Consider the following 57,671-nt stretch of genomic DNA (forward strand, 5'->3'; position numbering starts at 1 on the left):
CTTAAGTTGCTTTATTACTATAGCATAATATGCGCTACTTGTCAACAACTTTTAAAACTTAAAATATAATATTTTTAATAAAACTTGTCATCTTTACAACAACGTTTTATATATTAACACATATTTTTTTATAAATCAAATTCATATTATTTAAATAAATTTGATATTACTCATATTTTAAGGCATTTATCTTCTCTTTTCTTCTTTTTTCAAGTTATTTTGTCATATGTTGTGAAACTAAACTTCCCAAAGCAATTGAATACAATTTGGATTCATGAGAATCAGCCCTCGATACTAAAACTACCGGCACTTTAGCTCCCATTATAACGCCGGCAGATTTTCCGTCTGCGAAATAGGTAATACTCTTTCCTATTCCATTTCCCATTTCAATATTGGGAACTAAAAACACATCCGCATCCCCTGCCACTTCGCTATTATAATTTTTAATCTGAGCAGCTTTTTTTGAAACGGCCAAATCTAATGCCATGGGTCCGTCTACTATTACCCCATCTTCAAATTTTCCTTCCTCATACCTCTTTTTAAGTTCGCCCGCATCTAATGTTGCAATCATCTTTTTATCAACTTTTTCCTTTGCCGCCAGGCAAGCTACCTTTATTTTTTTCATTCCCAGGGCATGCCCCACTTTTACTGCATTATTTATAATTTTTTCTTTTTCGTCTACATTTGGAATTAAATTCATTCCTCCATCTGTTAGCAAAATGAATTTATAATAATTTTTTGTCTCATATATCATTGTATGACTGAGAAGGTTTTCCGTTCTCAATCCGTAATCTTTATTTAATACTTCCTTCATAAGTGTTGGCGTATCCACCAAACCTTTCATTATAAAATTTGCGTTTCCCTGACTTACAAGTTTAACTCCGATTTCCGCCGACTTTTTCAAATCCGGTTCATCTATGGTTTTCCATTTATTAATTGATATATTATATTTTTGGGCAATTTTCTTAGTTTTATTTATATCTCCAATTAAAATTGGCTCTATAATGTTTAAATTTGCTCCTTCCGATACAGCCTCCAAGACCTCATGGTCTTGAGATGCCACTACAGCCAACTTCATCTTCTTTTCATATTTTATTTTAAGCAATTCTTCTAATTTGTTTATCATTTTTTACCCTCCCCCAATTATTAATTTGTTCCTAATATTTTTTCCAACTTATATTTAACATCCTTAATTGTTTTATTTTGAGGATTTATTGAAAATGCTCTGTCTATATCCTCTTTCGCTTCATCATACATTCCTATCTGAAAATATACTATTCCTCTGTTGCATATTATTCTATAATCTTTATCATTAATGTTAATACCTTTTGAAAAAGCATCTATTGAATCCTGAAAATTACCAACTCCATATAGAGCAATCCCCAGTTCATTAAATATATCCGAGCTCTTAGGATTAAGCTCTGCTGCCTTTTTAAAATTTTCAATAGAAGAATTTAAATCATTTAGCCCTTTATAAGTTAACCCTTTCATATAATAAATGTTCCACAAGTCCTTATAACGATTTTCCAAATGAGTAAATTCGTCTATTGCGGCAGAATAATTTCTGGCAAACAACAAATTACATCCCCTTTCATACGATGCATTGTCTGCTATTTTTTCTATTTCCTCTCTTATTTCATCTTTTCTCTCCGAATCTTTACTAAGCAAAATAAATTTCTCCCAGGAAAGCTTCGCTTTTTCAAATTGTCCAAAAGTTTTATAATAATATCCCAATTTATAATAAGCAAGGGAATACTTAGGATTCAAATCAAGTATGCTCTCAAATGTTTCCATCGATTTTTTAAGAAAGTCCTCTTTCAATTCCTTCTCTCCATAGGATATTCCTTCATAGCATATTCCCAGATTAAACAATCCGTTAATATGTTCCCGGTTTAAATTAGTCAGTGTTCTAAATAATATTGCTCCTTTTTCATAATTTTCATTTTCTACTTCTTTTAATCCTTTATAAAAAATATAACTTTCTATATCGGAATTATATTTTTTTAATATCTCTTTATATTTATCATTATATTTAAAATCATGGTCTGTCCCCATTAAAAAAATAATTCCTTCTATAATATATGATACCTTTATATCGTCTTGTAGATTCCCTTTTTTGATCTCCTTTAAAAATACATCCGTAATTACAGGTAAAGGCAAATCACCGGTAACAATGTAATCTCCCACCTTTACCGATGTATTTTGCTTTATTTCAATGAAAGAAATTTTATCAGCTTTTCTTTTAAAATATTTTTCAATTTTATCCATGGCAATCACCCTTAATCATAGTATTTCCTCATATATAATCTTTTTCTTCTTGTGCTTGTGTTAAGAATATCAAATAAATGGCCCCTATAAATCATGGTAAAAGAAAAAACAATCTGTTCAACCAAATATTTCCCAATTCCAAACAATGAGAAATCAAAATTAAATGCTATATGAGTGGTTAACAGATCTAAGATAATCCCCCCTGTCAGTTTATAAAGAACATAAGAAAAAATCAAATTAGGAATTATCCAATTAATCCAATTTTCAGCCATAAATCCTGCGGAATAAGTCAAAGACTCCAAAGAACTCCTGTCCTTTTGATATATAACTTCCGGCAGTGGGTTAAAAATAATAAATGCCCCAATAGTAATAATATTCATTAAAGCTCCTCCGTTGGAACCCGCAATTCCGCCTATTCCCTCGAGAAGATAACTTACTATCCAAATTATAAAATATATACCGTATATTTTCCATATATATTGCTTAAATCCTTCTTTAAAATCTTGAATAGAAATTTTGTCATACTTTATTACGCCATATAATAAATTCAGATAATTGGACACCAAACTGCTAACAAGAATAGCTGTTAAAAGTCCCGCAATTATATTTAAAATTCCTTGAAATAATGTATTAATCAGAGTAAATGCCACTGTAGAAATAATTGTATACACAAAACCGGTAAAAATGATCATCCAATTCTTAAAAAAACTCTTAGAACTTTTTTTTATTACCGCTCCATTTACAAAGAACAAGTCTTTAATCAAGTCCATAATCTTCACTCCTCATATTTATTGGCAATTTTCGTTATATCAAAAACTTTACATTTATTCATCACTCCATTTTCATAAACAAACATCAAATCTTTCTTGTCTTTTTTAATTTCTCTTATTTTATAACCTTCCTCTATAAAAGAAATGATATCAAAAGGGAAAGTTTCCATATGAACAATATTTAATATCCTTTTAGTCGGCATATCGGAATAATCATGGAGATAATTATTTAAAATTTCTTCATCCTTAAGTATATCGTGCTTTTTATTAATATTTCCAACGCCAGTTGCCCGTTTAATATATTCAGGAAAATTTGATGATTTGTTATAGAAAATATAATCGTATTTTAATATTTCATTGAATATTTCAATATTATCACTAATTCTTTCTTTATAAAACTCATAAATTATTCTATATAATTCTCTTTTACTATGGGAAATTTTATGATAATCCTTTTGTTCCCAATAATCGGCATAATCCTCATAAAAATCAAAAGGAGTATTATAATAATTTTTAATGACATATTCCAAAGTGTTTTCAAAGGAAGAATCATTCCCATATTTTTCAACTAAATCTTCAATTGTTTTCAATTTCAGCATATCCTTGTATTTGATACTATCCGTCTCCAGTACCTCATAAGGAGGCTCATTCAAAAATTTAAAACCATACAATTCCTTGTCTTCTCTCAATTTTGACCCTTTAAGAAGTTTTAAAAATCCCAGTTGCAGCTTTTCCGGCCTTAATTCATAGACCTCGTTAAAAGAATTCTTAAAGGAATCATAATCTTCAAAGGGAAGCCCCGCAATCAAATCTAAATGCTGATGAATACTTCTATAGCTTTTAATTCTTTTAGTTACTCTTTTCAACTTTTTTATATCTGTTTTTCTGCCTATAGTCTCCAACGTTTTTTCATTAGTTGATTGAACCCCTATTTCAAATTGAAACAATCCATCCTTTACATGGCTTAAAAATTCCAGCATATCTTCGTCTAAAAGATGAGCAGTAACTTCAAAGTGAAAATTCATATTTTGAGGATTCATTTTCATTATAAAATTCATTATTTCCATGGCATATTCTTTATCAGCATTAAATGTCCTATCCACAAATTTAACTTGCCTTACCTCTGCCTTTATTAATCGTTTTAGATCATCTTTTACCCTGTCTATTGTGAAAAACCTTACTCCTTTGATTGTTGAAGAAAGGCAAAATTTGCAGTTAAAGGGACAACCTCTTGAGCTTTCAAAATACACTATTTTATCTTTAAGTTCGTCCTTTTTTATGTTCAAAAATGGAGACGGTATTATATCTAAATTTTTGATTAAATCTCTCCCTTGATTTTTAAAAGACCTGTTTTCTTTCCTAAAGGTCAAACCTTTTATTAAATCAAAGTCTTCTTTTTTCTCTGTTAAGGCTAATAAAAGTTCCTTAAAAGTCTCTTCTCCTTCTCCCGATATAATAAAATCCACATAAGGAATATCATCCAATATATTCTCTTTTTCAAAAGAAATCTCCGGTCCTCCCAATATAATCTTTATATGAGGGTCTACTATTTTTATGATTCTGCATATCTTTAATATTTGCTTGACATTCCATATATAAACGGAAAAAGCCACTATATCCGGAGACATCTTAAATATTTCTCCTGCAATATAATCAGCATTTTGATTTATAGTAAATTCCGCTATATCCATATCTGATATTTCCGACGAAAAACTCTTTAAATATCTGAGAGACAGAGCCGAGTGAATATATTTTGAATTAAGGGTAGTAATAACTATATTCATAATTAATCATTCCTCTAATCTTTCATCTTCCGAATTAATTCTATTATAGCATATTAATTTGTCTCTACAAGTTTTCAGATATTTCTTTCGTTTTTCTTTTTAAACAATATTACTTGATAAGTATTGAAGATTTTAAAAAAAGAATATAAAATATATATGTAAATACATTGAGAAAGGGGTAGATTTATGCAGGAATTTGACAAAATATCTATACAGGAGATGTCTAAAAATGATATGTTAATGATATTAGAAGCACTTGAATACACAGGGAAAAATACAAAGATTGATGCATTTCTCAATTTAAAAGATAATATCATTAAAGAACTCAGTGAATTATCGGAAGCTAAAGAAGATGAGTTTCTTTTATATTTGCAAAAATAGTATTTATAAATATTTCTTCATTAAAATATAAAGGTCCTTATACATTTTTATAAAAAGTATAAGGACCTTTAATATTTACATTTTATCAGGAGTCTCCATTCCAAGAAGGGAAAGACCTGCTTTGATTACTGATTTCGTTGCCCATACCAACTGAAGCCTTGCATTTTTCAAATTATCTTCTTCCTGCATTATGGGACAACTGTTATAAAAGCTGTTGAAGGCTTTTGCTATTCCCATTATGCTTCTTGCAACAAAAGAAGGTTCATTTTTCTCCATTGCCGTGACTATTTCCTTTGGAAAATTATAAATCATCTTTATAATGTTAATTTCTTCCGGCGCTGATAAAATAGAATAATCTATTTCATTATCCGGCGAAAAATTTCCTTTTTCCAGCAGCCTGTTCGCCCTTGCATAGGTATATTGAACATAAGGACCTGTTTCCCCGTCAAAGCTTAATGTCTTTTCCCATGTAAATGTATAATCTTTAATCCTGTTATTAAATAATTCCTGAAATACTATTGCTCCTATTCCGACTTGTTTGGCAACTTCATCCTTGTTCTCTAAGTTTGGATTTCTTTCTTCTATTATAGCCAAGGTTTTTTCTACAGCCTTTTTAAGCACATCCTCCAAAAAAACAACTCTTCCCTTACGAGTGGACATGGTTCCTTCTTCCAATCTCACCATTCCGAAATTAACATGGATACAATCCTTCGCCCAAGGATATCCAATAAGTTCTACGATTTTTTTCCACTGTTTAAAATGAAGTATCTGCTCTGATCCCACTACATATACATTCTTATAGAAATTGTAATGCTCTTTCCTGTATATTGCTGCGGCTATATCCCTTGTTATATAAAGGGTAGATCCGTCGCTCTTTGTTATGAGGGCCGGAGGCATGCCGTAAGGTTCCAAATCTACTATTTCCGCTCCCTGGGATTTCTTTAATATGCCTTTCTTCCTCATATCATCTACTACTTTAGGCATCTTATCCGAATAAAAACTCTCACCCGTAAAGGAATCAAATTTAATCCCCAATATATCATAAACTCTGTTAAATTCTTTAAGACTCATATCCCTCATCCATTGCCATAGCTCTAAAGCTTCCGAGTCTCCGTCCTCCAATTTTTTAAACCAATGCCTTGCCTGCTCCTCTAAAGTGGAATCATTCTCCATCTCCTTATGAAATTTAACATACAGCTTTAGCAATTCGTTTATAGGATCCTTTTCAACAATTTTTCTGTCTCCCCATTTTTTATAAGCCACAATCAATTTACCAAATTGAGTGCCATAGTCTCCGAGATGATTTATAGCTACCGCATTATAACCTAAATATTTATATATATCATATAATGCATGACCTATGATAGTAGTCCTTATATGACCTATATGAAACGGTTTAGCAATATTAGGAGAAGAATATTCTACAATTACGGTTTTACCTTTCCCCATATCCGAAGAACCATATCTCTCTTTTTTCTCCTTTACTTCATTGAGTACTATTTCAGTTAATTTTTCCTTATCAATAAAGAAATTTAAGTATGGCCCCAAACTTTCAACCTTTTCAATATAACTGTTTTTCTCTATTTTTTCTGCTAATTCCTGAGAAATCAAATTTGGTGATTTCTTTAAAGCTTTAGATAACCTGAAGCAGGGAAATGCATAATCCCCCATTTCGCTATCTGGCGGAATTTCAACTAATTTTTCAATTTCTTCTTTTGCTAAGATATCATCAATTTCTTTTTCAATCAATCCAACAACTTCTTCTTTTAAATCCTTCATTTATAAATCCTCCTTCAAATAATAAGAAAAGCTTCTATCGAAGTATTTTATAAAGTAGCTTTTCTTGAAACTCATTTACGGAAAGTTCTTTTTAATCAATATTTATATGTAAGAACTTTCCTATTCGTTATAAATAAAAACTCTCATCTCAATTTAAGAGACGAGAGTTTTCCCGTGTTACCACTCTTGTTGGCCTATTGCCCACTCATTTATTTAACGCATCTTGCGTCCTATCCTACTTTATTCAGATGGATTCTCCAAGGCTCTTTTCAAATATATATTTGTATTTAGGCTTTCACCATCCCTAATTCGCTTTGCCAAAAAATATATTTTATTTCCTCTTCTCAGAATATGTCTTTTAAATTGTTAATTAATAATATACCTCATAATTCATAATTTATCAAGAAAATTATTTTAGTTCAACTACCGTTACTCCGCTTCCTCCTTCTCCGTACTTGCCCAGTCGATAGGATTTAACATGTTTATGACTCTTTAACAAATCCGATATCCCTGATCTTAAAACTCCCGTACCTTTTCCGTGTATTATATATATTTCTTTAAGTCCGGAAATATATACATCATCTAAATATTTATCCAAGTCCAGTAATGCTTCATCCAATGTTTCTCCTCTTAAATCGATCTCATTCTTTATATCCTGAGTTTTAAATTTTAGAATATTCTTTGTCATCACCGCAGTTCTTTTTTGTGAATCATTCTCTTTTATTCTTCTCAGAGAGGAGACAGGCACATTGATTTTCATTATCCCAACCTGCACCTGAAGATTTCCGTTATCATCTGGAAGAGAAACTACAATACCGGATTGATTTAAAGACAATATCTCCACAGATTCTCCTACCTTTAAATTTTTAGGGGGTTTAGAACTTTTCACATCCAATAACTTTATGGATAAATCCTTTTCCGTTTCATTTAATTTAGATTTAAGTTTGTCTTGAGCTTCCTGAATTTTAATATTTCTTTCTCTTTCAATTTCATTAGATATATTTCTTAGATTGGATACAATAAGATCCGATTCTTCCTTAGCATTTCTTAAAATATTTCTTGCTTCTTCTTTAGCTTTGTATATAATCTTTTCCTTTGCTTCCTGAGTTCTTTCTTTTTCATCAGTCAATTCTTCTTTTAATCTTTCTATTTCAATCTTCAATCTTTCAGTTTCTAACTTATTTTCTTCAATTCTCTTTCTGTCCTGATCCATTGTCTTTAATACATCTTCAAAATCTACATTTTCTTTGGAAATTAAAGTTTGAGCATGAGATATAATATAATCCATAAGCCCAAGCCTTTTAGATATTTCAAAAGCATTTGATTTTCCAGGAATTCCAATCGAAAGTTTGTAAGTAGGGCTTAATGTTTCTACATCAAACTCCATGGAAGCATTTTTTACTCCTTCTTTAGTAAGAGCATATATTTTCAATTGACTATAGTGAGTAGTTGCTATAGTTCTCACTTTTATATTATACAGATAATCGAGTATTGACATTGCCAATGCCGCTCCTTCTACAGGATCTGTACCGGCTCCCAGTTCATCAAAGAGAACCAAGTTTTTTTCTTCCACATTTTTTAATATCTCTACGATATTTGTCATATGAGACGAAAAAGTACTTAAGTTCTGTTCAATGCTCTGTTCATCTCCAATATCGGCAAATATCTTATTAAATACTCCCACTTCAGAATTATGATCTGCCGGTATATGAAGACCAGATTGGGCCATTAAACATAAAAGACCTACTGTTTTAAGAGTAACTGTTTTCCCCCCGGTATTAGGCCCGGTAATTACAAGAGTTCTGAAATCATCTCCTATATATATATCTATCGGAACAACTTTTTTCTTATCAAGAAGAGGATGCCTTCCCTTTTTAATATTTATATACCCTCTGTCATTAAGAATAGGCTTTGTTCCATCCATATTAACGGCAATTTTCCCTTTAGCAAATATAAAATCCAATCTTTGAAGTATTTTTTGATTATTCCTTATCTCGTTACTTCTTTCCCTTACCATATTGGTAAGCTCAATCAAAATTCTCTCTATTTCATGCTGTTCTTCAATTTTCAATTCCTTCAGTTCATTATTTAATTCTACTACAGCCATAGGTTCTACAAATAAAGTCGCACCACTGGAAGATTGATCATGAACTAGCCCGGGAAAATTTCCTCTGTTTTCCTGTTTGACAGGAACTACATATCTTCCTTCCCTTATGGTAACTATGCTGTCCTGAAGATACTTTTTATTATTGGATGAACTGATAATTGAATTTAATTTATCTCTTATGCTGTCGTTTTTCATATTTATCTTTCTTCTTATGCTTCTAAGAGCTGGACTTGCATTATCCGATATTTCTTCTTCACTTATAATTGCATTATTAATACTTTCTTCAATATACTCAAATACGCTCAATTCATTTATCAAATTTCCAACGACGGGATAATTCCCGTTTTTATCTTCCCTTGTCTCTTTCAAATAATTCTTTAAACTTCTCACAACTCTTAAAGAATCCGAAATCTTAAGAAGACTTCCCGGACCTAAGGTACCTCCGATTTCCGCTCTTTTGATTTCTCCCCTTACATCATGTATTCCGTAAAGAGGAGGAGTACCTCTCTTGATTATAAGTTCCAAAGCCTCTTCTGTTTCCTTCTGCCTATTTTCTATTTCACCTATATCTGTCAGAGGCTTTATCTGTGATACAAGTTCTTTTCCCAATGATGATTCCGCATTATCTTTTAAGATATCAATTATTTTGTTATATTCCAACACTCTTAAGGTCTTTTCATTCATAAAATCACCTCTATTATAGAATACCTCGATGCAAATGCCCTTTTGTGATTCCGTTTCTTTTTAAATCGGCTATAGTATGCAAGACATCCTCTTTATCGGTCAAATTCTTAGAAATACTAAAAAAAGCATCTTGAATACGAGAAATATTTTCTTTTTCAACAGTAAAATCAACTCTTATCATATTTACTCCCGATTTAAAAATTCCACCTACCTCCTCACTAAGCATCAACGGAACTGTATTATATATCTCAGTCACCTTATTGTTCCTTATCATCTGAAATATCTTTCCCTTTCTGTCCTTCAATCCATATCCTCTTTTGAATCTACAGTCTGAACAACTTTTATCATTATCGCATTTTTTAATTAAAGCCATGGGACAGTGCTTTAGTACCATCAGAGGATAGTAGCCATAAACGGACAGCTCAAAGTCCAAGGAACTTCTTCGGCATATCTCGTCTATACCCTTAATATCCAATTCCGGAGATAACGTTATGCTTTTCACTCCGGAATCTTTTAAAAGTTTGACGGTAAGGCTGTTAAAAACGTTTAATCCTATATCTCCGTGAATGTCTATATTATATTTTCGAACATATTTAAGAGTCCCGATATTCGATACGGATACACCATCAATCAGTCCTTGAAGGAGTTCAATATTCTTTCCCAAATCCTTCAGTCCTTCCTCTCCGACTATCTTATCCGTATATAAAAATCCCTCTTTACCTGATTTTTTTATTTCTTTGAATATGTCTTCAATGTCTTCACTAAACCCAATATATATTCTGTCTAATTTATTCAAATTTATATGTTTAAACTGATCAATACTTGAAACCCGCACACTCATTCTCTGTTTTTTTGATTTGGGCTTATTAAAACTCATCAGCTTTTCAAGTTTCTCATCATATTCTTCATCGGTAATTTCAGATCTGAAATTTAAAAGTTCTCTTTTTTCATTTAGTTCTTGGATTCCGTCTCTTCTTAGTTTATTCAATCCTCCCATAGGAAAAAATCCTTGTCCTTCAAAGTTCATCTTTATATCTTTTATATAATAAGGTGTATTTTGAAGCCTATCCATCTGATTAACTACCCTGTCCGTGGTTAAACTTATATTCTCGGCTCTTTGTACAACGCCCCCGCTGTAAACGTCCACTTTATATTTGCCATCGTCTATTGATAGTTTAATCTTATCACCGACAGAAATGTTCAAATCCATATTTATAGGAAATTTTTTTCTCTCTTCCTGAAAGGATTCTCTGGCTTTCCCAATCAGCATAGAATCGGAAGTCTTATAAACTTCGGAATTTTTCTTTACTCCCTTTATTCTTTTTATCCTCAGCAATTCTTCTCTGTTCTTAGAAAAATTAACAATAATTCCTACATACCTTCCTGAATCCAATTGGAACTCAAGTCCGTCTCCTTTTTCCACCTTATCAAACAACTTAATATACATATACATCTTGTCCCATTTAGCAACTTTCCCTATTAATACACCTCTGTTATCCGGCCTGTCATAAGAAATAAAGTTTTTACCGAAATCACCTAATACATATCCCTTTGTAAATCCTCTGTTAAATATCTCTAAAATATCTTCTCTGTCTTGATCAGTAATGGATTTTACGCCGTAATCCAATGCCTTTCTGTATTTTTCTATGATAACAGCCACATATTCCGGTCTCTTCATCCGGCCTTCCACTTTTAAAGATGCAACGCCGCTGTTTATTATCTTATCTAAATAATCTATAGTATTTAAATCCTTGGGACTTAAAAGATATTTTCCTTCCGTTTTTATTTCTTGAATACTTCCACTTCCGATCTTCATTATTGTATAAGGCATCCTGCAGGGTTGGGCACATCTGCCTCTGTTTCCGCTTCTCCCGCCTATAATGCTGCTCATAAGACATTGCCCGGAATAACAGACACATAAAGCTCCGTGAACGAATTCCTCCAGCTCTATGTGAGTTGTTGATGAAATGGATTTTATTTCCTCCAGAGAAACTTCCCTCCCAAGGACAACCCGGTTAAAACCCAGCTCTTCCAGAAATAGAGCTCCTTCTCTGTTTATGACGGTCATTTGGGTGCTTCCGTGAAGATGAAGTTCGGGAAATATGTCTTTTATCCCGTAGGCCAAACCCAAATCCTGAACAATAATAGCGTCTGCATCATTTTCATAAAGAAATTTTACATAGTTTAAAGCATCTTTCATTTCACTGTCGGCAATGAGAATATTAACCGTCACATAAACTTTCACATTTCTGATATGAGCATAAGTAATAGCAGCCTTCAATTCCTCATAATCAAAATTGGGAGCACTTTGTCTGGCGCTGAAAAGCTTTCCTCCCAGATATACCGCATCAGCACCGTTTTGAACTGCAGCATATAGGGATTCCATATTCCCAACAGGAGCCAACAATTCTGAATTCCTATTCTTCTTATTCACTAATTCTATATTTCCTCCTTTGAAAATATTCCCTTCTCAGAATCAAAATATTTAATGGACTCATCTAATTCCTTTTTAACCTGAACCAACTCCATTTGATTTTCGTACAATTTATTTTGAAGCTCTTTTATCATATCTTCCTTCTCTTTTAATTCCCTTTCCTTTAATTCCAAAAGTTTTTCATATTTCTTGGAATTTTTATTTTCTCTTTCTTGATCCTCTTTTGCTTTGTCAAATTCTTCCTTATTGTTGTTCAACTGCTCTTCTAATTCCTTTATTTTAGCTCTTGAATTTTCTAATTCTTTGCTGACATTCTCATAATTTCCTATAGGCCCTACCACTTCTTTTTCCAAACTCTTTAATTTCTGATTAACTTTGCAATATTCATCTGCAATATTAAATGCCGCTAAAATAGCTGCCATATGGTTGCTCAATCTCATATTGTTATGAAAAACATTTTTAATTGTATTGTCTACATATTGAGCTATTTTTTTGATATAATCTTCCGATTCGCTGCCTACCACGGTAAAGTTACGACCGTCAATTGTTACATCCACCTTTTTTTTATCCGTCATAACTTAATCATCTCCTCAAATTTTATACTTATACAGAAAAAAAGCTACTCCTTAACTTCTCAATTTTGCATCAAAGGTATCTTCTATCTTTTCAATAATATTATTGTGCACTCTGCTCACTTCATCATCTGTAAGAGTTTTCTTATCGGATCTATAGACTATTGAAAAAGCAACACTTTTTTTATCCTTCAGTATTTGATCTCCCGTGTAAACATCAAACAAATTAACTTCTTCTATTATGTCCTTTCCATTCTCCCATATTACCTTTTCTATCTCCCCTACTGAAATATCCTTATTTATAACAACGGCGATGTCTCTTTCTACAGCAGGATATTTAGGTAAAGCCTTATATTTCCTCTCAAAAACTGCCTCTTCAACAATTGAATCAAAATCCAACTCACAAATATATGTTCTTTCCTTTATGTCATAATTTTTAGCCACATCAGGATGAATTTCTCCTAATACTCCGAGGACTCTATTGTTATATATTACGTTGGCAGTTCTTCCGGGATGGAATGTAGGATAATTTTCTTCCCTCAGATAATCGCAGCCTTTAATTCCTACATTGGCTAAAAATTCTTCCACAATACCTTTAATAGTATAAAAATCCGCTTCCCCATACATTCCTATACATAAAGTCCTTTTCTCCAATGGCAGTTTATCCTTTATAGGAAATTCCGTCGGAATAAAAATATTCCCGATTTCGTAAGCATAAGCTCTGTCTACGCCATAATTGAAATTTCTGGATAATACTTCCATCATATTTGGAATAAGAGTAGTTCTCATAACACTATAATCTTCTCCAAGAGGATTTATAAGTTTTATATATCTTCTCTTAATACTATCTTCATGAAGATTAATCTTATCAAAACATTTCGGGCTGACAAAAGAATATGTAGTTATTTCATTTAGTCCCAAACCCTTTAATATTTCCTTGGATTTATCTTCAGCGGCATTTTTATATGATTTCCCGCCCTTCGTCAATATTCCTTTTAAATGTGCAGGTTTCATATTGTGAAAGCCATATATACGTCCTATTTCCTCTATTAAATCAACTTCTATTTTCAAATCATCTCTGAAAGTAGGAACCAGAACTTTTAATCTGCCTTCCGAAAACTCAACTTCCAATTCCAGGTTCTTCAATATTTCTATCATATTATCCGTCTTAATATCAGAACCTAAAATCTTGTTCACTCTTTCTGGCCTCAAATAAATAACCCATTTTTCTTTCTTTTTCTCATATTCATCTATGTGGTTTTCAATTATTTTACCTACTCCTATAAGTTCCGCCAATCTGCATACCCTTCTGCAAGCCTTCTCGCATAGATTTGGGTCTACTCCTCTTTCAAATCTACTTGAAGCTTCCGTTCTCAATCCTAATCTTTTAGAAGTAAGCCTGATATTCCTTTTATTAAACTGAGCCGATTCTATAAATATGGTATTGGTACTTTCGGTTATCTCCGTATCAAATCCACCCATTATTCCTGCAATCGCCACAGGTTTCTTCCCATCCGCTATGACCAAATCCGATGGCTCAAGATTTCTTTCGGCACCATCCAAGGTTGTAATCTTTTCTCCTTCAACAGCTCTTCTGATATATATCTCTCTACCCGCTATTTTACTTAAGTCAAAAGCATGAAGAGGGACTCCGTATTCCAGCATTACATAATTGGTAATATCTACTATGTTATTTATAGGTCTCACACCGGCTTCCATTAACCTTAACTGAAGCCATAAGGGCGAACTTTGAATTTTTACGTCTTTGATTACTTTTCCATAATATCTCGAACATAAATCATTATCTACTATTTTTACGTTATTGATATAATTTTCGATATTGTCAAACTCTTCATTAATTTCTTCCGGCGGATAATTCAATTTTTTCCCAAAGGTCGCACAAACCTCCCTCGCCATTCCTATAATACTTAAACAATCAGGTCTGTTGGGTGTTATTTCAAATTCAATTACTTCACCGAATAAATTCAATATTTTATTTATATCTTCTCCCAAGGGGTATTCTTTGTCCAATATAAATATTCCGTCTCTCTGAGCCTTGGGAATTATGCTGTCTTCAAACCCCAACTCCTTCAGCGAACATAACATTCCATCGGATTCAACTCCCCGGAGTTTACCCTTGCCAATCTTGACGCCTTTTGAAAGTCTTGCTCCTATAAGGGCAACAGGCACATAATCTCCTATTTTGATATTATTCGCGCCTGTAACAATCTGTAAGACTTCTCCTCCCACATCTATTTTGGTAATTGATAATCTGTCCGCATTTGGGTGCTTTTCTATGTTTAAAATCTTACCTACTACTACTTTTTTAATTCCTCTATCTAAAGAAATAATGGATTCTACATGGGAGCCGGACAAATTAAGTTTATCCGATAGCGTTTTTACTTCTTCATCTATATCTACATATTCCTTCAACCATTTAACAGGTAATAGCATATTATTTCCTCCTCATACTTAGAATTGTTCTAAAAATCTCATATCATTGTCAAATAAAAGCCTTATATTGTCAATACCATATTTAACCATGGCAATCCTATCTACTCCCAGTCCAAAAGCAAATCCCGAATATTTTTCCGAATCTATGCCACAGTTTTCCAACACCTTCGGATGAACCATCCCGCAGCCCAAAAGTTCCATACTCCATCCTGTTCCTCCGCATGCATCACATCCCTTTCCTTTACACTGAAAACATGACACATCAACTTCGGCGCTGGGTTCGGTAAATGGAAAATAATGAGGTCTGAATCTGGTCTTCATATCATTTCCAAATAATTCTTTAATGAATACATCTATTGTGTCCATTAAATTGGTTATAGTTATTCCTTCATCTACAACCAATCCTTCAAGCTGATGAAACATTGGGGAATGAGTATCATCCACATCGTCAAATCTAAAAGTTCTTCCTGCAGAAACAATTCTTATAGGAGGTTTGGTTTTTTTCATCGTTCTAATCTGTACAGGAGATGTTTGGCTTCTTAAGAGTATCTTATCGGTAATATAAAAAGTATCGGTTAAATCCCTGGAAGGATGATCTTCCGGGGAATTTAAAGCGTCAAAATTATTTTCAACGGTTTCTATTTCAGGGCCATCAACTACGGTAAATCCCATATCGATAAATAAATTTTCCAGTTCCTCTATAGTCTGTATTAAAGGATGCCTGTGTCCTAATTTTATTTTTTTACCCGGCATGGTTATGTCTATCTTTTCTTTATTAAATTTTTTGTTTTCAAGTTGTGAATTGATTTTTTCTTTCTTTGAGGAAAGTTCTCTTTCTATTTCATTCCTTGTATCATTGGCCAACTGACCTATTATAGGCCTTTCTTCCGGCGATAGTTTCCCCATCTCTCTCAAAATCAAAGTTAATTCGCCCTTTTTACCCAAAAACCTTACTCTTATCTGTTCCAATTCTTCTATAGATTTCACTCTAAAAATTTCATTAATGGCTTCTTCTTTTATCCTGTTAAGTTTATCCTTCATATGTAGAACTCCTTTCCATCCTGTTATATAAAAAATAAGACCATCAAAAATTAGCGAAGGTCAATATTTAAGAATCTGATTTATTAAATTATAGCACTTAAATTTGTTAAATACAAGAAATATTAGCCTCTTTGTCTGAGAACTTCATACATAATTATGGAAGAAGCTATGGCCACATTAAGGGATTCCGCCTTACCCTTCATCGGAATCTTGATTAAACTGTCTGCAGTCCTTAAAAAATCTTCCGTAACTCCATTAGATTCATTTCCTATAATTAAGGCAAAATCTCTTCTAAAATTCACCCGATTAATATGTATATTTCCCCTAAGAGACGTAGCATATACAGCCACTTTCTTCTCTTTCAAATCTTTTATTAATTTTAATTTATCATCAGCAAAAACAATGGGAACATGAAAAATCGAACCCATGGTAGAACGAACAACCTTGGGACTATAGATATCAACACAGCCCTGGGTAATTATTATTCCGTTGACACCAAAAGCATCTCCTGCTCTTATTATGGTTCCCATATTGCCCGGATCCTGCAATTCATCTATTATTATAAAAAATTTATCTTTCACTTTAAAAAGAAATTCCATGTCGGAGAGATTAAATTCAATTACACCTAATATTCCCTGAGGATTTTCCATATCCGTAATTTCATTGAACACCTTTTCATTCACAACTATTATATTATTATCATCAATACAATCTATCAATCTACTGACTTCAAATTTTAAGGGAAAATCCTCTCTTATAATAATATACTTAATATTCCATTTTTCTTTTATACACTCTTCTATTATTTTAATTCCTTCCACAATAAACAGCTTTTTCTGCCACCTGTATTTTCTCTTATAAAGTTTTTTTATTTCCTTTACAATTGGGTTTGAAAGACTGCTAACCACATGATTCATCTAATTTTCCTTCCTGTCCGAAAGTTTAATCATAATTAAAGCAAAGTTCCGCTATCGGAACCTTGCTTTAATTATTTTTGGCAATATCTATCAATTCGGAGAAACTCTTCGGATCGCTGATTGCCATTTCAGACAACATCTTTCTATTGATTTCAACATTTGCTTTTTTAAGACCACTAATAAATGTACTATAATTCATCCCGTTAAGTCTTGCAGCCGCATTAATCCTTGCTATCCAAAGTTTTCTGAAATCCCTCTTTTTTAACTTTCTGCCCACATAAGCATAACTCAATGATTTCATTACAGCTTGATTGGCAACTTTATATAATTTACTTTTGGAACCATAATATCCTTTGGCTTGTTTCAATACTTTTTTATGATTTTTTTTGGCATTAACTCCTCTTTTTATCCTTGCCATTTAAATTACCTCCTTAAACTCCAATGTTTTATCAACTAATATGGCAGTACTTTAGACATTCTCTTTAAATCCGCTTCACTGATTAAAGTACCTTTTCTCAAATTTCTAACTCTCTTTGGAGATTTCTTCCCGGTCTTATGACTTTTGTATGCTTTAAATCTTCTTATCTTCCCTGAACCTGTCTTTTTAAACCTTTTTGCCGCTCCCCTATGAGTTTTTATTTTTGGCATCTAAATTACCTCCTTAACTATTCTGACTTAGGGCCGAAATACATCACCATGCTTTTCCCTTCAAATTTCGGCTCCTTTTCCACAGAACCAGATTCACTGACTAGATTAGTAAATTTATCCAATACTTCTTTTCCAATATCAGTATGCCCTAATTCTCTGCCTCTGAATCTTATACTTACCTTTACTTTATCTCCACTCTGTAAAAATTCCATGGCTCTCTTTGCCTTGACATGGAGATCATGAGTTTCAATGCTTGGAGTAAGTCGTATCTCCTTTACATTAATAACTTTTTGATTTTTTCTTGCCTCTTTTTCTTTTTTTGCCAATTCATATTTATATTTTCCATAATCCATTATTCTACAAACCGGCGGTTTTGCATTTGGAGCTACATTGACCAAATCCAATTTCTTTTCATAAGCTATTTCCAAAGCCTTTCTTACGGGAACTATTCCTAACTGCGCCCCATCGCTATCAATGAGTCTTACTTCTCCCTCTCTGATTTCTTCATTAATTTGAAGCTCTTTTATATTACTACACCTCCCAGTATAAAAAATAAAAAGCGGGCAAAAATACCCGCTTCTTTTTCCAACAATCAGACAAAAATAATTTGTCAAACCAATAACTATCTAAAATATTTAACCTTATGAGCCCCAGCTATAAGGTGAGAAGCGGATACTTCTGCTTAATTTTCTATTAATTTCATAAATTATTATAAGCTAAAAATTATATATTGTCAAGCTCTTGAAACAATTTTGATAAGATACAAATTAAATCATTATGTAAGTATATTCATCTTTTAAATAATACTCTAAATAAACAAATGATAGACAATGTTACGCATATAAGATTAAAACAAATTAAAAATAAAAATATAAAATTTGCAATATTACTTAATTTATTAGGATTTGTAGGATAATCGAAACCTGTATAAAAATATGGAGCCATGTGTGCAAAAAAATAAAGAAATGAAAGGATAAGAGCAAAAGATATAATTGTCAGTAAATACAAATTTTTTGTATTAATATATTTTTTCATTATTTCCCTCTGTTTTATATTAAAATTAAAATTATTTGCAAAGATAAAGGTATAGATAATTTAATTAGCCGATAATGTTTTACGTATTAATTATACTACTTTTATATGAAAAAGCAGCTAAAATTTCCCTGATACTTAATATGAACCCATTAATTCAAGAAGTTTATAATTATCAATATTTTTTAGTTATAAATTTTTATATAAATGAATTAAATGGTTAAACTATTATTAGTAATTAGAAAAGGTGGGGATAAATTGCATAAGAAGAAAATACTTTTATCTATCTTTATCTTTGGTTTAACATTATCTTCGCTTCTGGTGGTTGATATATTTTTCCCTTTAGATTTTCTAAAGGGTTTTACTGTCACGGATAAAATATTTATATGGGCAATCACATCGATTTTTTTTGTATACCGAATGAATATAAATTCAAAGCGCCAATTGGTTACTTTATCCATAGCTAGTGAAAAAGATGAAAACAAGGAAAAAGATAAATCAACCATATCCTTTAAAGATGTCGCCGGACTTGAAGAGATAAAAGAAGAACTTCAAGAAACAATTGATTTTCTTAACAACCCCCATAAATATATTAAAATGGGTGCGAAAATTCCTAAGGGAATATTATTTTACGGCCCTCCGGGTACAGGGAAAACTCTCCTTGCCAAAGCAGTGGCAGGAGAGACAAATTCAACTTTTTTGTATTCAAGCGGGTCTGAATTTGTCGAGAAATATGTAGGGGTAGGCGCAAAAAGAGTAAGAACTTTATTTGAAAGAGCAAAAAAGGAAGCTCCGAGTATCATATTCATTGATGAAATCGATGCAATAGGTGCAAAAAGAAATTTAGATTCGAACAATGAAAAGGATCAGACTCTTAATCAACTTTTGGTTGAAATGGACGGTTTCAACACATCAGAAACCGTTATAATAGTCGGAGCCACTAACAGAATAGATCTTTTGGATGAGGCTCTTCTTCGCCCGGGAAGATTTGACAGACATATATATGTAGGGAATCCAAATATAAACGCAAGGGAAAAAATATTAGAGGTTCATACAAAGAACAAACCTTTAGATTCTGCTGTGAATATCAAATCCATAGCACAAAAAACTACCGGATTGTCAGGAGCCGAACTTGCGAATATTGCTAATGAAGCAGCAATAATTGCAGTCAGAAACAATAAAAATAAGATATTCATTAATGACTTTAATCAGGCAATAGAAAGAGTAGTGGCAGGATTAGAAGTAAAAAATCCATCTATACTTTTCAAAGAAAAAAAAACCGTCTCAGTTCATGAATCTGGTCACGCTCTGGTAGGTAAAATCTTAAAATCAGATATGATTCAAAAAATATCAATAGTCCCGAGAGGTCAGGCTTTGGGATATGTACTTAAATTTCCCGATGAAGAAAGATATCTTCTTACAAAAAAGGAACTTACCAATAAGATAATTGTACTTCTCGGGGGAAGGGCTGCAGAACAATTAGTTTTCAATGAAATAACAACGGGAGCAAAGGACGATTTAAACAAGGCAACGGAAATCGCCAGAGAAATGGTGTGCAGCTACGGAATGAGCTCTTTCGGAAACATTACGATAGAAGACTACTACATTAAATACAATTATGAAGTAATAAGAAAAGAGATCAAAAAAATACTTGATAAATGTTTTGAAAGCGCTTTAAGGATATTAGACGAAAACAAGATGATACTTACGGTTGTCGCTGATGAGTTAATGAAAAAGGAAACCCTCACAAGTGAAGAATTAGATGAAATATTAAAGCAATATGAACTTTCCTCAAATACGGCAACTTAATTAAGACAAAAAAATTCCGATAGTTGTTTATAAACAACTATCGGAATTTTTTTGTCTTAATGCTATTTCTTATTTTTTACTTCTTCAATTACCTTTCCAATGAAATCTTCAATTCCCATTCTTCCTAAATCTCCTTCTTCTCTTGCTCTTACGGAAACATCATTGTTCTCTACTTCCTTTTCCCCTAAGACCAACATATAAGGAACTTTTTGAAGTTGAGCCTCTCTGATTTTATATCCTATTTTTTCTGCTCTGTCATCTATATCAACCCTTATGTTCTTATCAATCATTTCCTTTTTCAACTCATAAGCATAATCATTAAATTTATCCGATATGGGAAGTAGGATAACCTGAACCGGAGACAGCCATAAAGGAAATTTTCCTGCATAATGTTCTATTAATATGCCTATAAATCTTTCAATACTCCCAAATATAGTTCTGTGAATCATTACAGGCCTTTTCTTTTCATTATCTTTATCTATATAAGTTAAATCAAATCTTTCAGGCATTTGAAAATCCAACTGAATAGTTCCGCACTGCCAAGTTCTTCCTATTGCATCCTGAAGATGAAAATCTATTTTGGGCCCGTAAAAAGCTCCGTCTCCCTCATTAATTATATAATTTATTTTCTTTTCCTTCAGAGCTTCTATCAAATTGTTAGTTGCCAATTCCCACTGTTCTTCGGTTCCCATGGAATTTTCCGGTCTCGTTGAAAGTTCTACATGGTATTTAAATCCAAATATGTTATACATATAGCTGGCAAAATCAATTACTCCTATTAATTCTTCTTTTACCTGACTTGGAAGCATGAATAAATGAGCATCATCCTGAGTAAAGCTTCTGACCCTCATGAGTCCATGAAGAGTTCCCGATAATTCATGTCTATGAACCAAGCCTAACTCAGCCCATCTTAGGGGAAGGTCTCTGTAGCTGAACATATTTGACTTATATATAAGCATTGCTCCGGGACAATTCATAGGTTTTATAGCATAATCTTCATTATCTATTTTAGTAAAATACATATTTTCTTTATAATGATCCCAATGTCCCGACCTATGCCATAATTCCTCATTTAGTATAATCGGAGTTTTTACTTCTCCGTATCCTCTTTTTATATGTTCTTCTCTCCAAAATTCTTCAAGAATATTTCTTAATACCATTCCCTTGGGATGAAAGAAAGGAAATCCCGGCCCTTCTTCATGCATACTGAACAATCCCAATTCCTTTCCAAGTTTTCTGTGATCTCTCTTTTTAGCTTCTTCCAACAGCACCAAGTATTCGTCCAAATTCTTTTTCTTCTCGAAACTTATTCCATATATTCTTTGAAGCATTTTATTGTTTTCATTTCCCCGCCAGTAAGCACCGGCTATACTTAAAAGTTTGATTGCCTTTACCCTTTTGACATTTAATAAATGAGGCCCCGCACAGAGATCCGTAAATTCGCCCTGTTTATAAAAAGATATTACGGCATCTTCAGGCAGATCTTCGATTAATTCAACCTTATAAGGTTCTTCTTTTTCTTTAAAATATTGAAGTGCTTCCTCTCTCGGAAGTACGAATCTTTTTAATTCATAACCTTCTTTAACTATACGGGCCATTTCCTCCTCTATCTTTTTCAAATCCTCAGGAGTAAACCTGTACTCTGTATCTAAATCATAATAAAATCCATCGTCTATTGCAGGCCCTATAGCCAATTTCGTATCAGGGAATAATCTTTTAACCGCTTGAGCCATAATATGAGAAGTGGTATGCCAAAATATCTTCTTTCCCTCCTTATCGTCAAACTTTAAAATCTTTATTTTGCCGCCTTCTTCAGCAGAATCGCCAAGTCCCAAAATTTTATCATTTAATTTTGCTCCTACTGCTGTTCTTGCAAGTCCTTCGCTTATATCCTTTGCTATATCATAAATCTTAATTCCCTTTTCATATTCTCTGACGGAATTGTCCGGAAATATAATTTTAATTTTACTCATCTTTTATTCCTCCTTATTTGAAATATAAAAGCCTCCCGTCCTCAAGATATAAATACCTTAAGGGACGAGAGGCTACTCACGTGGTTCCACCCTAATTAATTCTCATTTTTTCATAACGCTGTAATCAGCGGACATCTTTCACCTAAAGGTTAAGATACAACTCCAAGCTGGTATTCGGCTAATTCTTAATTAGGATTGCTTTCAGCCACAACAATCCCTCTCTGAAATAAAAACTAACCTACTCTTCTCTTCGTAGTTTTTTAATGTTATATTAATATCTAATTATATCAATATATTTTGATATTGTCAATAAATTTTAAAAATTTATTGACTGACCCTTTCTAAAATTGAATTGTAATTACTAAATCAATATTATCATTCTTAAGCATGTGGCTAATTTTGTTAAAAGGTGGGTTGGAATCAAAATTCCAGTACATATTTCTCCGCTTGCTTTGTAAACATTTCACAATATTTGCCTCCTCGCTTCATCAATTCATCGTGCGTTCCTGACTCAATGATTTCCCCGTTATCCATCATATAAATCATATCCGCCATCCGAACTGTGGATAATCTATGAGAAATAAAGATTACAGTTTTATTGTCAGCAAGTGACATTATTTTCTGATTAATATCGTATTCAGCTAACGGATCAAGAGCGCTTGACGGTTCATCTAAAATCAGAATGTCTTTATCCTCTACAAAAGCCCTTGCAATAGCAATTTTTTGCTCTTCACCACCAGACAAAGGCACGCCGTCACTGTCAAATTCACGTGATAAGTTTGTGTTTATTCCTTTTTCCAATCCCGCAATCTTTTCATATATTCCGCTGTATTTTAAAGATGAAACAACTTTTTCTTCAACTGACTTGTCCATATAATCGTCTAAGAGTACATTTTCTGCAACGGTTAAAGCATAACATTTATAGTTTTGGAAAAGCACGCCGAATTTATTTCTAAGTGAATCCACATTAGTTTCTCTATAGTCAATATTATCAATCTTAATATTACCCTTGTCGGGATCGTAAAAACGAAGCAGTAATTTTACTAAAGTCGATTTCCCAACACCATTATATCCAACAATGGCTGTCTTAGACCCTTGACGAACTTCCATATTAATATTTTTTAATACAGGCTTGTCTTTCCCCGGATAAGTAAACGAAATCCCGTTTATTTTTATATTATTTTGTAATCTATCAATTTCAATGCCTCCATTGTCAGATGCAATTACTGGGCTGTAATCAAGGATTTTTCGAAGATTTTCAATATACATGCTATTTTGAAACAATCGAGGAAACTGACCAAACAAAGCAAATAATCTTTCTAATAATTGTTGAGCACCATTGAGCAAAGCTGCAAAATCGCCAATGCTCAAATTCCCTTTAGTAATTTGCCAAGAGGCAAATGCCATTACAGAAGACATAAGACCGAACCCAACAATACTAAAGGCACTATCAAAAAAAACAAATCTTCCGCAATATTTTTCTACAACAGTTAGAACTCTGTCCATTGAAGAAATAAATTTTTTATTCATTAGCCGTCCCAGTTTGCCTAATCGTAACTCTTGGGCATACTGGGGTTCATAAAACATTTTCTTATAATATGCCCCTTCTCTTTGAGGACGAGTAATCTCCATATCTCGTTTGAAGACAATCTTATTTCTTTTTGCGTTCAAAAATATATTTATCCCAAGTACCGCTACGCAAATCAAAATAACAATGGGATTTAACGCAATAATAAGCGACACTATCATTAATAACGCAACAATACTTGAAAGGATTTCTACTAAGGAATCAAGAACTTCAATAGCTCTGCTTTCAGCTTCTTGCATTGCCCTAACATATTTATCATAATACTCGGCATCGTCATAACATGCAAGGTCTAATGTTAAGGACTTTTTCAGTAATTCGTCTTGAATACCCTTTGATATTTTTGGTTGCGCCTTTGCGCTGCTGCTATTAACCCATGAATTAAAAATAGCAGAAACCGCCCCCACTAAAAAGGCAGTAAGAATAATGGTGAGAAGATATTTCAAATCCCGTTTTTCGGAAATACCATCAATCGCCAATTTCATGGTAATTATAAAAATAAATGGTTGAACAGGAGCAGTAAGCGTTGACAGCAACCTCAATATTGCATTGGATTTACAATATTTCCACATAAACCTCAACATGTAGAGGTTGTTTTGAATTGCTTTTTTCATATCAGAAAATCTCCCGCCTTTCTATGTTCTTTTATAATTTCGGTATACTGGAGGGGATGACCATGAAAATATGACAATTAAGAATCCAAGATTATATAAATTTGAATTCGATATATTATTATAAAATTCAAATTTTGTTTCAAAAATATTTAGAACAAAGACTAATTGTACACTATATACATAAAAAGATATCATCCTTTCTTTAATTTATTTGTTTTGACAACATATATTTAATAGGATGATATCTTCTTTTCAACTATATATGGAAACATATTCTATTTTCTTACTATAAAAACAAATTTCACATACTATCTAATGAAAATCCTTCTCCTTTCATTTCTTTAATTTCTTTAATTTCTTTAATATCTTTAAAGCTTCGCTTAATTCCATAGTTTCCTGATTTCCGGAGTTGATGTTTTTTATGGTTACTGCCTTATCCTCTACCTCTTGGGAACCAATGATTATTACATAAGGTATATTTAATTTGTCGGCATAATTAAATTTTTTACCGATTTTTCCTTCTTCAGTATATACCTGAGTATAAATATTTTCCTTTCTTAAGATTGTGGCAACTTCTATGCCCTCTTTAAGGCAATCATCCATTGGAATGATCAAAACTTTGGTTAAAAAGTTTTTCTTATTTTCAATTATTTTTTCTTCCATAAGCTGAGAAAATAATCTGCTGAGTCCAATGGATATTCCAACCCCAGGAAGACTTCGTTTTATATAGTGAGCCGCAAGATTATCGTATCTTCCGCCGGAACATATGGACCCAAGTTTGGGATAATCATTTAAAAAAGTTTCATAGACCGTTCCCGTATAATAGTCCAACCCTCTTGCAATACTTAAATCCAAAACATAATTTTTTTCGGGAACTCCAAAATCCTTTATGTATTTTGCTACAAAGTTTAATTCCTCAAATCCTAACTTGAAAATATCATTATCAATATTTAAAGATTTTAAATTATCGAGAATTTCCTCATTTGAACCCTTAATACTCATAAACTTCTTTATCTTCTCTATGATGTTTTCATTTAATCCTAATTCCGATAATTCCTCTCCGACTCCTGACATCCCGATTTTGTCCAATTTATCAATAATTCTTAATACCGCCTTGCTGTCTTCGATTTTTAACCATTGAAAAAATCCGCTCAATACCCTTCTGTTATTAATCTTTATAGTAAAATCGTCAAATCCCAACTCTTTAAATGTGGAATAAATAACACTTGGGATTTCTGCATCATTGATTATACTTAAATTTTCATTTCCTATTATATCTATATCGCATTGGTAAAATTCTCTGAATCTTCCCTTTTGGTTTCTTTCTCCTCTGTATACTTTTCCTATCTGGTATCTTCTAAAGGGAAAACTGATTTCAGAAAAATGCTGGGCAACATATCTCGCTAAGGGAACGGTCAAATCAAATCTCAAAGAAAGATCATTATCTCCTCTTTGAAATCTGTATATCTGTTTTTCAGTTTCTCCTCCGCCTTTTGCCAAAAGGACTTCCGATTTTTCAATTATAGGGGTATCTATTGGAAGGAATCCGAATTTTTCATAATTATTTCTTATCCTGTCCATCATGTCATTAAATAAAATCTGATCTCCGGGTAAAAGCTCCATAAATCCCGGAAGAATAGAAGGTTTAATTATTTGTACATCCATAATATTTCCTCCCTCAATAAAAATTAATACACTATTATTTTATAATAACATACTTTAATTTTAATAAAAAGTAATAAATATATATTTAAATATTTATTTTCCTTTTTTTAGTGAAAAATTGATACTGCATAGGTTACAGCCGGTACAGAATAAAATCCTTTCGGAAAAAACATTTTTAATGATTTCAACTATCTCCCTGTTCTTTGCTTTCTCATCTACATGAAGAATTAATTTTTTAGGTGCGATAACTATTAATGAGCTTATCAGAATATCATCTTTACTTATATTTTCATTATTCAATTCGCCTATAATATCACTGAAAAAATTGTTATCAACAACCTTGTTATCCTTATCGAATAGTTTATAGTCATCCTTTGTAATCAATACATTTATTATTTCCATTTTAGGTTCTTGAATATCAACAAAATATTGTAATATCTTAATAAATTCTCTATATTCTTTTTCTTGCGTAAAACTGTCCTTACTTTTTTCTATTAATCCCTGGAGAAAATTACTCATCCATCTTAATTTAAATATCAGAAAACCGTCAATGGCAATTTCCGTATTGGATTTGACATAATTAAGGACTTCATTAAAAATCATGTTTTTTTCACTATTAAAATTTTCATTTTCTGTTAATACCTTATAACCTATTTCTCCGATTTCAATCTTTTCACTTCTGCTGAAATCACTGCAATTTTTAAATATCTCTTTAAAAAACATATCTTTAATACAAACTTCTAATATTAAATTCAGTATTACATGAGATAATTCCTCATATATACTCATTTTTTTTCTGGCTGAAATTTTTTCATCTGTTAAAAATTTGAAAAAACATCTGTTTCCTTTTTCTTCTTCTACAATATTAATTTTTTCTTTATATTTATAACTATATATGGATTCCCTGACTTTATCCATATTTTTATCATAACTTATGGTTAATAATTCCATATTATCACTCCTTCACGGTAATAATATTATGTGTTTTAAAACTTCCTATATTCTATATTTAAGATAACTATATTTGCATCATAAGCTAATTATTGTACCTATATCAACCAAATTCTTTTCTGTTAAAAAATAAACATTTTTATTATATTTATTTAAAAATTTCATTATTTTTTCTCCATCAGGATGGCGAAATACATTACCATAAAAAATAATTTCATTCTTAGATATATTTCCGCAACATCCTCCGATAAAACCATAATTAAATCCCAAAAGTTCAATGGCTCCTTGCCGAATTAAAAGAGAATCAATGCCTAATTCTGACATTTTTTTATATATAGGATAATCTGAAGTAATTATAGCTTTTTCATCAATTATTGCTGTAGAACATTTAGAATATCCTTGGTTTATATTAATAAATTCCAACTTTTCCTTTTTTAAATAAAATAGAAGCTTTTTATCAATATATTTAAAATTATGTAAAGCATATTTGGAAATTCTTAATACATTGTATGCTATGTCATTAGGATATTTTATATTCAACCACTTTTCTCCTTTAATTAATTTAATACCCATTCCATATAAAACCTTCTCATAATATTCAAAAACATTTGGAGCAATCACTAAAGTTTCAGGATTAACCGGATGAATAACCATATCAGGATGAAAAGCAACAGAAGGATGAATTTCTTTACAACATATTGTTGGAATAACTTTTAAACCCATTTCTTCCAATTTCTTAAATGAATCCTTGTCTATTCTTCCGTCTATAATAACCAATTTAGCTTTTTTTAAAGGTATAAAAGGATTATTCATTAATTTTTCTCCGTTGTTTTCATTTGTTTTATATAGAAAAGATTTCTATCTATTATACAACATTTTTAAACAAATGTGAAAAAATAAAAAATAACTTAAACTGTTAATCTTATAAGTAACAGCATAAGCTATTTTTTAAAGTGAATTACGCTTAACCTTTTAATATATTAAACAGTTCTTCCGGTTTATCAATAATAAAATCCGCTCCCATTTTTTCCAATACTTTTCTGTCTCTAAATCCCCATGTAACCCCTATACAAATTAAGCCGGCATTTTGAGCTGTTTTTACATCTACTTCCGAATCTCCTACGTATACTGCTTTCTTCGGAGTTGAATTCAACTCCTTCAATGCTTCAAAAACGCCGTCAGGGGCGGGTTTCTTTTTTATATTTCCCGACTCACCAATTGCAACATCAATGCAACCGCCAAAATATTTAGTATTAAGTTCCTTAGCAGCTTTATCAAATTTATTAGACACTATCGCAAGTTTATAGTTTTTCTTGCGCAGTTCCTTTAAAAGTTCTATTATTCCATCATAAGGTGCAGTCTTATTTTGCATATTATCTCTATAATAATCTTTATACTCACTGAGGCAATTCTCAAAATTGGGATTGTTGCGTCCATCTGGTATAGAACGCTCAATAAGATTCGCAACTCCGTTTCCAACAAAGCTTTTTATTTCTTCCAATGTCCTATTGGGATATCCATATTTAGTCAATATAAAATTTACACTGTCGGAAAGGTCTTCAATGGTATTCAAAGTTGTTCCATCCATATCAAATATTACCGTATCAAAACTTTCTATTTTTATCATCCTCTCTTTGTCCATTTTACATTGTTATACCTACCCTAATATTTGCATGATCTCTTTACTTTTTATACTTTCAACTACATCGTCAACAATTTTCTCTGAAGACGATTTAATATACATCTTTCCCATGTTTTCTTTCATGGTATTCATTAGGTCAGTATTATTAATAAGTTCAAGGGTACTCTTCACAATCTGATACCAATTGTTTGCAATTATGGCTGCACCTTTTCTCTCAAAATACAATGCGTTTTCCTTTTCCTGCCCGGGAACAGGCTTAACGATAATCAAAGGAATCTGTACGGCCAGTGCTTCACTCAAAGTTATGCCTCCTGACTTTGTAATCATACAGTAAGATATTTTATAAAGTTCGTCAATATTTTCAACAAAACCAAAAACTTTCAGGTTTCTTAACCCCAAAGACTCAAGTCTCATTCTCTGCATTTTGTTGTTCCCACATATTACTGCCACTTGAATCATTCTATTCTTACATAACTCCGCACATACTTTCTTGATATCCTTAAGAACTCCAAAGGCTCCTGAATTTATTAAAACTATTTTTCCCCCTTTTTGAAATTGTATTTTCTGTAGACCTTTAAAATATTGTTTGTCTCTTCAAATTCTTTTCTTATTGGAATGCCGGATACAATGACTTTTTCCATCGAAATGTTCATTTTTTTCAGATCTTCTCTGAGCTCATTTGTAGCTATATAAAACTTGTCTATTCCTTCACTGATCCATAGTTTGTGAACATAAAAATCCGTAACAATATTAAAAACAGGGATGTTCTCATTTGCTTCATTTTTAATTTTAAGAGGTGTCAGCATTGGGAAAGTATTTATTATTACGTTAGGTTTGAATTTTATAGCTATTTCGCTTAATCTTTTATATCCAAAATTCCTGTACGGTTCAATTATACTTTTATCCGCAAATTTTTCCGAGCCGTAATATAATCTGGAATATGCCTTTCCAAAATCGTAACTTCTTATGTATGCTCTTTTTATGGCCTCTGTTATTGCAGGATGTGCTTCTGTAAATAAATCAACTATAAAGACATTATTATAACCCTTATTTACGAAAGCATTTTTTAAAGCTATAGCTACCATTTTATGACCATTTCCGAAAGGTGCAGTTGTTATTAGAATATTCAAAGCCATAATGCCTCCCAAATATTACTATTTTAAATAACTTATTTAATTGTAAAACTCACCAAACATTATAATATATATATTTAATTAGTGAAAGAGTATTTATGAAAATATTAAGATAAAAAAATGAAAAAAAGGCTTCTGTCAATATTAAAGAGGCCTTTTTTGAAATCCGGTTAAAGTTAAGTTAACATTAAGGTAAATTATAACTTTCCTATTCATCATAATTAATTTTTATTCAAAAATATCCTAACTAACTACCTATTAAATTAAAACCTTTATAATTTTATTCCATTCTATAAACTCTTGCAGATCTTAAAATAATTCCTGCAATAAGAAGTGAAACAATTAAGCTAATACAAGCAATCATAAATTGCATACCTGATACATCATAAAAACCGGAAAAACAAAATGAAGCCGAAATAGGATAGATTGATTTAAACATTTGGGACTGAGATGTAAAGACTCCGGCAAACGAATAAATCATTGCAAATATAACAGAAAGCCAGTAACCTTTTCGAAAAATAGTAACTATGGCAATAAGTGGAGTAATTGCAGAAAACAAAGCGATCCCCTGAAGGAAATATTGCTTTAAATATCTTATCATCTCTAAAATCGTTAATTTATTGGTATATAATACAACTTCCATAAAAAGTTCCAAAACAAATAATAGTAATGTTAAAAAAATACAGAAAGTAAATGAAACAATCAGTTTTGATACTATCAGTTCTTTACCCCTTACAGGGATAATTGCAAGCTCCTTCATAGTTCCGCCCTGATATTCCCTGCTGATACTGTAACTGCCTATTAAAGCAAAAAGTGGTGGCAGAATATAAAAACTGCCCAGAGAAAGAGCCGCCGTTATCAGCCAACCGGATTTATCGGCATATTTTTCTCCATAAAAAATATGCTGGCCTTGCAAAAGAACAGTCGCAGAAATAATCAATACTCCGAATATGGATATATACAAAATTCTGGAACGCTTGAATTTAAGAAATTCCGTTTGAATCAATGATTTCATAGTTAACCTCCCAATATATTTAAATCATAGTTGTAACATTGATATTCCACTATCCCTTATACAAATATTAATAGTCCTGTTTTTTTAGTAAAATGACAGAAAGTACAAAAGATACAACAGAAAAAGCAGTAAAATTAATATAACAATTTCTAAGATTAATGGCTTCCTTTGTTTCTACTGTAGGTATATCATGAATAATCATAGCTGTTACAATAGAAAGAGGATGGTATTCCATTGTAAAACCAATTAAAATAAAACCCAAAAAAACATATACAATGGTTGCACAAATGGGAAAAATATAATTATTCTTTGACGCAATTTCCAAGACGATTATTGGCAGTATTGCAAGAGGAGTCAATATTCCTATCTGCATTGATTTTTTAAAAAGAAAGCCTAAAGTGATATTGTTAATGTCTTTAAAACCAATCAAAACTCCTCCTCCTATAGTTGAAACAGCAGTTAAAAACATATATAAAACAGAAAACAAAATTAAAATTAACAATTTAGAAAACAAATATTTTGATTTGGACACCGGAGCTATCCAAATTTGTTTGAGGGTATCGTTTTGTCTATCATCAAATAAAATCATCGTACTCACTATTCCCAATATGAACGGCAAAATAATCCATTCGGTATACGAAAGTGCTCCCCATATGGAAAAACCGCTGAAATTACGGATAGGGCCACCACCTAAATAATAAAGTGCCGAAATAAGCGGCATAGTGAAAGCAGAGATCAATATCAAAATTATAAATTTTTTTCGTTTCAGTTTCATGAATTCTACCTGAATTAATTTAAACAATACCTTCACCACCTGTAATATTCTTAAAATAATCCTCTAATGTATCGCTGCAAAATTGTGAACTAAGGACTTCAATATTATTTGTTATAAGCAACTTGTTTATCTCGCCCATGTTTCGGTCTATTTCATAAATCCTTAACATCGTGTCATTTTCCACTTCATAGTCATGAATCCCCATTTTTTGCTCTAACACTCTAATTGCATTTGAAGTTGATGATACTTTTAAAAGAATATATTTTCTATTCTTTTTCTGTAAATCTTTATAACTGCTTTCTTCTAATAAAATACCGTGGTCTATAATACCTATGGTGTCTGCGAGTTGTTCAATTTCAGTCAAAATATGACTTGAAATTAAAATGGTAATACCGTTTTTTTTACATAAATCTCTAATAAATTCCCGCATTTCAACAATACCTATGGGATCAAGCCCGTTAGTCGGCTCGTCCAGAATCAAAAGTTCGGGTTCATGCATAACAGCATTGGCAATGCCGAGACGTTGTTTCATACCGAGAGAATATTCAGAAAAAAGTTTTTTGTCATTATAGGAGAGCCCCACTAAATCCAATGCATGCTTGATGCAATCTTTTCTTGTCATTCCTCTTAATTTGGCAAAAATTCTAAGATTCTCAGTTCCGGTAAGATTCGGATAAAATCCCGGGGTCTCAATAATAGCTCCTATTCGCGGATAAATCTGCTGTTCATTACCTTTTAGTTTCTGCCCAAACACATTGATTTCTCCGGATGTAATGGAAACAAGGCCTAAGATCATTTTCATTATAGTAGTTTTCCCAGCCCCGTTTCTTCCAAGTAATCCGTAAATTTCTCCCTGTTCAATATGAAGATCAACATTGTTTACTACAATTTGTTTTCCATATTTCTTATTAAGTTTTTTTGTCTCTATTATTAAATTTTTCACTTTAATAACCTCCATGCTTAGTTGATAATTCTATTATAAAAAATAAATCTTGCTAGAACTTTGCAAAAATCTTGTTTTTCTCTTGTTTTTTAATTAATTTAAAAAAGCTTTGTAATTTCTCACAAAGCTTTTCTTATCGGTATAGTAATGGTAAAGGTCGTTCCCTCATTTAAAATACTTTCCACTTCAATCCTTCCATGATGAATCTCAACAAGTTCTTTTACAATGGCAAGTCCTAACCCATTTCCTCCAGCAGAACGCGATTCATCACATTTATAGAGCCGATCAAACACATGAGGCAAATCCTTCCGAGCTATTCCCTTTCCGTTATCGGAAATCATGATAACAGCCTCATCGTCTTTTTGTAAGACTTCAATATTTACCTTACTGCACCTGCTATGTAATACCGCATTTTGAATAATATTATTAATAATTCGCATATATGCATTAACATCTGCTGAAACAATAAATTCCTTATCTTGAATGTCTATATAAAATTTAATTCCCCTTTCGTCAAATATGGGTACCCAATCTGTTAATGCACTCCTCGTTAGTTCATTAATATCAACATCTTCAAAGTGAAATGCCATTTCTTTAGCATCAAGTTTAAACCATTCAAATAACAGTTCCACAAAATCCTTTAGATTATATGCTTTATCTCGAGCAATTTCCAGATAATCATCTTTTTCCTTTCCATGGACTACTTTATTATGAATAGCATCCAAATACCCGACTAAAGAAGTAAGGGGAGTTCTGACATCATGAGAAAAACCTGTAAGCATTCGTTTATAAGTTTCCTCTCCTTCTTCAAGTTCGATAATTTTTGATCTATAATCATCCAATATTTCATTTATTTTATATCCGATATCTGATGCGGAATTATTATCACTTATAAGAACTTTTCTATTTCGATTTCCCTTTTTTATATCATTTAAAACTATTATCATCTTAGATAAGCTCTTTTTTATGTTTACTATATAATTTGCCATGATAAAAACAGATATTCCAAGAACAAAGACCAATATAGTCAAAATACTTGTTATATTCATTGTCATACCTCTTGATTAAAACGATAGCCTACTCCCCACACGGTTTGGATATAAATAGGCATATCTGCATTCCTTTCAACCTTTTTTCTGAGCTTACTTATATAAGCCATAATATTGCTGTCATCAAAAGAGTAATCATTACTCCAGACTTGATTATAAATCTGTTTTTTCGTAAAAACCTGTCCTTTGTGGGAAGCTAAAAAATACAATAGGTCAAATTCTTTTCCTGTTAACCCAACTATATTTTTATCTACCATTACCGTTCTGCTTTTAGGGTTAATTGTAAGCCCTTTAAAGTATAAACATTTTTCTTCAGGATAACTGCGATTATTTAAGATAGTATAACGGCGAATAAGGGACTGTACTCTTGCCATAAATTCATTGATACTGAAAGGCTTAGTCAGATAGTCATCAGCACCTAACCTAAGACCTGATACTTTATCCACTTCGCTATCCTTTGCAGTCAGCATCAATACAGGAACAGAACTTCTTTTACGAATTTCGGTCAATACATCAAATCCATTCATTTCAGGCAGCATGATATCTAAAACAATAATATGGTAATTATTCACTTCAAGCTTTAACCCTTCTGGTCCGGTATAGGCAATTTGAACAGACAAACCTTCATTTTCCATACACTTTTTTAATAATCGGCATAACTCTTTATCATCATCAATAATTAAAATTTTTTTGTTCATTATCTCCACCCATCTCTTAAGTTTCGTACAAACCATTATCTGTCTCTTTTACAAATATTATATTTTTAAAAAATAAAATATTCAAGCATGGGTAATAAAACGATAGAGTCAAGTTACTGTAGGGAAAAAATATATAGATATCATCCTTTCTTAATTTATTGGTGTTTCAACTTATATTTTAATAGGATGATATCTTCTTTTCAACTATATATGGAAATATATTCTATTTCCCTGCTGTAATTTTACACTAACGTAATAGGCTTCTTGTGGCAAAAAGCGGTATTTATCACTTCATTATTCATATATCTTCTCAATTATAAAGTAAATTTAAAAAAATCAGATATTGAAGATAGAGCAAGGATGTGGTTTTATTAACATATGCTCTTAATATACAAAGACATTGATCTTTTCTATTTCTTTGCAAAATTTACCATCAAAAGTGAATCTCACAATCCAAGGCATTAATTTTATAATATTATTAAACTCATTATAACCGAAAGATGAGTCGTAATAATTTATAATTGTACTTAAGGCAGTTCCATGAGTACCAATTACAATATTCTTGCCTTCATAATCAGTCAATATACGCTTTAAAGCATTTATATTTCTGCTCTGTACTTCTTGTAATGATTCGCCTTCATTCAATTTATAATGAAAATCATTCCACTGTTTTTTAGAAAAATCCGTAAAGTTATCTACCCATCTGCCTACGTGTCTTTCCTTAAACTCATCTATAAATTGAATTTTCAAGTGATTCTTTCCTGCGAAGTCCTTCACAGTATCAATTGCCCTTTTATACGGACTTGAAAATACAGCATCTATTCTTTTAGAGTTCAAAAATTTAGTGACTAAAATCCGATCTCTCATTCCCTTTTCTGTTAAGGGACGGCTATAATCATCATAGACGGAATTATCAGATTCCGCATGCCTGATAAAATATATTTCTGTCATAAAATAACCTCCGTGTCTATCTTAATGGTTCAATCTTAAAAAATCCTTCACCGTTTAATAAAAGTTGCCAGTTAGCTTTCAATTCCTCCTGATGTATCAATGTCTAAGCAATGGTTAATTAATAGTATGATAACCATCCATACACTGAAACCCCATGTGTTTACATAAGAAATACCCAGTATTTTTGTTCAATCTTCAAAACATCACCATTGTTTATGATGCTTTTAATAGATGCAGGAGAGATTATTCTTATAATCTCACGATATATTTGAGTTTACAGTTTTCCCTTTAGTTCATTTACGGACTTTATCCAAAGAAGCTTATTTTCATAATCCATGAGCCTATCTTCGTGAACATTACGATTTTTCTCAAAATCATTTGTCCATATAAACATATGTTTTAGCATGTCATAGGTCGGTTTATAGTTGCTTTTTTCGTATCCGACTTTTTGTTTGATAAATCTAGAAATTATTCTGTATTTTCTAATATATAAAGGTGTATCTAAAAAGATAATCTTATCTGCTAAATCATACAAGACTTTTTGACTTTCTCTGTAAGTTCCCTCTACAATCCATGCGCCATTTTCATTTATCTTATCAATGATTTCTTTTTGTTCTTCATTAGAACGTTTATATCTCTTTTCATTTGGAAATCCCCAGGCAATACAATCTCCCTCATAATAGGGGATGCTTAATTCTTTCGATAATTTTCTTGCTAAAGTTGTTTTTCCACTTGCAACAATACCAAATATAAGTATTTTCATAGTAATCTCTATCCTTACTATTTTTATTCAAACAAATTTCTGTTCGCACGATACAATCACCTTTGAATCCATAGTATCATATTGTTTTTTACCAAAAAGACATAGCTTCCTCTTAGTGGGAAGCTATGTCTTTTTAGAGCGGAAGACGAGATTCGAACTCGCGACCCTCGCCTTGGCAAGGCGATGCTCTACCACTGAGCCACTCCCGCATTATATGGTGCCCAAAGGCGGAATCGAACCACCGACACGAGGATTTTCAGTCCTCTGCTCTACCTACTGAGCTATCTGGGCAACAGTTATATCATATAATATATATGAAATTCATTTTGGTGTCAAGAGTTAATTAGGGTTTCCAAATCCTCTTTTGAAAAATTATATTTTGAGTTACAAAAATAACATACTACTTCCGCCCCGTTATCTTCTTCAATCATACTCTCTATTTCTTTCTCATCCAAACTTAGCAATGCGCTTTCTATTTTTTCTCTACTACAATCACATTTATATTCAACCTTGATACTTTCAAGTATCTCCAATTCAAAGCCTTTAAAAACCGTTTCAGCTATTTCCTCAGGAGTAAGGCCTCTGTTCACAAGGGAAGATACGGGCTCTGATCTCTTTATATTTTCTTCCAATCTACTGATGTCATCTTCATCCGCATCGGGAAGAGGCTGCACTATATATCCTCCGGAAGCCTTTACCGTCATATCCCTATCTATCATTACTCCCAGATTAACTGCAGAAGGCTGTTGTTCAGAATAGAAAAAATAATTGGCAACATCCTCGGCTATTTCTCCTGACACTAAATTAGATTGTCCTATATAAGGATCTTTAAGTCCCAAATCTTTAACAACGGTTATTCTCCCGTTTTTCCCTACTGCCCCTCCCACATTAAGTTTTCCGTTGGCTTTAAGAGGCAAATCAATATCCGGATTTTTTACGTATCCTTTTACATCTCCCTTTGGATTAGCTACAGATACTATATTTCCAATAGGTCCGTCTCCTCTTATTTGAAGAGAAATGCTTTCTCCTTCTCCCTTCATCATTACCCCCATAATGCTGCATGCAGTCAAAGTTCTTCCTAAAGCGGCAGAAACGACAGGAGTGGTATTATGAATTTCTCTTGCCTTTTCAACCGTATCTGTAGTTACTGCAACAAAAAATCGAATAAGACCTTTTTTATCAATTCCTCTTATCATATAATCCATTTTATTTTTCTCCTTATACACATAATTAAAGCCCCTTATTTACATGAGGGGCTAAAAATTGGCTACGGTTAAAAACTATATATAAATTTTAGTTTTTTTTCTTATAGTTTTGTAACATTTGTAGCTTGAGGGCCTTTTTCTCCTTGAACTATTTCAAATTCAACTTTTTGACCTTCTTCTAATGTCTTGAAACCATCTTGTGTTATTGCTGAATAATGAACAAATACATCTTCTCCATCTTCAGTGGATATGAAACCGTATCCCTTTGTTGCATTAAACCATTTAACTGTACCTTTAACCATTTAAAACATTCCTCCAATATAAACTATTAATAGATGAATCTGCTATGTACGTCATCTACTTTTATTAGTCTATCATAATTATGCATCCTTGTCAAATAATATTCCCTCAAGTCGATTAAAATATTCCTGTTTAGAACTGCTATAAAACTATATCTTCCCAGCAACGAAATTAATTCTCTCGCTCTTCTCATCAGGAAAAGAAAACGTAGGATGCTCATAGCATTTAACTTTCTCAAAACCGGCCTTATTCAAAAGGTTTGATATTTCTGAAACAGAATAGGCTCTTTCAAAATGTTCTTCATCAAATCTAATATATTTATCCTTTTCTTTCGCAAAAAAAGTCAAATCAAATTGAGCTATATTTGACTTTTCATCGAAATAATTCTGCCATATATAATATATATCCTTTCTGTCTTCCACAAAAATATTATTTCCGACAATCTCTTTTAACTTATAGAAAGAATTAATATCAAATATAAAAACTCCTCCACTTTTTAAATGAGAATTTACGGATATAAAAATTCTCTGCAGATCATTTTCATCCAAAATATAATTTATTCCATCACATACACAGATAACTATATCAAATTTTTTATTAATATTAAAATCAATCATATTTTGATTTAAAATTTTTAGATTGGAATATTTATGCAACTTATTATATACAATGGAAAGCATGTCCTCTGAGGAATCAAAAGAAATAACCTTATACCCCTTCTTCACAAAATATTTGGTCATATTCCCTGTTCCACAGGCCATCTCCAATACATCTTCCCCATTGACATTTTCCTTTTTTAAAATTTCTTCAATATATAGATACCATTTTTCATATTCCACATCATCCATTAATTCATCATAATACTGTGCAAACTTATTATACATTTAGCCCATTACTCCTTGTCCAAACCCTTTAATATCTCATCCAAAACTTCTCCTGCTTTCCCTTGAATACAAAGATCGGCTCTTCTATCAAAAGGCGTAGAACCTATATTTATTATAATCAATTTTTTAACCAATTGAGGAAGATAATTTACAGGAGAAACTACAAGACTTGAACCAACCACAATGAGCAAATCCGAAGTACCTACCTCTTCCTGAGCAATGCTAAAATCCTCAGGAAGCATATCTCCAAAAAATACTACGTCAGGTCTTAGTATTCCTCCGCATGCATCACATCTGGGAGGAATTTCTCCTTTATTTACCTTGTTATTAATTACATCTAATTTCACTTTATTTTTACAGTTTAAACAGCTTCCCTCTCTTGTATTTCCGTGAACTTCCAATACATATTTTGAACCTGCCTTCTGGTGGAGATTATCAATGTTTTGGGTTACTATTCCTTTTATATATCCTTTTCTCTCCATTTCTGCCAACGCTAAGTGAGCTTTATTAGGTTCTGCACCGGTCATTCCTAATAACATTTTAAATCCTTCTTTATAAAACTTCCTTGGATTATTATATAACACGGTAGTAGACAAAGCTTCCATTGGGTCTACTTTTTCCCAAAGTCCCGTTTGAGGGCTTCTGAAATCTGGAATTCCACTTTCAGTAGATACCCCTGCTCCTGTCAAAACAAAAGTCTTTCTTGATTCTTTTATTAATTTAATGGCTTTTTCAATATAGTATTTTTCTACCATACAAAATGCCCCCTTTAATACTATTTTAATCAAAAAATCATTTTGATTCAAGGTCAGATTTGTTTTTCTTCTGTTTTTTCATAGCTGTAATAATTCCGCCTATTTTCCCCGATTCCTTTGCCGTAAGTCCTGCCCAGCCGACTCTGTTTATCTTTTCAATAAGTCCCAACTCCTTGGCTATTTCATACTTTAGCTTTTCTTCATCTATTACATGGTTTTCCTTATTTTCATCTTTCTTTTTATTCATTATCACCCCTCCTACTTTTAGTATGGCAGGGAAAAAGAAAAATATCCTAAAAAAACACAATCTTATAATTAAATATTACAAAAAATATTAAAACTACAATAAGTGGTAACCACTCAATAACTCTTACTCTGCTGTTAGTAAACAATTCTCCTAAATACAAATCCTCATTTTCCTCAGGTAATGCTCTTATAAATCTTAAAGCTATCAATCCCATTAAAAGAGCCGCTATTCCTAAAGTAACTCCTGGAATTACCAAATTATAACCCTTTAAAGCACTTAAAGATTCTTCTCCAATGTTTTTAGTGCCATCAGAAAAAAAGTACCCGATTAATAATGCAATAGTATTATTAGTAGTATGGGCAATAATTGAAGAATAAATAGAATTCGTTTTATTTACAATAATACCGAAAATTATTCCCAAAAATACCGGTCCTAAAAAATTTTGAATATTAAAATGAAACAATCCAAATAACAATGCTGAAATTAATATTGCCTTTGCCTTCCCAAATCTTTCATAAGATGACATCATAACTCCTCGAAACATTACTTCTTCACATATTCCCGGAGAAAGCGCAATAATAAAAAAGCTAATGATCAACTGTCTGATATTATCTGGAAGTGGCACAGCAGCTGTATTTATTTCTCCAAATCTACTCAAAATAGCAACTACTATGTAATTTAAAAAAGTTCCTACAGGATAAGAAAAAATAACTATTAACGGTATAAATAATATCTGTTTAAGAGATAATTTATTAAGCCTTAATACCTTTTTAAAATTAGATTTTTTAATCAATAAAAATAAGACCGTAGGAAGTAGTATTAATAAAAACTCAGTAATTACAAGTCCCGAATAGATTTCTCTTTTTTGTACATATGAACCTGCAAAGATAAGGAGAAAAGCTACTAAAAGATAAAAAACATTTACTTGGTATATTCTTGGTTTGCTATTAGCATTCATATTCTTACCTCCATAAAATTCTTTCTTTTAAATTGTATCTTTTTTTTTCACTTTTATCAATTCCTATTTACTTATATCACATAAATCAATATAATATATTATAATATAATAGTATAAATAACCAAAATATAGAGGTGAGTTTATGAAAAATTATAATATAGGAATAGTCGGTGCAACAGGCATGGTAGGAAGAACATTTTTGAAGATATTGGAAGAAAAAAAATTTCCCATTGACCACTTATATTTATTTGCTTCAAGTAAGTCAAAGGGAGAAAAAATATTATTTAGATCAAAAGAATATGTTGTAGAAGAATTAAATGAAGATTCTTTTAACAAACCTATAGATATAGCACTATTTTCTGCGGGAGGAGAAATAAGCAAAAAATTTGCACCTATAGCAAAAAGTAAAAAGATAGTAGTAATTGATAATAGCAGCACTTGGAGACTATATGATGATGTTCCTTTAGTAGTCCCCGAAGTAAATCCTGAGGATGTATTGAAACATGATTATATTATATCAAATCCAAATTGTTCAACAATTCAATCTGTGGTTCCGTTAAAACCTTTAGATGATGCTTATCATATAAAAAGAATTATATTTTCAACTTATCAAGCAGTTTCGGGTTCAGGAGTAGGTGGGGTAAAGGATTTAGAGAATGGATTAAAAAATATTCCGCCTAAAAAATATCCTTATCCCATTGCTTTTAATTGTCTTCCTCATATTGATGAATTTACTGATACAGGTTATACAAAGGAAGAACTGAAGATGATTTATGAAACGAGAAAAATACTTCATAGAAATGATTTAAATATTACCGCTACTACTGTAAGAGTACCTGTAATGTACAGCCATTCGGTTTCTGCCAATGTAGAATTTGATAAGGACTTTGAATTAGAAGAATTAGTCAATGTTTTAAGAAAGGCAAAAGGAATCATATTAATGGATAATCCTAAAGAAAATATATATCCTATGCCTATAATTGCAGAAGGTACCGATGAGGTTTATGTTGGAAGAATAAGAAGGGATTTCAGTGTAAAATCAGGGGTTAACTTATGGATTGTAGCAGATAATATAAGAAAAGGAGCTGCCACAAATACGGTTCAGATTGCAGAGCTTTTAATTAAAAATCAATTTTAGGGGGGAAATTTATGTTTAAAGGTTCAGGAGTAGCAATTATTACACCATTTAAAGATGGAAAAATAAACTATGACAAATTTGAAGAGTTACTTGAATGGCATGTTAAAGAAAAAACAGATGCCATAATTGTATGCGGTACTACAGGAGAATCTGCAACTCTTTCAGATGAAGAAAAAAAAGAACTCATAAAATTTACTGTTGAAAAAATAAATAAAAGAATTCCCGTTATCGCAGGAACCGGTTCCAACAATACGGCTCACTGTATCGAATTAAGTAAATATGCTCAAAAAGTTGGAGCCGACGGATTACTTATCGTAACCCCTTACTATAATAAAACTACTCAAAAAGGGCTGAAAGAACACTATTTAGCTATTGCACAGGAAGTAAATATTCCAATAATAATATACAATGTCCCCAGCAGAACAGGCCTTAATATTTTGCCGAAGACTTTAGCCGAGCTTTCAGAGCATCCAAATATAAGAGGAGTAAAAGAAGCCAGCGGAAATATCGCTCAAGTAGCTGAAATAGCAAGGCTGTGCAAAAATAATTTTTGTATCTATTCGGGAAATGATGATATGGTTGTACCTCTTCTATCCTTAGGAGGATTAGGCGTGATCTCCGTTGTTGCAAATATCCTTCCGAGAGATACTCATGATATGGTGTCCTCTTATCTTAACGGCAATCTCAAAAAAGCTAAAGACCTTCAATTAAATATGAAACCTTTAATTGACGCTTTATTCATTGAGACAAATCCAATTCCTATAAAGGAAGCTATGAATTTACTGGGAATGGATGTAGGTCCTTTAAGACTTCCTCTCACTTCTATGGTAGAATCGAACAAAAAAATTCTTATGGCTGAAATGAAATCCTATGGATTAAAGATATAGGAGGTAAATAAAATGATTAAAACCCTTATAAATGGGTATTCAGGCAAAATGGGTACTGTGCTTTCTAATGAAATAACTAAGGATAATGAAATGGAACTTGTCGGTGGAATAAGCAAACACTGCAGAGAATGTTTTTCAGATTTTAAATTATATGATGATATTTTTAAATTTAAAGATGCTGTAGATATGGTTATAGATTTTTCTCACCCTTCAAGTTTAGATTCTCTTTTAAAATTCGGCTTGATAAATAACGTTCCGTTAGTTATTGGAACCACAGGATTGTCTGATGAAAATTTTAAAAATATAAAGGAAGCCGCAAAAAAGATTCCCATATTTTATTCTGCAAATATGTCTTTGGGAATAAATTTGCTCTTGTCTCTTGCAAAAAAAGCTGCTTCTTTTTTAGGTGACAGTTTTGATATAGAGATAGTGGAAATGCACCATAACAAAAAAATTGATTCTCCAAGCGGCACAGCTTATATGATCGCTAACGAAATAAATAAATCATTTAATGAGCCTAAGAAATATGTTTTTAACAGACATGAAAGAGCAGAGAAACGACAAAAAAATGAAATTGGAATTCATTCCATCCGAGGGGGAACAATAGTAGGAGAACATTCAGTTTTATTCCTTGGAGAGGATGAAGAAGTGGAAATAAAGCATCGAGCATTATCTAAAATAGTTTTTGCTCAAGGGGCTATTAAAGCTGCCAAATTCATATATAAAAAAAGCGCAGGATTTTATACTATGGATGATATGCTTAAAAACTTTACAGGAAGGGAGAATTAATTAATGACTAATGATAAAGATTTCTTGGATGATCCCTATAAGATAGCCCAATATTTGAAAAACTCACAAAAAACTACTCCGATAAAGGCGTATGTCAGAGGTAATATAGATAATATGGATTTATCCAAATTTAAACATTTTGGAAATAACGATCTCACAATATTAATCGGAGAATGGGCAGACTTTAAAGATCTCCTTGAAAAGAACGGTAGTAATATTTACGAATATTACATTGAAAATAATCAAAGGAATTCAGCAATTCCACTATTGGATATAAAAGATATCAATGCAAGAATTGAACCGGGAGCTATAATCAGAGACATGGTTCATATAGGAAACAAGGCCGTAATAATGATGGGAGCCGTAATAAATATAGGAGCTGTAATTGGCGATTATACTATGATAGACATGAACACGGTGATAGGCTCCAGAGCTCAGATCGGTAAAAATGTTCATGTGGGTGCCGGAGCTGTAATTGCAGGATTGTTGGAACCTCCCAATAAGACTCCTGTTATAATCGAAGATGAAGTTTTAATTGGAGCAAATGCTGTTGTCTTGGAAGGCGTCAGAGTAGGAAAAGGTTCTGTTGTTGCGGCAGGTTCTGTTGTTACAATGGATGTCCCTCCAAACAGTGTTGTTGCGGGGATACCTGCTAAATTTATAAAGGAAAAAGACAATAAAACAAAAAATAAAACTGCTATAGTAAAGGAAATAAGAGAATAAAATATGCCTTGCAGGTTTTCTGCAAGGCATATTTTATTCTGATTAATTGTCTTCCTCAAATGTAAAAATATAAGGCATATTTCTGTAATAATTCCCATAATTAAGGCCATAGCCCACTATAAATATATCCGGTATATCAAAGCCAATATAATCAGGCTTTAAATCTATTTTTCTTCTACTGGGTTTATTTAAAAAAACACAGGTTTTTATGGAATTTGGAGAATGACCTTTTAAATAATCTATAACATACTTCATGGTCAGTCCTGTATCCATTATGTCATCAACTACCAATACGTCTCTTTCCTTTATATCGGATCTGATACGAGAAATAATTTCAACATTTCCTGTAGATTCCTTCTCATTTCCATAACTGGAAGTAGTCATAAAGTCAATCTCAACGGGAATTTTTATATTTCTGACCAAGTCAGACGTAAATATAAAACTTCCTCTCAATAAAGAAATAATTACTAAGTCCTTTCCCATATAATCATTAGAAATAATATCTCCCAGTTCCCTATTTCTACGTTGAATTTCTTCATCCGTAAATAAGATCTTTTTTCTTTCGTTCTTTTTCAAGATATTTCCCTCCTTCCATTAAACTACATTTTTTTTATTAAATTTTTCTTTATTTCTTTAAGTTCATATAATATTTTATTCAAAGTATATTGTATGCTGATTGCAATTATAAAAAGAATTACATATTTTGTAACGTCCCAATGCATTTGACCACCTCTAATCTTTTGTTTTTCTCCTTATATTATAAATCAATTTTTCTTTAATCGTAATCCTTTGTTCTATTATTATCATCTTTTACATACTCCAACTTAGAGACGGATACTTCATAAGCAACTTTTACTTCCGCTTCTCCATTAGAAAGTTTTTTCTGATAATTTCTGCTTTGAATTCTTCCCCATACCTTAATATGATCCCCTATAAGAAGCTTTTCACAAAACCTTGCATTCCTTCCCCAGGAAATGCAAGGAATATAGTCAGACTTATTATAAGGCCTGTTAACAGCGATCAATAGGTCGGATATTTCTCTTCCAAAAGGAGTTGTTCTGTACACCGGCTGTTTGCATATATATCCGTCAATAAATATCTCGTTGGGCTTTTTCATTAATTCTTCCATTTCATCCTCTTGCGGAATATAAATATCCCTTGCAAAAATTGTCAACATAAGCTTGTTGGAATTATTTATGTAGCGATTGTATGATCTAAGCTGACCATCAATGACAACATAAGTGCCAACCGAAAAATCCATGTTTACAAAAAGCCTTTCGGAAATAGTGATTGGCAGTACATCAGCAAAATCACTCAATCTCGGCACTTCCAACTCAAAAGAGTAAAAACCTTCTCCATACATTTCGTGACTAAATTTCATTTCAGTTTTAACTTTCCCTATTACCTTGACTATATTTGTTTCAATAACCTTATCCACCATATTTCCCCAATTCCCCCTTATTCTTATGTTTTTAGTACAATCTATATTTATTCATTTAAAACATACAATATGATTACTAAAATAAAATTTTTATAATTTCTATATTTGACATATAACTTAAAAATCCTTCTTAACAACTCAGACGAAAATTTCAATTAATTGTTTTCAATGTACTTCTTTGACTTTTTCTATAGCTTTTTTGATTGTTTCTATAGGGATACCATAATATATTCCCGTAGAAATGGAGGCCATTCCATTATATACACTATTTTCTTCAATAAAATTCAACTTTGCGGGAAACTCCAATCCATCAATAACTGTCCCAAAAAAATTTATTATTTTTCTTTGAATACAATAATTAAATTGAACCATATTATCAATATTTAAGCTGGAAGCAGTAATAGTGGATTTATTATTGAGACCATAAGTTATAATCACAGCCTTATTATTTCCTTTAAGTAATTCGATGCTGTTATTATCATCACTGTTAAAAATAACTATATTGGAAATATTCGAAAAGAATTCTTTTAAATATTTATTCTCTGCCCATTTTCCGCTTAAATTAGTGTGAACAATCAAATCAAATTTTAAATGTAAATTATTAATTGCTTCCAATGTCTCGGAAGTTATATTCATTAATCCGATTTGTATATCCTCCTTAGATTTTAAAAACAATATCTTTCCATCATCGTTCTCATAGATAATATGATAACCTCCGTTAAAAAATATTTCCTCAATTAAATAAAAAACGGCATTATCTTCCTCATTCCCTAAAACCCCAATAAAACTTATCTTTTGTAATCCCATGTTTTTCCTCCTCTTTATCAGTCAGTTTTATTACTTTCTGTTTTTATTTGTCTTCCCGTATTATCAATATAATAATTATCCTTATATATCAATTGAGAAACGGGTATTATTTCATATCCGTCCTTTTGTAACTTTTCTATTACTATGGGTAAATACTCAGCTACATATTTTGCGTTGTTATGAAACAACACTATAGATCCACTTCTCACATTTCTTGTCACTCTATCTACTACAGGTTGTACTCCCAATTCTTTCCAATCCAAGGAATCCACATCCCACTGTATAGGATAATAACCGTTTTCTCTGCAGACTCTTATTACCGTGTCATTATAATCTCCAAATGGAGGCCTGAACAATATTGGTTTTTTCCCAGAAATCTCTTTAATTTGATCCCCTGTTTTACTTAACTCCTGTATCATTTGTTCTTCCGATAATTTTGTCATATATGGATGATTGGTAGAATGATTTCCTATATCATGTCCTCTGCTGCTTATTTCTTCTACAAGTTCAGGATATTTTTCTACCCAGAATCCCACAAGAAAAAATGTAGATTTTATATTATATTTATCCAATATATCCAATATAGTTCTTGTAGAGTCTATTCCCCAAGCCGCGTCGAACGTTATCGATATTTTTTTATCGTTTCTTTCTACACTGTAAATAGGCAATTCCCTAATATTAGAAAAAGCTTCCCTTACGTTGATATTATATGTAATACTGGTATAAATAATCGATATAATTAAAACTCCAATCATTACTGCCCCTTTTAAAATGTTATCTCCTTTCGCTTTAAATGTCTTCAAAATATCTCCTCCCTTATATCTACTAATACAATTTATTCACAAATGTTTTTATATATAACACTTTATGAATTGCTACTTCTCTTTTATACATGATATGATATAATTTAATTAGTTCATACTAAGAAGGTGATTGAAATGTTTGTTGATAATAGCGAAGAACTTGCTCAAAATAAACTTCTTCTTTTATATATAATAGACAAATCCCCCAAACCTCTTACAAATGCAGAGATAACGGAATTCGTCTTGGATAATAATTATATGAATTTTTTTCTCGTGCAACAATTTTTAAGTGAATTAGTAGAAACAAACTTTTTAAAATATTCCGATGAAAATGAAAAGAATTATTATATTCTTTTAAATAAAGGTAAATTAACTTTAGAATACTTTGATAACAGAATTCCAAAGGATATAAAAGACGATATCGATAAAAAGTTAAAAATAAAAAAGATAGAAATAATGAGAGAAAAGCAGATAAGAGGCAGCTATATTAAAAAAAACGATAAGGAATATGTTGTAACCTTGAAATTGGTTGAAGGGGATACTACTCTATTTAATATTGATTTAAATGTTGCAAATATAAATCAAGCAAAGTTAATATGCGATAATTGGAAAAAAAATCCTGACTCAATATATCAGGATATCTTAGACAGCATCATAAAGCTAAGGTAACATCATAATAATAATAGACCGTTTGGTTCTTTTCCCGTATTTATATTCATATATATTTTATCCTTATCAATGTCAAAAATCGTTAATATATTTTCCGATATATTAGTTATAAATAACATTTTATCCTTATCCCAAAGTATTTTATTAGGCATGCCTTTAAGAAAATTTTTAGTCAATATTCTATCCTCTTTAATATCTAACTTATATAAAAAACCATCGTCAATATTTGTTAGATATATGAATTTTTTATTAATCATTATCATATTATTAAATATACCTTTTAGATTGATACTTTTAACTATTTGTCTGTCGTGAAGATTTATAATTGAAATATTGCTTTGATTTATAATTCCATTGTTAATATAGGACAAAACATACATGTATCCTTTTTCGATGAATATTTTAATCGGATTTTTATCCAATTTAATCTTTCCTTCCCCTTCACTATTTATATCTATTACGTCTATACTGTAGCTATTAGAATTAGCTACAAGTATTTTTTTTGTATCTCTATCGATTTCTATATCAACTGGTTTTTCTCCTACAGGAACATTTTGAATCAACTGAAAATTTTTTTCATCCAATATTGAAACAGAATTTGAGTCCGTATTAGATATAAATATATATCCTTCAAAGGTTTTTATTGATGTAGGAAAACTTCCTACCACCACTATATCTTCAATTTTTCTTTTATCCATATCCATTTTAAATACGGTATTGTTGTATGCATTTACAATATAAATCTTATTTTCTTCACTACTCATGCTCATCTCATAAGGTCCTATATAAAAACCATCTAAATATAATTCCTTTTCTAAATTAACAAAGGATAAAAGGGAAACTGTTTCCACCTTCAATTTTTTTCTAAAATCTACTATTGTTAAAGAATCATCACCTGTATTAGCAACTATCAATATTCCTTTTTTTTTCAATATTTCACCTCCATCCACATTTATATAACAATTTATGCTTATTTATGGATTTCGGTGATAAAATCAAGTATCTACTTTTTAATGATTTTCATCATGGATTCCCGTTTATCGGCCTTTAAATTTCTTCTTTTTATTTCTATTATCAAATTATTTACTCTCATGATCCCATCTCTATAATCTTCTTCACAACCTAAAGATACTAAATATTTAAGATTTTCTGTTTCATCAAAAAATTTTCTTATAAGTTCCTCATCTTTAAACCTGGTATAAGGATTGAATTTTATTATCCTCATAATAATAATCCTCCTCCGGAATATATTAATAATATTTACTCCAGAGGAGGTAAAAAAAGAACTACATATTCATAATAATTGTCCTAACATCTCCTACTAAATATAAAGAACCTGAAAATAATATCATATCATCGGGATTTGCAACTTTCAGTGAATAATCTACAGCCTTATGAATATCTTTTTCAACATATATATTGCTACTATAATTTCTTATTTTTTCAGCTAATTCCTCTGCTTCCATCTTTCTCACACCGTTGGGTTCCGTAATTATTATCATATCAGCCATCGGAACCAAATCTTTTATTACACTGTCCACATCCTTATCTTTAAGTATTCCTATGCCCAATATAAGCCTCTTATATTTAAATAGTTTTATTGACTCTCTTAAAGACAAAGCACCTTGAGGATTATGAGCTCCATCAATAAGAAAAATGGGATTTCTTCTTAAGACTTCCATTCTTCCTTTCCATTTTGTATTCTTAAGCCCTCTCCTTATTTGTTCATCACCTATCTCTAAAAATTTCCTGTCTCTCAATGTGACTATCGTTGTCAAAGCCAAAGATGCATTAAAAACTTGGTACCTTCCCAGCAATGAAATATTTAGATCCTTAAAAAAGTGACCTGAGTAATTATAATCAAACACAGCACCTTCATCATTTGTACTTTTTATAGACACATTGTCTTCGGAACACAATATGAGTTCCGCATTTTTATCCTGAGCTACTTTTTTAATTACATTTAATGCCTCTTCTTTTTGGGGATATGATATAACTAATCCTCCCTCTTTTATGATACCTGCTTTTTCATATGCAATTTTTCCTAAAGTATCTCCCAATATATCCATATGATCCATATCGATAGTAGTGATGACCGATGCCAAAGAGCTTTCTATCACATTAGTTGAATCAATTCTTCCGCCTAAGCCTACTTCTAATACCACATAATCTACCTTCATATTGCTAAAATATAAAAACGCGGCAGCGGTTATAATCTCAAAGCTTGTGGGACGAATGCCTTCATATTTAATCATATAGTCTGATTTTTCCTTAACTTGTTCTATGACTTGCGTCAAATCCTCATCGGAGATATTTTTGTTATTTATTTGAATTCTATCATTAAAAACCTCCAAATAAGGAGAAGTATAAACTCCCACTTTACAACCCGTTTCCATGAGCATATTCCCAATGTAGGATACAACGGAACCCTTTCCGTTGGTTCCCGCAATATGAACATATTTCAAACCTTTATGAGGGTTACCTAAAAGTTCTAAAAGCCGTCTTGTAGAATCAAGACCTAATTTGGAACCAAACCTTTCAACGCTCCTTATATACTCCAAAGCTTTACTATAGTTCATTTTAAATATAACCTCCTATTTTCCATCCCTTTTCTATCAATTATTAATAAATAAATAAGGAGTATACAAATAATTCATTAATATATAAGCAAAGGTCAGAAACAAAATATATTGTTTATAAGGCTGTTTTATTCTGTCCTTTTTTCTCGACATGATTACCGCACAAAGACCCACCAGTGAAAATACTGTAGGAATTATAATTTTACTGCCTGTAAAAGTCAACAATTTAGGCATATACAAAACGGCCTCAGGTTTATAAAAACTATTTATAGTTATAATTTGAAAAAATAAATATATGAATATTCCTATTATAAGATACTTATAACCACTCTTCTCAATTCTTTCATTAATGGAAAATATATATATCAGCCATCCAAGAACAGGTAACAAAGGTAAAAACCTTCCTGCAAAAGAAATAAGCAATAGATAGCTTGTAAGGGAAGGAACTTCTTTTCCTAAGGCTTCCTTTACATCATTGGAATTTATTTTAGTAGTACTCAACAGTACACTTTTATCCGTAGTAGCTGCCATAACTTTAAAATATTTTCCTTCATCCGGTTCAAGCCAGAAGCATACTTCTCCATCTTTTCCTTTTACATAGCTTGGCTTTATTGATAATCCTTTTGTTTTAGATATAAGTTCGGTTTTATTTATTCCTTTCCTGTTTAGCCCCACTTTTACGATATTAGTTTTTTCTCTGCTGTAAAGATCTAAATAAGTAGTTCCTCCGACTAATATTTCAATCCCATTTTCGTTTTCTCCTATCACTACGGGATTGCTGTAAAAATATCCAAGGCCCATATCTGGATAATCATTAAACTTAACGGGTTCAAAGGATTTCTCGGTACTCTTATTGTATCCTGCTAAGATATAGCCGAAATTATTAGCGCCTTTGCCTTGAGTTGTAATTAAAGAATAAATATTTTCCCCGTCACCGCAGAGGACAAAGTCTCTCACTTTCATTCCTATTTCGCTAATTTCCCAAACGGTAACAGCATCAGACATGATTCCGTCTCTACATTGGCTGATACGATATTCCTTAATGCCCGTTTTATTATTATAATTTACTGTTTGCAGATATATATTTTCATCTTGAGAATATACCTTTAAATCCTTAATATTTCCTGAAATTTCTCCGTCAAAGATGGTTTCCCCGTCACCACGGCAAATACTTATCATACCATCTTTTTTCAAAAAAGCAAGTATTCCTTTCTTCCCGTCACTATAATAATCCAATTTTTCTACATTATTCATTATTTCCTTTACCTGCACTGTTTTCAGGTCATCGGAAATTTCTCCTCTATAAACTGTATTTTTGTTATTGTCTCTCCACAAAATATACTTGCCATCTAAAAAAACCTCTTGGGAACTTGTAGTATTGAATTCCAATTGAGGAATATAAACTTTTTCTTCCTTCAATAACTCCATTTTGTTATTAAATAATTTAATCTTTAAGCCTTTTTCATCTCCATATGCCTGATCCAAAAATAAAATATTCTCATCAATATCTGATACTAAGGGGTTTCTATTAAAACTTGTTTTCTGTATGGATATTTCCCGACTCCAATTTGGAGATGGAGCCGCAGCACTTAATTTACTATTATACATAACATGGATAAAAGTTATTACCAAAAATATTACAACAAAAAAAATAATTACTCTTTTAATAATATCACCTCCTTGTTTAATAAATATATTCTACCACCATATTATTCTAATTTAAATCTATTAATAAAAAAATCGGTTGAAAAATCAACCGATTTTTTATTAATTATTTTTAATAATATTTAACCTTTCCAAAACTTTATCCATCATATCTTTATACTTCGTCTCTTTTTCTCTTTCAGCTTCTACAACTTCCTTAGGAGCTTTATCTATAAACCCTTTATTGGACAACTTGCCTCTCACTCTTTTCAATTCAGATTCCAACTTTTCTCTTTCTCTTTCGAGTCTTTCTCTCTCTTTTTCAAAATCTATTAAATCTCTCATAGGCAAATATATCTCACATTTTTCCAAAACCACTACTCCATTGTCTTCTCCTAAGCCATCTTTGGAATCTCTTATATATATATCATTGGCAAAAGCCAAATTAACAAAATATCTCTTGCCCTCATCAATTACCTTTTTAATTTCTTCATCTTGAGTTACAAATATCATATTTGATCTTCTTTTAGGCTCTACATTCATTTCCGATCTGATATTCCTTATTCCTTTAATAGCATTCATTATATACTCCATGCTTCTTTCCGCTTCCGGAAAATTAATATTTTCTCGGTATACAGGCCATGAAGATATAATTAAAGGTTTTTCTTCGTCGGGAAGATATCTCCAAATTTCTTCGGTAATAAAAGGCATAAAAGGATGAAGCATCTTCAAAATATCCTTTAACACAATTAACAGAACCTTCTGGGCAGTTTCCTTAGTTTTTCTTTCCGTTCCATATAATCTTCCCTTCACTATTTCTATATACCAATCACAAAACTCATCCCATATAAAATCGTATATTTTCTGAGCTGCCATGCCGAGTTCATATTTATCAAGGTTTTCAGTTATCTCTCTTACCACATTATTCTTTCTGGAAAGTATCCATTTATCTTCTTCCTCTAAATCTCCAGTATCAAAATCATACGATTTTATATCTTCATCAATATTCATCATAACAAATCGAGTCGCATTCCACAATTTATTGGCAAAATTTCTGCTTGATTCAACTCTTTCCATATAAAATCTCATATCATTGCCCGGACTATTTCCGGTAACCAATGTAAATCTCAAAGCATCTGCTCCATATTTGTCTATTACATCTAAAGGATCAATTCCGTTTCCCAAGGATTTACTCATCTTTCTCCCTTGAGAATCTCTTACAAGACCTGTAAGAAATACATTATCAAATGGAACCTCCCCCGTTTGCTCTAATGCAGAAAAAACCATTCTTACAACCCAGAAGAAAATAATATCGTATCCGGTAACCAATACATCTGTGGGATAAAAATACTTCAGATCCTCTGTTTCTTCAGGCCATCCGAGAGTTGAGAAGGGCCAAAGGGCTGATGAGAACCATGTATCTAACGTATCAGGATCCTGATATATATTTTTACTTTTACATTTGGGACATTCTTTCGGTTTATCCTTTGATACCACCACTTCGCCACAATCTTTGCAATAATACACGGGAAGTCTATGTCCCCACCAGAGCTGTCTCGAAATACACCAATCCCTAATATTCTCCAACCAATTAGTGTATATTTTGCCGAATCTGTCGGGAATGAACTTAAATTGTCCATCTTCGTAGGCCTTAAGAGCAGGTTCTGCAAGAGGTTCCATTTTCACAAACCACTGCCTTGATATTATAGGTTCAACTATAGTATGACATCTTTCACAATGTCCCACACTATGCATATGTTCCTTTATATCTGTTAAATATCCTTCGGATTTAAGGTCTTCAATTATCTTATTTCTTGCCTCATATCGATCTAAGCCCTCGTATTTTCCTCCGTTTTTATTAATGGTCGCATCATCGTTAAATATTTTAAACTGACCTAAATTATGTCTCAACCCAACTTCAAAATCGTTGGGATCATGAGACGGAGTAATCTTCACAGCTCCCGAGCCAAAGTCCATATCAACATATTCATCAGCAATGATAGGTATCTCTTTATTAACCAGTGGAAGTATAAGAGTCTTTCCGATTAAATTCTTATATCTTTCGTCTTTAGGATTAACAGCTACCGCCAAATCTCCCAGCATCGTTTCTGGCCTTGTTGTTGCAATAGTAATAAACTCCTTTTCTCCTTTAATGGGATATCTGATATACCAAAGCTTGCCTTCCGTATCTTCATGTTCCACTTCCGCATCCGATAAAGCAGTTTTACAATTAGGACACCAATTGATGATTCTGTTTCCTCTGTATATAAGACCTTTATTATATAACCTTACAAATACTTCTTCCACCGCATCGCTAAGTCCTTTATCTAATGTAAATCTTTCCCTGCTCCAATCACAGGAAGCTCCTAACTTTTTAAATTGTTCCTTAATATTTCCTCCATATTTTTCAGTCCAATTCCAGGCTTCTTCAAGAAATTTTTCTCTTCCCAATTTCTCTTTGCTCTTGCCTTCTTTTTTTAATTTATCTACTACTTTTGCTTCAGTAGAAATACTGGCATGGTCTGTTCCCGGAAGCCATAAGGCTTCATATCCTTCCATCCTCTTCCATCTGATTAAAATATCCTGAATCGTTCCGTTCAGTGCATGGCCTAAATGAAGATTTCCGGTTACATTAGGAGGAGGCATCATAATAGAAAAAGATTTCTTATCTTTATTTACATGAGCTTTGAAATATCCCTTATCATTCCAGAAACTATACAGCTTATCTTCAAATTCCTTCGGATTATAAGTTTTTGGTAAATTATTTTTCACGTTCTAACCTCCCTAATAAAACTTAAAAACCCTTCATCCTTAAATATAAGGACGAAGGGTTAATACGCGGTACCACCTTAATTCCGCCAAACATGCTGCGGCTCTTAATTATAACAAACTATATAACGGAATTACCCGTTCAGATTTACTGTCATTTCAATCTGAAAACTCAAGAGCTACCTTCAATAAACCTTTTATGAGAAAATCTCTCAGCCCTCGGATCTTCCTCTCTGTACAGAAGTATTTATCTACTCTTCTCCGTCAAAGTAATTAATATTACGTTATATTATATAATATATCAGTTTTTGTACTGTTGTCAACATTAATTTTATTGGAGGTAATTCCGGGAAAAGCTAATTCCCGATTAACAAATACACTCTTATTCCTTTAAACATAAAAGCCTTTCTATTACAAAATATCTCTTTTTTATATACATTTTCTATAAACTTATTCCTTTTAAAAAGAATCCCAGCGTTCCAGAATCTTTAACTTCACTGTCTCTAAAGAGGCAACCTTTGCTTCCTTCAAGAACTCATTGTCCTGTACAATATTAACAACAGTTTTTAATGTGTTTATATGGTCTTCTCCTGTTTTTAGTGCAAGATTAAATACAAATTCAGCATTAATCGTTGAACTGGGATCTTCCATGTTTCGAAAAACTACAGGATTTTTTAATCGGACAATACAAATAGCCGATTCATTGACATATTTAGTATCTGTATGAGGTACTGCAACGGGAATTTCAGTCATCAAACCTGTGGGGTATTCCCTTTCTCTTTCAAGACAGTTTTTCAGAAAGGTTTCTTTAACATAACCTCTCATATACAACTCTTGAAATGCTTCCGTTATAGCTTCTTTGGAAGTTTTTGCATTTGACTCTATTACCAATATATTTTTTACCATGATTATTAATCTCCTAACGTCTATTTTTCAAAATCAATTACGGCCTTAATTGCTTGCTTCTTCTCGGTGGCTTCAAATGCTTCTTTCCATTTCTCAGGCGAATAAACATGTGAAACCAATTCTTCCAATTGATTGTGATATTTCTGCAAAACCTTCAATGAGCCTGTCCAACTCGATGGGGTTGAACTTCTGCCGGAAGTAATACAAATCTGATTTCTGTAAATATAAGACATGTCTATAGTATATAATTCAGTATCCAAACTGGGAACACCTGTTATTACAACGCGACCCATTTTTCTGACTAAGCTTAATCCTGAATTAAAAGAGTTTTGAGAACCAACAGCATCAATGGCTAAATCTGCAAATTCTCCATCGAAAATTTCTTGAACTCTTTCTTTTAAGTTATGTCCATCATTAACTAAAACATGGCATCCAAATTTTTTTGCAATCTTCAACCGAGTTTCCCTACTTTTTTCCGTACCAATTACAACAACATTCGCCCCCGAAAACAATGCAACTAAAGCACAGCATAACCCAATAATACCCGGACCAATAATAACAACATTTTCTCCGGCCTTTATACATCCTCTTTCACTAACTATATGATACGCACAAGCCATAGGTTCTGAAAGTACAGCAGTTTTCAGAGAAAGTTCACTGGGTATAACTCTTATGTTTCGTTCCGGAACTACAACAAAATCCGCAAAGCTACCATTCGTACTTGAACCTAATCCCTTTCTATGTGAGCACATATTCCAATCGCCTGAATGACAATATCTACATGAACCGCATGGTTCTACGGTTGTTTCATATACAACTCTATCTCCTATTTTCGTTTTCTTTACATCTGTACCTACTTCAACGGCATATCCAGATGCTTCATGTCCAAGAATAACAGGTGGTTTTAATTTGTCAAACCGTCCGCCAACATCGACCTTCTTTAATTTTATATCGGTTCCCCCACAAACACCCGCATAAACTACTTTAACTTTGACGTCAGTACTTTTTAATATTTTAGGTTCTTCAGTATTGACCAACTCCATATCATTTGCTTTTGGGGATAGTCGCATCAATGCTCTCAAAAATGACACTCCTTTCTTTTGAAATCATGAAATCAAGTCTACCATAATAATCCTATAAATTTGATCTTACAATTATTCAATTTATAACAATTTCCTGTATATTTCAGCTAATTCATCTTGGCTCAGCTTTACATAACTAGTAGAAAGAACCGGTTGTAAAGTTAAATATACCTCTTTGGAAAACTCTTCTATCTCATCTTCTCCCATACCAAAACAGCTCAAACTCTTAATTTTCCAAATATCGTTGAGTAAAACGGCCAAACATTCCAATGCCTGATCAGTATGGCATTGAAGAATATCTACAATCATTTCTATTAAATATGAAATTTTGCCTTCAGGTTTTTTCTTATAGTACAATTTAAGCACCTGAACAAAAAACTGGTAATTACTTTCCCCATGCACAACTCCATATCTTCCGCTTAGCGGAAAAGCAAGAGCATGGACAGCACCACATCCTGCATTACCAAAAGATATCCCGGCAAAATTACTTGCAAGTAACACATCCCTCTCAACAGTTCTTCTAGAATCAACTCCATTTTTAGAGATGGTTACAAACGATTGTAACAGTATCTTGATTGCCTTTCCCGAAAATAAATCCGTATATGGAGTTGCTTCCGGAGAAAGATATGATTCTACAGCATGAATTAA

Annotated in this window: 54 protein-coding genes, 2 tRNA genes and 4 other annotated features (1 of these 60 running past the window's edge); of the genes, 7 read left to right on the plus strand and 49 right to left on the minus strand. The window is 31.9% G+C overall.

The features are described from left to right. Positions 1–214: 214 nt before the first annotated feature. The 4 genes from PP176A_RS13560 to PP176A_RS13575 are packed head-to-tail and all read right to left on the minus strand — an operon-like array spanning position 215 to position 4,822. Positions 215–1,126 carry a bifunctional enoyl-CoA hydratase/phosphate acetyltransferase gene (locus PP176A_RS13560; RefSeq protein ID WP_071141011.1) on the minus strand — a complete coding sequence of 304 codons (912 nt, stop codon included), beginning with the start codon at positions 1,124–1,126 and terminating at the stop codon, positions 215–217. 20 nt (positions 1,127–1,146) lie between these two features. Continuing rightward, complete coding sequence (locus PP176A_RS13565) at positions 1,147–2,268, minus strand: tetratricopeptide repeat protein (RefSeq protein ID WP_071141012.1); 1,122 nt, start codon at positions 2,266–2,268, stop codon at positions 1,147–1,149. Positions 2,269–2,279: 11 nt separating this feature from the next. Then, entirely contained in the window at positions 2,280–3,038 is a 759-nt protein-coding gene (locus tag PP176A_RS13570) for a hypothetical protein (protein ID WP_071141013.1), read from the minus strand. A gap of 5 nt (positions 3,039–3,043) precedes the next feature. Then, positions 3,044–4,822 carry a B12-binding domain-containing radical SAM protein gene (locus tag PP176A_RS13575; RefSeq protein WP_071141014.1) on the minus strand — a complete coding sequence of 593 codons (1,779 nt, stop codon included), beginning with the start codon at positions 4,820–4,822 and terminating at the stop codon, positions 3,044–3,046. Between the two features lie 186 nt (positions 4,823–5,008). Between PP176A_RS13575 and PP176A_RS13580 the strand changes: the two genes are divergently transcribed. After that, positions 5,009–5,203: a hypothetical protein gene (locus PP176A_RS13580; protein ID WP_071141015.1), complete on the plus strand. Its 195-nt coding sequence runs from the start codon at positions 5,009–5,011 to the stop codon at positions 5,201–5,203. A 75-nt stretch (positions 5,204–5,278) separates the two neighbouring features. Here the strand turns inward: PP176A_RS13580 and argS are convergent, their stop codons facing one another. The 10 genes from argS to infC all read right to left on the minus strand — a co-directional run bounded on the left by argS (position 5,279) and on the right by infC (position 18,393). After that, entirely contained in the window at positions 5,279–6,982 is a 1,704-nt protein-coding gene (gene argS, locus PP176A_RS13585; RefSeq protein WP_071141016.1) for an arginine--tRNA ligase, read from the minus strand. 153 nt (positions 6,983–7,135) lie between these two features. Then, positions 7,136–7,337: a binding site (T-box leader), on the minus strand. A 54-nt stretch (positions 7,338–7,391) separates the two neighbouring features. Then, complete coding sequence (locus PP176A_RS13590; protein WP_071141017.1) at positions 7,392–9,773, minus strand: endonuclease MutS2; 2,382 nt, start codon at positions 9,771–9,773, stop codon at positions 7,392–7,394. Between the two features lie 13 nt (positions 9,774–9,786). Continuing rightward, a complete protein-coding gene (locus PP176A_RS13595; RefSeq protein WP_200796164.1) occupies positions 9,787–12,207 on the minus strand; it encodes a DUF3656 domain-containing U32 family peptidase in 2,421 nt (806 codons plus the stop codon). A gap of 5 nt (positions 12,208–12,212) precedes the next feature. Then, positions 12,213–12,782, minus strand: a complete 570-nt coding sequence (gene zapA / locus PP176A_RS13600; protein WP_071141018.1) for a cell division protein ZapA — start codon at positions 12,780–12,782, stop codon at positions 12,213–12,215. 51 nt (positions 12,783–12,833) lie between these two features. Continuing rightward, positions 12,834–15,233: a phenylalanine--tRNA ligase subunit beta gene (gene pheT / locus PP176A_RS13605; RefSeq protein WP_071141019.1), complete on the minus strand. Its 2,400-nt coding sequence runs from the start codon at positions 15,231–15,233 to the stop codon at positions 12,834–12,836. 18 nt (positions 15,234–15,251) lie between these two features. Next, positions 15,252–16,274 carry a phenylalanine--tRNA ligase subunit alpha gene (gene pheS, locus PP176A_RS13610; RefSeq protein ID WP_071141020.1) on the minus strand — a complete coding sequence of 341 codons (1,023 nt, stop codon included), beginning with the start codon at positions 16,272–16,274 and terminating at the stop codon, positions 15,252–15,254. 122 nt (positions 16,275–16,396) lie between these two features. Further along, positions 16,397–17,191: a TrmH family RNA methyltransferase gene (locus PP176A_RS13615; protein ID WP_071141021.1), complete on the minus strand. Its 795-nt coding sequence runs from the start codon at positions 17,189–17,191 to the stop codon at positions 16,397–16,399. Between the two features lie 67 nt (positions 17,192–17,258). Next, positions 17,259–17,609, minus strand: coding sequence for a 50S ribosomal protein L20 (gene rplT / locus PP176A_RS13620; protein WP_071141022.1), 351 nt, complete (start codon positions 17,607–17,609; stop codon positions 17,259–17,261). A gap of 35 nt (positions 17,610–17,644) precedes the next feature. Then, the gene (rpmI, locus tag PP176A_RS13625; protein WP_071141023.1) at positions 17,645–17,839 is read right to left on the minus strand and encodes a 50S ribosomal protein L35; all 195 of its coding nucleotides are present in this window, start codon (positions 17,837–17,839) and stop codon (positions 17,645–17,647) included. Positions 17,840–17,856: 17 nt separating this feature from the next. Next, positions 17,857–18,393, minus strand: a complete 537-nt coding sequence (gene infC, locus PP176A_RS13630; RefSeq protein ID WP_071141074.1) for a translation initiation factor IF-3 — start codon at positions 18,391–18,393, stop codon at positions 17,857–17,859. Beyond that, positions 18,385–18,529: a sequence feature (ribosomal protein L20 leader region), on the minus strand. (Overlaps the previous gene by 9 nt.) 600 nt (positions 18,530–19,129) lie before the next feature. On the opposite strand from infC, the gene ftsH reads away from it, so the two are divergent. Further along, on the plus strand, positions 19,130–20,680 hold the full coding sequence (gene ftsH / locus PP176A_RS13640; RefSeq protein WP_200796165.1) for an ATP-dependent zinc metalloprotease FtsH: 1,551 nt from the start codon (positions 19,130–19,132) through the stop codon (positions 20,678–20,680). A gap of 62 nt (positions 20,681–20,742) precedes the next feature. On the opposite strand, the gene thrS is transcribed toward ftsH, so the two are convergent. The 23 genes from thrS to PP176A_RS13750 all read right to left on the minus strand — a co-directional run bounded on the left by thrS (position 20,743) and on the right by PP176A_RS13750 (position 40,786). Then, entirely contained in the window at positions 20,743–22,653 is a 1,911-nt protein-coding gene (thrS, locus tag PP176A_RS13645) for a threonine--tRNA ligase (RefSeq protein WP_083381971.1), read from the minus strand. Between the two features lie 57 nt (positions 22,654–22,710). After that, positions 22,711–22,916: a binding site (T-box leader), on the minus strand. 157 nt (positions 22,917–23,073) lie between these two features. Beyond that, positions 23,074–24,852, minus strand: a complete 1,779-nt coding sequence (locus tag PP176A_RS13650) for an ABC transporter ATP-binding protein (protein WP_071141025.1) — start codon at positions 24,850–24,852, stop codon at positions 23,074–23,076. 333 nt (positions 24,853–25,185) lie between these two features. After that, a complete protein-coding gene (gene hisS, locus PP176A_RS13655) occupies positions 25,186–26,517 on the minus strand; it encodes a histidine--tRNA ligase (RefSeq protein ID WP_071141026.1) in 1,332 nt (443 codons plus the stop codon). A 93-nt stretch (positions 26,518–26,610) separates the two neighbouring features. Continuing rightward, positions 26,611–27,468, minus strand: coding sequence for a putative sporulation protein YtxC (gene ytxC / locus PP176A_RS13660; RefSeq protein WP_071141027.1), 858 nt, complete (start codon positions 27,466–27,468; stop codon positions 26,611–26,613). Between the two features lie 78 nt (positions 27,469–27,546). Continuing rightward, the gene (locus PP176A_RS13665) at positions 27,547–28,281 is read right to left on the minus strand and encodes a DUF6873 family GME fold protein (protein WP_071141028.1); all 735 of its coding nucleotides are present in this window, start codon (positions 28,279–28,281) and stop codon (positions 27,547–27,549) included. Between the two features lie 151 nt (positions 28,282–28,432). Further along, complete coding sequence (locus PP176A_RS13670) at positions 28,433–29,095, minus strand: HAD family hydrolase (protein WP_200796166.1); 663 nt, start codon at positions 29,093–29,095, stop codon at positions 28,433–28,435. Positions 29,096–29,125: 30 nt separating this feature from the next. Then, complete coding sequence (locus PP176A_RS15935; protein ID WP_083381972.1) at positions 29,126–29,671, minus strand: glycosyltransferase; 546 nt, start codon at positions 29,669–29,671, stop codon at positions 29,126–29,128. Next, positions 29,644–30,246, minus strand: coding sequence for an MGDG synthase family glycosyltransferase (locus PP176A_RS15940; RefSeq protein WP_083381973.1), 603 nt, complete (start codon positions 30,244–30,246; stop codon positions 29,644–29,646). Before PP176A_RS15940 ends, PP176A_RS15935 begins: the two co-directional genes overlap by 28 nt. Positions 30,247–30,523: 277 nt before the next feature. Then, the gene (locus PP176A_RS13680) at positions 30,524–31,258 is read right to left on the minus strand and encodes an ABC transporter permease (protein ID WP_071141030.1); all 735 of its coding nucleotides are present in this window, start codon (positions 31,256–31,258) and stop codon (positions 30,524–30,526) included. A gap of 67 nt (positions 31,259–31,325) precedes the next feature. Then, positions 31,326–32,060 (minus strand): ABC transporter permease, encoded by a 735-nt coding sequence (locus tag PP176A_RS13685; RefSeq protein WP_071141031.1) that lies wholly within the window; start codon positions 32,058–32,060, stop codon positions 31,326–31,328. Further along, on the minus strand, positions 32,053–32,976 hold the full coding sequence (locus PP176A_RS13690) for an ABC transporter ATP-binding protein (RefSeq protein ID WP_083381974.1): 924 nt from the start codon (positions 32,974–32,976) through the stop codon (positions 32,053–32,055). Before PP176A_RS13690 ends, PP176A_RS13685 begins: the two co-directional genes overlap by 8 nt. Before the next feature lie 119 nt (positions 32,977–33,095). Continuing rightward, positions 33,096–34,025 carry a sensor histidine kinase gene (locus tag PP176A_RS13695; protein ID WP_071141033.1) on the minus strand — a complete coding sequence of 310 codons (930 nt, stop codon included), beginning with the start codon at positions 34,023–34,025 and terminating at the stop codon, positions 33,096–33,098. A gap of 2 nt (positions 34,026–34,027) precedes the next feature. Next, the gene (locus PP176A_RS13700; RefSeq protein ID WP_441296107.1) at positions 34,028–34,759 is read right to left on the minus strand and encodes a response regulator transcription factor; all 732 of its coding nucleotides are present in this window, start codon (positions 34,757–34,759) and stop codon (positions 34,028–34,030) included. A 348-nt stretch (positions 34,760–35,107) separates the two neighbouring features. Then, positions 35,108–35,674 carry a histidine phosphatase family protein gene (locus tag PP176A_RS13705; protein ID WP_071141035.1) on the minus strand — a complete coding sequence of 189 codons (567 nt, stop codon included), beginning with the start codon at positions 35,672–35,674 and terminating at the stop codon, positions 35,108–35,110. Positions 35,675–35,948: 274 nt separating this feature from the next. Beyond that, positions 35,949–36,437: an AAA family ATPase gene (locus PP176A_RS13710; protein ID WP_071141036.1), complete on the minus strand. Its 489-nt coding sequence runs from the start codon at positions 36,435–36,437 to the stop codon at positions 35,949–35,951. 137 nt (positions 36,438–36,574) lie between these two features. After that, positions 36,575–36,646: transfer RNA gene (locus tag PP176A_RS13715), tRNA-Gly, on the minus strand. A gap of 6 nt (positions 36,647–36,652) precedes the next feature. Continuing rightward, positions 36,653–36,728 (minus strand) — tRNA-Phe (locus PP176A_RS13720). 41 nt (positions 36,729–36,769) lie between these two features. Further along, positions 36,770–37,642, minus strand: a complete 873-nt coding sequence (hslO, locus tag PP176A_RS13725) for an Hsp33 family molecular chaperone HslO (protein ID WP_071141037.1) — start codon at positions 37,640–37,642, stop codon at positions 36,770–36,772. Between the two features lie 101 nt (positions 37,643–37,743). Next, positions 37,744–37,944, minus strand: coding sequence for a cold-shock protein (locus PP176A_RS13730; RefSeq protein ID WP_071141038.1), 201 nt, complete (start codon positions 37,942–37,944; stop codon positions 37,744–37,746). Positions 37,945–38,091: 147 nt separating this feature from the next. After that, positions 38,092–38,826 carry a class I SAM-dependent DNA methyltransferase gene (locus PP176A_RS13735; protein ID WP_071141039.1) on the minus strand — a complete coding sequence of 245 codons (735 nt, stop codon included), beginning with the start codon at positions 38,824–38,826 and terminating at the stop codon, positions 38,092–38,094. Positions 38,827–38,834: 8 nt separating this feature from the next. Beyond that, positions 38,835–39,581, minus strand: coding sequence for an SIR2 family NAD-dependent protein deacylase (locus PP176A_RS13740; RefSeq protein WP_071141040.1), 747 nt, complete (start codon positions 39,579–39,581; stop codon positions 38,835–38,837). A gap of 37 nt (positions 39,582–39,618) precedes the next feature. Next, positions 39,619–39,828 (minus strand): small, acid-soluble spore protein, alpha/beta type, encoded by a 210-nt coding sequence (locus tag PP176A_RS13745; RefSeq protein ID WP_071141041.1) that lies wholly within the window; start codon positions 39,826–39,828, stop codon positions 39,619–39,621. Between the two features lie 46 nt (positions 39,829–39,874). Continuing rightward, entirely contained in the window at positions 39,875–40,786 is a 912-nt protein-coding gene (locus PP176A_RS13750; protein ID WP_071141042.1) for a type II CAAX endopeptidase family protein, read from the minus strand. A gap of 142 nt (positions 40,787–40,928) precedes the next feature. Between PP176A_RS13750 and asd the strand changes: the two genes are divergently transcribed. The 4 genes from asd to dapD are packed head-to-tail and all read left to right on the plus strand — an operon-like array spanning position 40,929 to position 44,323. Next, entirely contained in the window at positions 40,929–41,924 is a 996-nt protein-coding gene (gene asd / locus PP176A_RS13755) for an aspartate-semialdehyde dehydrogenase (RefSeq protein ID WP_071141043.1), read from the plus strand. 11 nt (positions 41,925–41,935) lie between these two features. After that, positions 41,936–42,811 (plus strand): 4-hydroxy-tetrahydrodipicolinate synthase, encoded by an 876-nt coding sequence (gene dapA / locus PP176A_RS13760; protein WP_071141044.1) that lies wholly within the window; start codon positions 41,936–41,938, stop codon positions 42,809–42,811. A 12-nt stretch (positions 42,812–42,823) separates the two neighbouring features. After that, a complete protein-coding gene (gene dapB, locus PP176A_RS13765) occupies positions 42,824–43,600 on the plus strand; it encodes a 4-hydroxy-tetrahydrodipicolinate reductase (RefSeq protein WP_071141045.1) in 777 nt (258 codons plus the stop codon). 3 nt (positions 43,601–43,603) lie between these two features. Then, positions 43,604–44,323: a 2,3,4,5-tetrahydropyridine-2,6-dicarboxylate N-acetyltransferase gene (dapD, locus tag PP176A_RS13770; protein WP_071141046.1), complete on the plus strand. Its 720-nt coding sequence runs from the start codon at positions 43,604–43,606 to the stop codon at positions 44,321–44,323. 42 nt (positions 44,324–44,365) lie between these two features. Here dapD and hpt read toward each other — a convergent pair whose 3' ends face one another. From hpt to PP176A_RS13790, 4 genes are all read right to left on the minus strand, one after another. After that, positions 44,366–44,899: a hypoxanthine phosphoribosyltransferase gene (gene hpt / locus PP176A_RS13775; protein WP_071141047.1), complete on the minus strand. Its 534-nt coding sequence runs from the start codon at positions 44,897–44,899 to the stop codon at positions 44,366–44,368. Positions 44,900–45,098: 199 nt separating this feature from the next. Continuing rightward, positions 45,099–45,764, minus strand: coding sequence for a single-stranded DNA-binding protein (locus PP176A_RS13780; RefSeq protein ID WP_071141048.1), 666 nt, complete (start codon positions 45,762–45,764; stop codon positions 45,099–45,101). Between the two features lie 165 nt (positions 45,765–45,929). Further along, complete coding sequence (locus PP176A_RS13785) at positions 45,930–46,571, minus strand: hypothetical protein (RefSeq protein ID WP_071141049.1); 642 nt, start codon at positions 46,569–46,571, stop codon at positions 45,930–45,932. A gap of 17 nt (positions 46,572–46,588) precedes the next feature. Continuing rightward, complete coding sequence (locus tag PP176A_RS13790) at positions 46,589–47,374, minus strand: polysaccharide deacetylase family protein (RefSeq protein ID WP_234958949.1); 786 nt, start codon at positions 47,372–47,374, stop codon at positions 46,589–46,591. 135 nt (positions 47,375–47,509) lie between these two features. Between PP176A_RS13790 and PP176A_RS13795 the strand changes: the two genes are divergently transcribed. After that, the gene (locus PP176A_RS13795; RefSeq protein WP_071141050.1) at positions 47,510–48,043 is read left to right on the plus strand and encodes a DUF4364 family protein; all 534 of its coding nucleotides are present in this window, start codon (positions 47,510–47,512) and stop codon (positions 48,041–48,043) included. Between the two features lie 2 nt (positions 48,044–48,045). Here PP176A_RS13795 and PP176A_RS13800 read toward each other — a convergent pair whose 3' ends face one another. From PP176A_RS13800 to PP176A_RS13835, 8 genes are all read right to left on the minus strand, one after another. Further along, a complete protein-coding gene (locus PP176A_RS13800; RefSeq protein WP_071141051.1) occupies positions 48,046–48,975 on the minus strand; it encodes a YncE family protein in 930 nt (309 codons plus the stop codon). 71 nt (positions 48,976–49,046) lie between these two features. Next, the gene (locus PP176A_RS13805) at positions 49,047–49,268 is read right to left on the minus strand and encodes a hypothetical protein (RefSeq protein ID WP_071141052.1); all 222 of its coding nucleotides are present in this window, start codon (positions 49,266–49,268) and stop codon (positions 49,047–49,049) included. A 61-nt stretch (positions 49,269–49,329) separates the two neighbouring features. Next, positions 49,330–50,622, minus strand: coding sequence for a bifunctional folylpolyglutamate synthase/dihydrofolate synthase (locus PP176A_RS13810; RefSeq protein ID WP_071141053.1), 1,293 nt, complete (start codon positions 50,620–50,622; stop codon positions 49,330–49,332). A 36-nt stretch (positions 50,623–50,658) separates the two neighbouring features. Beyond that, positions 50,659–52,254, minus strand: a complete 1,596-nt coding sequence (locus PP176A_RS13815) for a hypothetical protein (RefSeq protein WP_071141054.1) — start codon at positions 52,252–52,254, stop codon at positions 50,659–50,661. Positions 52,255–52,389: 135 nt separating this feature from the next. Next, positions 52,390–55,038 carry a valine--tRNA ligase gene (locus PP176A_RS13820; protein WP_071141055.1) on the minus strand — a complete coding sequence of 883 codons (2,649 nt, stop codon included), beginning with the start codon at positions 55,036–55,038 and terminating at the stop codon, positions 52,390–52,392. Between the two features lie 44 nt (positions 55,039–55,082). Beyond that, positions 55,083–55,312 (minus strand) — a binding site (T-box leader). A gap of 182 nt (positions 55,313–55,494) precedes the next feature. Beyond that, positions 55,495–55,941 carry a PTS sugar transporter subunit IIA gene (locus PP176A_RS13825; protein ID WP_071141056.1) on the minus strand — a complete coding sequence of 149 codons (447 nt, stop codon included), beginning with the start codon at positions 55,939–55,941 and terminating at the stop codon, positions 55,495–55,497. Positions 55,942–55,961: 20 nt separating this feature from the next. After that, positions 55,962–57,023 (minus strand): zinc-dependent alcohol dehydrogenase, encoded by a 1,062-nt coding sequence (locus tag PP176A_RS13830; RefSeq protein ID WP_071141057.1) that lies wholly within the window; start codon positions 57,021–57,023, stop codon positions 55,962–55,964. Between the two features lie 81 nt (positions 57,024–57,104). Further along, positions 57,105–57,671: the 3' portion of an iron-containing alcohol dehydrogenase gene (locus PP176A_RS13835; protein ID WP_071141058.1), read on the minus strand. 549 nt of this gene lie beyond the right edge of the window; only the last 567 of its 1,116 coding nucleotides appear in the window; its start codon lies off the right edge, out of view — the gene reads right to left on this strand; the stop codon is at positions 57,105–57,107.

The sequence above is a fragment of the Sporanaerobacter sp. PP17-6a genome (genome assembly GCF_900095615.1).
Taxonomy (GTDB): Bacteria; Bacillota; Clostridia; order Tissierellales; family Acidilutibacteraceae; genus Acidilutibacter; species Acidilutibacter cellobiosedens.

Coding starts and splice junctions, on each gene's coding strand:
- hisS (WP_071141026.1), bottom strand. CDS start 26,517: ATGGATGTACAAATAATTAAACCTTCTATTCTTCCGGGATTTATGGAG.
- PP176A_RS13730 (WP_071141038.1), bottom strand. CDS start 37,944: ATGGTTAAAGGTACAGTTAAATGGTTTAATGCAACAAAGGGATACGGT.
- PP176A_RS15940 (WP_083381973.1), bottom strand. CDS start 30,246: ATGGCTTTGAATATTCTAATAACAACTGCACCTTTCGGAAATGGTCAT.
- argS (WP_071141016.1), bottom strand. CDS start 6,982: ATGAAGGATTTAAAAGAAGAAGTTGTTGGATTGATTGAAAAAGAAATT.
- PP176A_RS13590 (WP_071141017.1), bottom strand. CDS start 9,773: ATGAATGAAAAGACCTTAAGAGTGTTGGAATATAACAAAATAATTGAT.
- pheS (WP_071141020.1), bottom strand. CDS start 16,274: ATGAAGGATAAACTTAACAGGATAAAAGAAGAAGCCATTAATGAAATT.
- PP176A_RS13795 (WP_071141050.1), top strand. CDS start 47,510: ATGTTTGTTGATAATAGCGAAGAACTTGCTCAAAATAAACTTCTTCTT.
- PP176A_RS13615 (WP_071141021.1), bottom strand. CDS start 17,191: ATGAATCATGTGGTTAGCAGTCTTTCAAACCCAATTGTAAAGGAAATA.
- ytxC (WP_071141027.1), bottom strand. CDS start 27,468: ATGGAATTATTAACCATAAGTTATGATAAAAATATGGATAAAGTCAGG.
- PP176A_RS13570 (WP_071141013.1), bottom strand. CDS start 3,038: ATGGACTTGATTAAAGACTTGTTCTTTGTAAATGGAGCGGTAATAAAA.
- asd (WP_071141043.1), top strand. CDS start 40,929: ATGAAAAATTATAATATAGGAATAGTCGGTGCAACAGGCATGGTAGGA.
- dapB (WP_071141045.1), top strand. CDS start 42,824: ATGATTAAAACCCTTATAAATGGGTATTCAGGCAAAATGGGTACTGTG.
- PP176A_RS13705 (WP_071141035.1), bottom strand. CDS start 35,674: ATGACAGAAATATATTTTATCAGGCATGCGGAATCTGATAATTCCGTC.
- dapA (WP_071141044.1), top strand. CDS start 41,936: ATGTTTAAAGGTTCAGGAGTAGCAATTATTACACCATTTAAAGATGGA.
- PP176A_RS13785 (WP_071141049.1), bottom strand. CDS start 46,571: ATGGGATTACAAAAGATAAGTTTTATTGGGGTTTTAGGGAATGAGGAA.
- hslO (WP_071141037.1), bottom strand. CDS start 37,642: ATGGATTATATGATAAGAGGAATTGATAAAAAAGGTCTTATTCGATTT.
- PP176A_RS13695 (WP_071141033.1), bottom strand. CDS start 34,025: ATGAATATAACAAGTATTTTGACTATATTGGTCTTTGTTCTTGGAATA.
- PP176A_RS13650 (WP_071141025.1), bottom strand. CDS start 24,852: ATGAAAAAAGCAATTCAAAACAACCTCTACATGTTGAGGTTTATGTGG.
- dapD (WP_071141046.1), top strand. CDS start 43,604: ATGACTAATGATAAAGATTTCTTGGATGATCCCTATAAGATAGCCCAA.
- PP176A_RS13740 (WP_071141040.1), bottom strand. CDS start 39,581: ATGGTAGAAAAATACTATATTGAAAAAGCCATTAAATTAATAAAAGAA.
- PP176A_RS13710 (WP_071141036.1), bottom strand. CDS start 36,437: ATGAAAATACTTATATTTGGTATTGTTGCAAGTGGAAAAACAACTTTA.
- rpmI (WP_071141023.1), bottom strand. CDS start 17,839: ATGCCAAAAATAAAAACTCATAGGGGAGCGGCAAAAAGGTTTAAAAAG.
- zapA (WP_071141018.1), bottom strand. CDS start 12,782: ATGACGGATAAAAAAAAGGTGGATGTAACAATTGACGGTCGTAACTTT.
- rplT (WP_071141022.1), bottom strand. CDS start 17,609: ATGGCAAGGATAAAAAGAGGAGTTAATGCCAAAAAAAATCATAAAAAA.
- PP176A_RS13670 (WP_200796166.1), bottom strand. CDS start 29,095: ATGATAAAAATAGAAAGTTTTGATACGGTAATATTTGATATGGATGGA.
- PP176A_RS13750 (WP_071141042.1), bottom strand. CDS start 40,786: ATGAATGCTAATAGCAAACCAAGAATATACCAAGTAAATGTTTTTTAT.
- PP176A_RS13575 (WP_071141014.1), bottom strand. CDS start 4,822: ATGAATATAGTTATTACTACCCTTAATTCAAAATATATTCACTCGGCT.
- PP176A_RS13700 (WP_441296107.1), bottom strand. CDS start 34,759: ATGGTTTGTACGAAACTTAAGAGATGGGTGGAGATAATGAACAAAAAA.
- PP176A_RS13745 (WP_071141041.1), bottom strand. CDS start 39,828: ATGAATAAAAAGAAAGATGAAAATAAGGAAAACCATGTAATAGATGAA.
- PP176A_RS13580 (WP_071141015.1), top strand. CDS start 5,009: ATGCAGGAATTTGACAAAATATCTATACAGGAGATGTCTAAAAATGAT.
- PP176A_RS13825 (WP_071141056.1), bottom strand. CDS start 55,941: ATGGTAAAAAATATATTGGTAATAGAGTCAAATGCAAAAACTTCCAAA.
- PP176A_RS13560 (WP_071141011.1), bottom strand. CDS start 1,126: ATGATAAACAAATTAGAAGAATTGCTTAAAATAAAATATGAAAAGAAG.
- pheT (WP_071141019.1), bottom strand. CDS start 15,233: ATGCTATTACCTGTTAAATGGTTGAAGGAATATGTAGATATAGATGAA.
- PP176A_RS13810 (WP_071141053.1), bottom strand. CDS start 50,622: ATGAACTATAGTAAAGCTTTGGAGTATATAAGGAGCGTTGAAAGGTTT.
- PP176A_RS13665 (WP_071141028.1), bottom strand. CDS start 28,281: ATGAATAATCCTTTTATACCTTTAAAAAAAGCTAAATTGGTTATTATA.
- PP176A_RS13565 (WP_071141012.1), bottom strand. CDS start 2,268: ATGGATAAAATTGAAAAATATTTTAAAAGAAAAGCTGATAAAATTTCT.
- PP176A_RS13805 (WP_071141052.1), bottom strand. CDS start 49,268: ATGAGGATAATAAAATTCAATCCTTATACCAGGTTTAAAGATGAGGAA.
- PP176A_RS13780 (WP_071141048.1), bottom strand. CDS start 45,764: ATGGTGGATAAGGTTATTGAAACAAATATAGTCAAGGTAATAGGGAAA.
- PP176A_RS13680 (WP_071141030.1), bottom strand. CDS start 31,258: ATGAAATCATTGATTCAAACGGAATTTCTTAAATTCAAGCGTTCCAGA.
- PP176A_RS13735 (WP_071141039.1), bottom strand. CDS start 38,826: ATGTATAATAAGTTTGCACAGTATTATGATGAATTAATGGATGATGTG.
- thrS (WP_083381971.1), bottom strand. CDS start 22,653: ATGAGTAAAATTAAAATTATATTTCCGGACAATTCCGTCAGAGAATAT.